Genomic DNA, 46,930 nt, shown 5'->3' with positions numbered 1-46,930 from the left:
GGCCCGCGCCCGGAGGCGGCCGCGGCGACCCGGCCGCGACCCCGTCCACGGGCATGATCCCGGACGCGGACGCGGACGCCGGAGGCGAGCCCACCCGTCCTGCCCCCGGAGGGCAGCGCCCACCAGGCCGCCAAGCCGATGATCACTCCGGTCAGCACGGTCGACGGGCCCCCGATGTCCGCGTACAGGAAGTCGGTGAGCTGCCACACGAGCAGCCCGATCGCGACCAGTCCGCAGTCCCGCACCGCGGAGGTTCCCGACAGGCACCGCCGCAGACCCGCCACCAGCAGGGCCAGCCAGCCGCCCGCCAGGGCGATCAGCCCGATCAGTCCCTGCTCGCTGAGCACCAGCAGGTACATGTTGTGCGGGGACAGCAGCGGCTGGCGGATGTATCCCTGCCCCGCGCCCGCGGTGTCGCTGCCGGAGGACAGCGCCAGCCCGGAGTGCGAGTCCCGGTTGGCCGGGAAGCCCTTCAGCCCCACCCCCACCGCCGGCCGCTCGCGCCACATCGACCCGGCCGCGGCCCACATCGTGTAGCGGTCGGTCACCGACTGGTCGGGGGCGTCGGAGACCTGAGTGATCGAGGTCAGCCGCTCCGCGACCATCGCCGAGCCGACGCCGAAGCCGCCCACGAGCACCACCCCGGCGGCGGCCAGCGCGAGGAGCACCTTCAGGGCCCGCCGGATCCCGGCCAGGGCCATCACCAGCCCGGCCGCGGCGAAGGTCGCGATCCACGCCCCCCGGCTGAAGGACAGCACCAGCGGCAGGACCAGGACCAGCGCCGCCGCGCCCGAGGCCCGCCGGACCCGCGCCGGCAGGCCCGGTGCGAGCGCGCCGGCCGTCGCGACGACCAGGCCGTAGGCCACCACCGTGGCCATGCCCATGACGTCACCGGGTCCGAAGGTGCCCACGGCACGGATGTCCTCACCCTGGTACGAGGCCCCGGTGCGGGTGGCGAACTGCACCACGCCCACCGCTCCCTGGACCAGTGCCAGCACCACGAAGCACCCCGCGGCCAGCCGGAACTCCGAGGCGCTGCGCACCAGCAGCACGATCGCCGCCGGGACCAGCACGAACACCTGGAGGTAGCGCACGAACCCGGGCAGGGCCGCGTACGGGTCCCCCGCGGTCACCGTCGAGACGGCGAGCCCGACGGCGGGCAGGCCGAGGAGGAGCACGCCCATCGGGCTCAGCGGCCGGACCCGGCCCCGCAGGGCCTGGATCCCGCAGACGAACACGAGCAGCAGCGAGGCGGCGTCGGCCGGACCGACCTTCCCCGAGGCGGTGGCGTCACCCGCCGGCACGGGGACCAGCAGGGCCAGTACGGTCGCGGCGAGCGGCAGCAGCGGCCAGTGCCGGCGCAGCAGATCGGCGGTGTCCGGGCAGGACCATGAGGTCGGTGATGTCGGTGCGGCAAGGCTCATGCTTTAGCTGCCCCCCAGCCGGAAGCGGAAGAAGGAGGCCGCGGTGCGGGCCAGGATCCACAGGTCCTGCCACAGCGACCAGGTGTCGATGTAGTGGTTGTCGAAGCGCGCCCGGTCCTCGATGGAGGTGTCCCCGCGCAGCCCGTTGATCTGGGCGAGGCCGGTGATGCCGACCGGCATCCGGTGCCGCGCCTCGTACCCCGGGTGCACGCTGCTGAACTTGGCCACGAAGAAGGGCCGTTCGGGGCGCGGACCGACCAGGCTCATGTCACCCCGGACCACGTTCCACAACTGCGGCAGCTCGTCCAGCGAGGACTTGCGCAGGAAGGAGCCGATCGGGCTCATCCGGCAGTCGCCGGCCACCGTCCACCGGGTGGCGGACTCGTGCGCGTCGGCGCGCAGGGTGCGGAACTTCAGCAGGGTGAAGGGGCGTCCGTACAGGCCGACCCGCTCCTGCCGGAAGATCACCCCGGGCCCGTCGGAGAGCCGTACGGCGAGCGCGCAGGCGCCCATCACGGGGGCGGCGGCGAGCAGGGCGATCGAGGCGAGCGAGGAGTCGATGACCCGCTTCGCGTACCGCTCGACCGGCCGGGCCGGACGCGGCAGCAGCGGCTGGACGGCGTACCCCCAGAGCTGGTCGGCGGGCTGCGCGACGCGCATCCCGGTGACCTTGGCGGTGCCCGCCGGGTCGGCGAGCCAGAGCCGGCAGCCGTGGTCGTGGAAGAGCCGGACCAGGGAGGCGGTGCGTTCGTCCGCCTCGGGCGGGCGGGTGAAGACGGCGTGCCGCACGGAGTTCTGGATGACGGCCCGCCGGATGTCCTCGTGGGTGGCGAGTACGGGCACTCCCGCGGCCCCCTCCTCGGCGGGCCCGGTGTCCGCGAGCCCCACGGGGCGCAGTCCGTACTCGGGACGCCCGTGCAGGGCGGCGGCGACCGCGCTCGCCCCGGTGCCGGGTCCCACGACCAGGGCGGAGGCGGGGCGGCGGGCGCGGGTGCGACGGCGGAGCTGGTTGACGCAGCCGCGGCCCGCGCACGCCAGGACGACCTGGACGCAGACGGCGCCGAGCAGCGCGCCCCAGCCCAGGGCATCGCCCGGGGCGGCGGCGGCCAGCACGGCGGCGGCCGCGCACCACAGCGCGGCGGCCCGCCCGGCGAGCGCGGGCAGGTCGAGGATCGCGGAGGGGGCGAGCCGCGGCCGGTACAGCCCGGCCTGCGCGTGCAGGGCGGCCAGGGCCACGGCGAGGGGGGCGGCCGCCCCGAGGGGCAGCTCCGCTCCGGGCAGCGCCGCCACGGTCGCCACGGCGGCGAACGCGTCGGCGGCCAGCAGCGGGGCGATCCCGTCCCGGCGGCGCACCCGCCCCGGCCGTACGGTGGCCCGGGCACGGTCGGCCCTGGGTCCGCGCGGGGGGTGGATGGCGGTCACGGAACGGCGGACGGCGGTGACACCGGCTCCGACGGCGGTGCCGGTGACCGTACTGGTCGCGCCGGCGCCGCTGGTGGTCGTCGTGCCGGTGGCGGCGGTGATGCCGCCGGCGGGCCCCGTGCCGTCCTGCCCGGTGTGCCGGGCGGGTGCGCTGTCCATCGTCATCGGCTGATGCGCTCCTGGTTCAAGGGCCGGGGCCTGCCCAGCAGTTCGTGATACAGACCGGTGACCGCGTCCGTGGTGCGCCGCACGTCGAATTCCATCCGCGCGTGCCGCTCCGCCTGCTCCCCGAGGCCGGCGAGCAGCCGCGGCTCGGCGAGCAGCCCGCCCAGGGCCTTGGCCAGCGCCGTCGGGTCCTCCGGTTCCACCAGGCACAGCCGTCCCTGGCCGGGCGGGAGGCTCTCCCTGGCACCGCTGACGTCGGTGACCAGAACCGGGCGGCCACAGGCCATGGCTTCGAGCGGGGCGAGCGCCATGCCTTCCCACCGCGACGGCAGTACAACGAGATCGGCGGCCCGAAGCCACGGCCGGATGTCGAAGGCGGCCCCCGCGAAGTGGACGGAGGGCGGGGCTCCGCGGCGCAGCCGTTCCAGGTCGGGGCCGTCCCCGACGAGCACGAGACGGGCCCCGGGAACGGCTCCGAGCAGCTCCGGCCAGGCACGCAGCAGGATGTCCTGCCCCTTCTGCTGGCAGATCCGGCCGACGCAGACGGCGAGCGGCCCGTCCCCCTGGAAGGCGGCGGGCAGCGGTAGTTCGGCGCGCGACCGGGCCTTGTCCAGGGCGGGGTCCGGGCCCCCGGGGCAGAAGTGGCCGAGGTCGACGCCGTTGCGGATCACCGACCAGCGGGCCGCGATCCCCTCGGCCTCGCCGGTGCGGCGTTCGGCCTCGCTGACGCAGAGCACCCGGTCGGCCCAACGGGCCCCGAAGCGCTCCCAGCGCAGCGCGAGCGCGGCGGTGGCCCCGCCCACGGCGTCGAAGGACCAGGCGTGCGGCTGGAAGACGGTCGGGACGGCCCCGCGCACGGCGAGCCGCCCGGCGAGTCCGGCCTTGGCGCTGTGGGCGTGCAGGATGTCGGGCCGGACGCGGCCGAACAGGCGGCGCGCGCCGAGCACTTCGGCGGCCAGTCCCGGCCCGGGAGCCCGACCGGCACGCCAGGTGAGCACCTCGGCCCCGGCCTCGCGGGCGGCGTCCGCGAGCTGTCCGCCGCGCGGACAGCCGACGTAGGTGCGCATGCCGGCCGCGGACTGGGCGCGTACGAGGTCGACGACGACGCGGGCGACCCCGCCCTCGACCGGCTGGACGAGGTGGAGGACGACCGGAGGCCGGGAGGGGGAGGGAGAAAGGGAAGAGGAAGAAGGAGGCTGTGTCGGCACGTGGAGTGGTCTCCTGCGTTCAGCGGCGCGCGTCTGTCTGAACGAAGAGCACACCGAGGAAATGACCCTGCTTTTCACCCGTGAACCCGAAGGTCAGGCTGCGGGCGCCACCGGACAGGGCGGGGCTCAGATCGAACACGTCCGCGTCATATCCGAGGTTATTCATATGTTCGGGCTGTCGCACGAACGAGTGATCTCCGAATTCCGTGATCGTGGAATTCATAACATCATTAAAAGGATTTTCTCCGTCACTGAGGCTGACCCGGCGCCCGCTGTCGGCGGTCACCGTGAGTGAATCCCCGAGCGTTCCGCGGTCGCCGTCGTACGCGACCACCCCGGCCCGCCCCTGCGCGCCGGGCGCCGCGTCCAGGCCGGTGACCTCCACCGTCTCGCCCGCCGCATCGCCGGCCCCCGCGGCCAGCCCGTCGAAGCCGTCCCAGATCGAGACCCTGCGCACCGGCTCCTGCGGGTGCTCGTAGGCCACCACCAGGGTCCAGCCGCCCCAGGCACCCATGTCCGAGTGCCCCATGGCGATGTTCAGCTGGGCCACCGTCCACATCCCCGCCCCGCCCTTGCGGACCAGCGGGGTCACGTCGGCGGAGGCCTGGTAGGCATCGCCGGCCGCATCGCTGCGGTGCCCGATCGCCGTGTCGGCCAGGACTTCCTTGTACGCGCCGCCCGGCTCGGCGACGAGCACGCGGCCGTTGTCCTCCGGCGGCTTCTGCTCCCCGACCCGCAGGTTCCCGCCCCAGTACAGCCGGGCGTACGAGACCTTCGCGCCCGCCGGGACCTTGAGCTCGGCCCGGGTGGAGTTGTAGGTGTCCGGGTCCTTGTCGACCTCGTCGTAGAACATCTCGTAGTCGCCGTTGGTCCCGGCCGCACCCTTGTTGACCGCCGCACACGGCTCGGCCTGCTCGGACTCCACCCTGCGACAGCCGATGGACGAGTTCGAGGCCCGGACCAGGCCGCCGTGCTGCACCGCCTGGTAGCGCTGGGTGAAGGGCACCCGGGGCGCCTCCTTGACCAGCGGACCCCGCACGCCCGGCGGGGCGGCGGCGGCACCGGCCGTCGCACTGGCAAGCGGAGCGTTCACCGAAAGCGTGAGGCAGGACAGCAGACCGAGCGCGCCGAGGATTCTGCGGGAGGAACCCATGACCCTGTCTCCATTTTCGATCAAGGGGACAAAACAGGAGTGAACTTTGTCAGAAGTCCGGAGGGAAATCACGCCGGACTCGCTCGTACGGCCTTTTGGGCGATAACACGCACCCTGGAGACGGGCGGGTCGTTATGGGTTGCACCATTGTTCGAACGGAAAGGAAAAACGGAGATGAAGAAGAGGCTGGTGCGCGGCACCACCCTGGCGGTCGCGAGCACCGCGCTGCTGATGGGCGGCGCAGGCCTCGCCTCCGCACACGGCGGCGACGGCGCGACGGCGGACGGCTTCGCGGGCGGCTCCCCCGGCGTCCTGAGCGGCAACCTGCTCCAGGTCCCGGTCCACGTCCCGGTCAACGTCTGCGGCAACACCGTGAACGTGATCGCCCTGCTTAACCCCGCGTTCGGCACCACCTGCGTCAACGCCTGACGTCAACCGTGGCGCCCGAAACTTCGGCATCCGAGTGAACACACGCATCCCGAACCGGGGTTGCGCCGTTGATCCGGGTGCTTGAGTACCGGGCAATCCTGCAAAAAAGGGACCATCATGATCAAGAAGTTTGCGGCCGGCGCAGCGGTTGCCGCCTCGTTCGTCGGTCTGGGTGCCGCCATGGCCCCGCAGGCCATGGCCATCGGCAACGACCACGGCATCAACACCGTGAACGGCAACGGGGCCTCGCAGATCTACGGCAACCAGGCCACGTACGGCAACATGAGCCCGCAGATGGCGCTCATCCAGGGCTCGTTCAACAAGCCCTGCATCGCCCTGCCCGCCAAGGCCAACGTCCAGTCCGTGCTGGCTCTGGTCAACGTCGGCGTCCAGGACATCCCGGTCCTGTCCAGCCCGCAGAACCAGCAGTGCACCGAGAACTCCACCCAGGCCAAGGGCGACGAGGCTCTCTCGCACATCCTCAGCAACATCCCGGTCCTGTCCGGCAACGCCTCCGCCGGCAGCTGACAGCACCCCGCGCACCGCGCCAGTGGGGCCGTCGCACCTTCGGGTCGCGGCGGCCCCGCCGCATGTCGGGACCCTAATAGGGACTGGTATGAATCCGGCCACAATTCAGGACGCACGAGCATCTGAGTGAATTGGCCGGCAGCGTCCAAAAATCCCCGGTTTCTTTTCCCGGGCCCACTCGTTGTTAATTCTGCAGCGGATAGACCTCTGCGGGAAGGAAACGAAAACAAATGACGTACAAGAAGGCAGTGGTGCTGGCCGCCGGCATTCTCATGGCAGCCGGTGCCGCCTCCCCCGCCATGGCCGACTCGGCGGCTGAGGGCGCGGCCGTCGGCTCCCCGGGCGTCCTGTCCGGCAACCTGCTCCAGGTCCCGGTGCACGTCCCGGTCAACGTCTGCGGCAACACCGTCAACGTCATCGCGCTGCTGAACCCCGCGTTCGGCAACACCTGCGTCAACGCCTGACGAAGCGCCTGTGCCCGCAAGGGCAGACCTCCTCGGGGTGGCCTCGGAGTGCACGGCGGTGCACTCCGAGGCCACCTTCGATTCAGCACCGGCCGCAGGGCCGGTAGACAGGGAAGGACCCATGCGACAGGTACTGAGCCGACAGGTACTGGGCAAGGGGGTGCTCACCGCGGCCGCCGCGTCGAGTCTGCTGTCGATCGCGACCGGCGCGGCCTACGCGCAACCCGGGGCGATGGCCGAGGCCTCCCGTTCACCGGGGGTGCTGGCCGGCAACAGCGTCTCGGTACCGATCACCTTCACGCCGAACGTGTGCGGCAACACCGTGGACGCCGGGGCGGGCCTCAACCCCGCCATGGGCAACAACTGCGCCACCACGACCGGCTCCGACGCCGGGCACGACTACGAGCGCTACCTCAGCCCGCAGCAGGCGGAGCAGGTCCGTCGCTACGTCGACCAGGGGCCCGGGCGCGACGAGCACGAGGAGCGCGAGGACCGGCACGAGCAGGGCGGCTACGGAGACCACGGACCCGAGCGGCCCGGCGGCTACGGAGACCACGGACCCGAGCAGCCCGGCGGCTACGGAGACCACGGGCCCGGGCCGCAGAGCGGCCACGAGGACCACGGACCCGGGCCGCAGGGCGGCTACGGAGACCACGGCGAGGAGGAGTGCGACGACCACCCCGCCCCGGAAAATCCCGAGCCGCGGCCGCAGCACGCACCCCCCGCGCCGAAGCCGCTGCCCGCGCCCGAGGCGGAGCACCCGGTGCCCGCTCCGGCGCCCGCTCCCCCGCCGGTGGAGCAGGTACCCGCGCCGCCGCTGCCGGAGCCCGTTCCGGCCCCTGCCCCCGTACCGGCGCCGGTCGAGGAGGCCCCGCAGCCGCTTCCGGCGCCGGCCCCCGCGCCCGTAGTGGAGGAGGCTCCGCACACGCTCCCCGCTCCGGCGCCCGTCGTGGAGGCTCCCGCGCCGATGCCCCCGCACGGCAGCCAGGTCGTGGAGCACCCGGCGCCGGTAGTGCCCCCGGCCGACCAGCCGCCGGCGGCACCCGCCGGTGACCTGCCCGTCGAGCTTCCCCCTGCACCGCTCCCCGCCCCGGCACCCGCCCCGGCACCGCTCCCCGCGCCGGCACCCGCCCCCGAAGCCGTCCCCGTCGCGGCGGCCCCCGCGCGGCAGGAACTGGCAGCGACCGGCGCCGGGCAGCCCGCAGGAGCCGCGGCCCTGGCCTCGGCCCTCATCCTGGGCGGCGCCATTCTGTACCGCAGGTCCCGTAACGCCGCCTGACGGCAATAACGGTAATCAGAAATAATATCGGCCGGAGAGTCCCTTGTCGGATTCTCCGGCCGTTGCCGTGTTCGGTTCCGCGTTTCCGTGGCGCCGGGGAATCGTTAACCAGGTCGAAAGTGGCGCGACGGTCGCCACTGGTCGCCATTGGCCACCCCTAGAAGAGGATTTTGACAATGAAGCTCTCGAAGGTCGCCGCAGTCGTCGTCGGCTCCGTCGCCGCCCTCGGCGCCACCTCTCCCGCCTTCGCCGCCACCGAGGCGCCGGCCGTCCCCATGAGCCTGACGAGCGGGCTGACGGCGGTCACCGACTCGGTGAACCCCGTATCGGCGGCGCTGCCGCAGACCGTGGGCAACGGCCTGGCCGAGCAGGGCGAGAGCGTCCACAAGGTCGTGTCCACCGTCCAGAAGGTCAACGAGGTCCGCAACGACGCTCCGGCCGAGGTGATGAGCCTCGCCAACGGGGCCACCCAGGCCTCGCCGCTGCTCGGCGGAGTGAAGCTCAACGGCGGCAGCACGCACTGACGGTCCGGCCCGTTCTCCCGCCGACACGACTGTGGGCGCCCCCGGCCTCGCCGGTGGCGCCCACAGTCGCGTGGTGCGTCGAACGTCAGTCGTTGACGCAGACGTTGCCGAACGCCGGGTTCAGGGCGCCGATCACGTTCACGGAGTTGCCGCAGACGTTGACGGGGATGTGGACCGGGACCTGTCCCAGGTTGCCCGAGAGGACACCGGGGGAACCCACGGCCGCGCCCTCAGCCTTCGAGTCGGCCATAGCGGAGCCTGCGGCACCGGCCGCGGCGAGACCAGCGGTGGCCAGGACCAGGGCGGCCTTCTTGGCAGTGTTCATGGGAAGTGCACCTTCTCTTCGATGTTCTGCCCCGATGCCGGGGCTCACATCGAGCGAAACGGTCCACCTTCCCAGACGACACGGTTCCGCACGCGATCAGACCTGTTCAGCCCAATAGTCGTAACCGCGTGCGGATCCGCGTACGGATCCGGGTCCCTACGGAAGGAACCCGGCGAACGACGGCATACCCGGGAGCAGGCCCGCAGGCGTGCCGGGTGCCGCAGGTACTGCGGGTGCCGCGGGTACTGCCGGTACTGCGGGTACTGCAGGTGCCGCCGGCACAGCGGGCGCCGCGCCCGCGGGCGGGGCCGCGGGTTCGGAGACCGGGAGCGCCGGAACCCCGGGGACCTCGGGGACCGGGGCGGCGGGGATCTCCGGAAGCGGGAGGTCGGGGACCCCGGGGATCGCGGGCAGCGCGGGAAGTGCAGGGATCTGCGGCAGGGCCGGGAGCGCGGGCAGTTTGATCTCGGGGATCTTGATCCCCGGGAGCAGGCTGCCCAGGCTCTTCGTCAGGTCCGCCAGGATCTTGGAGACCGCGGCGAGGGCGTCTTCGACGGGACCCGCCGCCGCCACCCTCTCGTTGATCTCCTCCTGGGCAGCCGCCACGCGGTTCGCGGCGGCACCTGCACCTTCTGCGGCGCCCGCGGGAGCTGCCGCGCCGGTGAGTATGACGACCGCCAGGGCCGACGGGACGAGGACGCGGATGCGGGAGGCCTTGGTGCGGTGCATGGGTGTTCCTTCTCGTGGTCGCTCAGGAAGCGGACCCGAGCGATCCGCCTCCTTACCCACCGTGCGAACGTGTTCTACGGAGCGCAACACGAGCGCGGGGCCCCGCACCCCGCTGCGGGGTGCGTACGGGCTTCGCGCACGTATCCGGGGGCGGCTCACCCCAGCCGGGGAAAACCTGCCCACAGACAGGCCGTTTGAGTGAAGCAGCAGAACCAACCCTCCGCGAAGGCAGTTGATCAGGGCGCTCCACTAGCGGGCACTCGTGCGACAAAAGGATCAAAATGTTCAAGAAGATCATGACTGCTGCCGCGGTCACCGCCGCCGCCGTCGGCGCGGGCGCTGCTGCTGCCGCCCCCGCCATGGCGATCGGCAACGACAACGGGATCAACACCGTCAACGGGAACGGCGCCGTGCAGGCGTACGGCAACCAGAAGACGCACGGTGCCATGAGCCCGCAGCTCGGCGTCGTCCAGGGCACCCTGAACAAGCCCTGCATCGGTCTGCCGGCCAAGGTCAACGCCCAGTCCCTGGTCGCGCTGGTCAACGTCGGTGTCCAGGACATCAACGTCCTGTCCAACCCGCAGAACCAGCAGTGCACCGAGAACTCCACCCAGGCCAAGGGCGACGAGCCGCTCTCGCACATCCTCAGCAACATCCCGGTCCTCTCGGGCAACGCCTCCGCCGGCAGCTGATCTCCGCTCCCGATCTACGGTCCGGGACCCGTGGTCCACAGACACGGCGCCCGTGGAGCGATGCGTTCGAAGAAGCGGTGTGAAGTGACGAGGGCCCCGGCAGCGTCCAGCTGCCGGGGCCCTCGCGTGTCGTCCGGCGGACTCAGCCGGTCCAGAAGTCCCACCACCGGGTCAGGATCAGCATCCCGATCACGCCGGTGTGCAGGACGGGCGGGGCCCAGCCGAACTCGGCGAAGAAATTCCGTACCGGCTCGGGTGCGGGGAGGATCCCCGTACGGACGGTGTGGGCGGTGACCGCCCAGAACATCAACAGGGTGGCCAGCCAGGTCAGGCAGCACCACAGGCAGAGCGCGTTGATCTCGTAGAGCGACTGGACCATGAGCCAGGAGCAGAATCCGACGCCGAAGAGCATTCCGGCGGCCAGACCGAGCCAGAACCAGCCGCGATAGCGGGCCCCGGCCAGCAGGGCGGCGCCGACGCACACGACCGCCCCGTAGGTGACCAGACCCAGCATCGGGTTCGGGAAGCCGAAGGCCGCCGCCTGCTCGCTCTTCATCACGCTGCCGCAGGAGACCACCGGATTGAGACTGCACGCGGGCTTGAAGTCCGGGTTCTCCAGCAGCAGGAACTTGTCCAGGGTGATGACCCAGGCGGCCAGCACTCCGGCGGCTCCGGTGAGCAGCAGCAGCCAGGCCAGCGCACGGGGGGCTGCGATCGGTTCCGCGTCCTTGCGGCTGTGGGGCCGGCCCTGCTGGCGGGGGACGCCCACGGTATTTGTTGCCATACGGTCATGCTCCCGCCCTTGTGCCCGGTATCCGGCCCAACCATGCTCATCGACATGGAGGTTGACCTGAAGGGGTGGCTGGAACCCCTGACTCTTCCCGGACGTTTTACCGAACCCCGGACGTGATGTCAGACCCAGGGGCTACGTTGAGCTTCCGCGAAGTGACAAGCTGCGACGGCCTGGAGACCCACCTTGAGCGATCCACACGAGACAACCGAGGCGCACCTCGATCGACTCCTGGGCCGCGCCCTCAACTCCTTCGACCTGCCGGACCAATTGATCGAGCGGCTCGGCACGGCGCTCGCCCACAGGTCCTCGCTCCACACCACCCGCCGCAGTCCGGCGGCGGGACCGTGGCGGGAGATCCACCGGCACGCCTACCTGCTGTCCGACGGCGACTCCGTGGTGCTGTGGGAGCTGGCCCACCGTCAGGACGCCGACCTCTCGATACGGTACGAGGTCTTCGCCAGCAAGGCGGAGACCTGCCTCGCGGCGGCCCGGCTCTTCGGCGAGGTCCCCTCGCAGGTGGCCCGGGACCTCGTGGAGGTGACGGTGGAGGAGGAACCCGACAGCGACATCGCCGTGCTCAGCGCGCTGTTCGGCAATCCGGCCCCGGGCCGGCAGCACCGCGAGTACGCGGTGGAGGAGTCCGCGGACCACGCCCGACGGGTGCTGCGCCGCGCGGAGAACCCGGACCGGCCGGGCGAGCGGGTGGCCCTGCTGCTGCGGTCGGCCTACGCACACCAGATCACGCAGGTGTTCGGCACCCGGCAGTGTCTGGCGGACGGGCGGGACGCGGGCTTCAGCCTGTACCAGCACTCCTTCGTCCTGCTGGACGGGAGCGAGTTCAGCCTGTGGGAGGTCGAGCACACGGTGACGCCGGACGGGCGGCACATGTGCGAGGTCTACGAGACCGAAACGGCCGCACGCGGGGCCATGGAGCTCCGTGCGCGGGTGAGGTGACGGGGACGGCGGTCGGGCGGCGCCGGCGCGCTCATCGCCCGTCGGCCGTTTCGGACAGAGGGAGGTCCAGGGGCGGGTCCTGCGTGATGTGGACCGCGTCGGGGCGTAGGTCGGAAGGGGCCGGCATGGCGCTGCCGGGAAGCTGGACCGCGGCCGCGCCGTGGGCCAGGGCGGAGGCCAGGGCCGCAGGCCCCGTACCCCCCGCGATCAGGAAGCCTGCGAGGGCGGCGTCGCCCGCGCCGACGTTGCTGCGGACCGAGGAGACGGCCGCCGTGCCGTAGGAGGCACCCTCCTCGGAAACCAGGAGCTGGCCGTCCGCGCCGAGGGAGGCAAGGACCGCGCCCGCGCCCAGCGACCGCAGTTCTTCCGCGGCCTTCAGCACGTCGCCGAGGGTGGCCAGGGGTCGTCCCACCGCGGCCGCGAGTTCCGAGGCGTTCGGCTTGATCACGTCCGGGCGGGCCGGCAGCGCCGCGAGCAGCGCCGGACCGGAGGTGTCCAGGGCGATGCGGATGCCCGCCGCGTGGGCCCGGGTCACGATGTCGGCGTACCACTCGGGGCCGATGCCGCGCGGCAGGCTGCCGCAGCAGGCGATCCAGGCGGCGCCGCCCGAGCAGGTGCGGACCGTTTCCAGGAGGAGCGCCGATTCCGCGGCGGTCAGGGCCGGGCCGGCTGCGTTGATCTTGGTGAGGGTGCCGTCCGGTTCGGCGAGCGAGATGTTGGAGCGGGTCTGGCCTGCGATGGAGACCGCAGTGACGTCCACGCCCTGGGCGCTGAGGAGTTCGGCGATCATCGCGCCCGGTGCGCCGCCGAGCGGCAGGACCGCCGTCGTACGGGCGCCCGCCGCGGCCACCGCCCGGGAGACGTTCACGCCCTTGCCCCCGGGGTCCACCCGGTCGCCGCTCGCGCGGAGCACCTCGCCGCGGTCCAGCGAGGGGACCTCGTAGGTCCGGTCGAGGGAGGGGTTGGGGGTGACGGTGAGGATCATACGAGCACAACTTCCGTACCGGCGGCCTCGATCGCCGCCTTGTGGGCGGGGCTGAGCCCCTTGTCCGTGATGAGGAGGTCGACGTCGGCGAAGGAGCCGAAGCGGGCGAGGTGTTCCCGGCCCGCCTTCGCGGAGTCGGCGAGGAGGACGACGCGGCGGGCGGCCGCCACCGCGGCCCGCTTGACGGCGGCCTCGGCGAGGTCGGGGGTGGTCAGGCCGCCCTCGGCCGTGAAGCCGTTCGTCGCGAGGAAGAGGACGTCGGCGCGGATCTCGGCGTAGGCCCTCAGCGCCCACGCGTCGACCGCGGCGCGGGTGCGGTGGCGGACCCGGCCTCCGACGAAGTGGAGGTCGATGCCGGCGTGGTCGGCGAGCCGGGCGGCGACGGGCAGCGCGTGGGTGACCACGGTGAGCGCCGTATCGACGGGGATGGCGGCCGCCAGGCGGGCCACGGTGCTGCCCGCGTCGAGGACGATGCTGCCGCCGTCGGGGAGTTCGGCGAGGGCGGCAGCCGCGATGCGGTCCTTCTCGTCGGCCGCGGTGGCCTCGCGCTCAGTGAGGTCCGGCTCGAAGTCCAGGCGGCCGGCCGGTATGGCACCGCCGTGCACCCGGCGTACGAGCCCGGCCCGGTCCAGGGCCTTGAGGTCGCGGCGCACGGTCTCGGCCGTGACCTGGAACCGGTCGGCCAGGGACAGGACGTCCACGCGGCCCGCCTCGCGGGCGAGACGGAGGATCTCCTGCTGGCGCTCCGGTCCGTACATATGGTTTCAGGTCCGTTCGATGCCCGACTCTGTGGATTCTCTTGGATCGTACGCCCGTTTGCTAGCGAAAACAAAACAAACGGGCATGTCTGCCAACAGAAGCAGACATGCCCGTCCGTGCGGTGCGCAGGCGTGCGGTACCAGCGGTCCTAGCCGGCGTACTCCGCGCCGCCCTCGCGCTCGGCCATGGGAACGGCCTTGCGCGGCAGCATGAACATCACGGAGAAGATCACGACCAGGACGGCCACGACCCACCACATCGCGTGGTGGAACGCGTCGACGTAGGGCGGGCCGAAGAGCCGGTCGTCCTCGATGAAGCCGAAGTAGACGACCGAGGTCAGGCCGAGGCCCAGCGCGTTGCCCATCTGGCCGGTGGTGTTGATCAGCCCGGAAGCCGAGCCGGCGTGCTCGCGCGGCACCTCGGAGAGCACGGTGTCGGTCAGCGGGGCGATGATCAGGCCCATGCCGGCGCCCATGACGATCAGCGGGGCCGCCATCTGCCAGGAGGTGATGCCCATGCCGTAGCGGTCCGACTCCCAGATGTAGAGGAGTACGCCCGCTGCCATCACCAGCGCGCCGGCCTGGAGTACCTTGCGGCCGAAGCGCGGGACGAGCTTCTGTACGGACATGCCCGCGGCGGCCGAGACGGCGATCGAGAACGGGATGCCGGTGGAGCCGGCCTTCAGGGCGCTCCAGCCGAGGCCCATCTGCATGTAGAGCGTCCAGACCAGGAAGAAGATGCCGGTCGCGATGCCGAAGGTCAGCTGGACGGCGATGCCGCCCGCGAAGCTCTTGACCTTGAAGAGGGAGAGCTCGACGAGCGGGGAGCCGTCCTTCTGGATCTTGTGCTTCTCGTAGGCGATGAAGACGCCGAAGACGAGCGGCGAGGCGATCATGCAGACGAAGCCCCACACCGGCCAGTCGTTCTCGCGGCCGTGCGTGAGCGGGAAGATCAGCATAACCAGGGCGAGGGTGGCGAGCACGACGCCCACCAGGTCCAGGCGCAGCGCCTTGGGGGCCTTGGACTCGGAGATGAACTTGCGGCCCAGGATCACGCCGGCGATGCCGACGGGCAGGTTGATCAGGAAGATCGGGCGCCATTCGAGGCCGAGGAGGTTCCACTCGGTGAGCAGTGCGCCGAGCATCGGGCCCGAGACGGCGCCGAGGCCGATGATCGCGCCGAAGAGTCCGAAGACCTTGCCGCGCTCGTGCGGCGGGAAGGTGACGTGGATGATCGCGAGCACCTGCGGGACCATCATGGCCGCCATGCCGCCCTGGAGGATGCGGGCGGCGACGAGCACGTCGGGGCTGGGGGCGAGACCGCAGAGCAGCGAGGCCGCGGTGAAGCCGGATATGCCGATGAGGAAGAGGCGCTTGCGGCCGTAGATGTCACCGAGACGGCCACCGGTGATCAGGCCGGCGGCGAAGGCGAGGGCGTAGCCCGCGGTGATCCACTGGATGGCGCTGGTGGAGGCGCCGAGGTCCTCGCGCATCCGGGGTATCGCGATGTTGACGATCGTGACGTCGACCAGGTCCATGAAGGCGGCGGTCATCACGATGGCGAGCGCGATCCAGCGGCGGCGGTCGGCGGGGGCCGCTGCCTCGCCGGCCTCACCGGCCTCGCTGAGTGCGGCGGCGCCGCCGGTCTTGCTGATCGGGGTGGTCTCTGCGGGAGGGTCGGTCCGCTCTTCTTGTACGGGCCCGTTCTTTCCTTCGGGCGATGACTGGGTCGTCTCGGTGCTCATGAGGAGAAACCTAGACGGCATATAGGTCAGTTGGTGTCCTATTTGGCTGGCACCTTTGAACCATGACCGATACCCCGGCCCGCCTCCTCTCCCTGCTCTCCCTGCTCCAGACTCCGCGCGAGTGGCCCGGGAGCGAGCTGGCCGAGCGACTGCGGGTGAGTGCCCGCACGATCCGGCGCGACATCGACCGGCTGCGGGAGCTGGGGTACCCGGTGGAGGCCACGCTGGGTGCGGAGGGCGGCTACCGGCTGGTGGCGGGCGCCGCGATGCCGCCGCTCGTCCTGGACGACGAGGAGGCCGTCGCCATCGCGGTGGGGCTGCGGGCGGGGGCCGGGCATGCGATCGAGGGGGTGGAGGAGGCCTCCGTACGCGCCCTCGCGAAGCTGGAGCAGGTCCTGCCCGGGCGGCTGCGGCGGCGGGTGAGCGCGCTGCAGTCGGCGACGGTCGCGGTGGCGCGGGGCGACGGGGCGAGCGTGGATCCGCGGACGCTGACGGCGATCGCCTCGGCGGTGGCCGGGCCGGAGCGGCTGCGGTTCGCCTACCGGGCGCGGGACGGAGTGGCATCGCGGCGGCTGGTGGAGCCGTACCGGCTGGTCAGCACCGGGAGCCGGTGGTACCTCGTGGCCTACGACATGGAGCGCGGGGACTGGCGGACCTTCCGGGTGGACCGGATGAGCGAGCCGTACGCGACGGGGGCGAGGTTCGTGGGGCGGGAGCTGCCGATGGACGCCGTGGACTTCGTGCGGCGCGGACTGCGGGGCGGGGAGTCGACGTACCGGGTCGACGTCACCTTCGCGGAGGCGGTGGGGCTGCCGGAGTGGGTGCGGGAGTTCGCGGAGCCCGTGCCCGGGGGCGGCGCGGAGGGTGCCGGGGTACGGGTGCGGTTCGATTCCGCGGACTCGCCCGAGTGGCTGGTGGCCCGGATGGCGCTGGCGGGGGTGCCGTTCACCGTGCACGGGCCCGGCGCCCTGGTCGAGGCGGCGCGGGCGCTGGGTGCGCGGCTGATGGGGGCGGCGGGGTCGTAGCGGGGGCCTGCGGGGCTGCCCCCTACCCGCCCTTCCACCCCTCCCCGGGCTCCGCGCCTCGAACGCCGGCGGGGCCGGGCCCGGGACACAAGGGAGCCCCCGGCGCCTGGGGGGGATAGGCACCGGGGGCTCGTTCTTGGGGTTACGCCACCGCGTCGAAGCCGGTGTCGCGGGCCATGCGCTTCAGTTCGAGCAGCGCGTGCTTCTCGATCTGGCGGATCCGCTCGCGGGTCAGCCCGTGCTGCTTGCCGACCTCCGTCAGCGTACGCTCCCGACCGTCGTCAATGCCGTAACGCATCTTGATGATCGACGCGGTTCGCTGGTCCAGCTTGCCCAGCAGGTCCTCCAGCTCCTCGCTGCGCAGCAGCGAGAGGACGGACTGCTCCGGGGAGATGGCCGAGGTGTCTTCCAGCAGGTCGCCGAACTGCGTGTCGCCGTCCTCGTCGACGCCCATGTTCAGGCTGACCGGATCGCGCGCCCAGTCCAGGACGTCTCCGACGCGCTTTTCCGTCGTGTCCAGCTCGGCGGCGATCTCCGCGTGCTCCGGGTCCCGGCCGTTCTCGCGGTTGAACTCGCGCTGGACCCGGCGGATCCGGCCGAGCTCCTCCACCAGGTGGACGGGCAGGCGGATGGTGCGGGACTGGTCGGCGATGGAGCGGGTGATCGCCTGGCGGATCCACCACGTGGCGTACGTGGAGAACTTGAAGCCCTTGGCGTAGTCGAACTTCTCCACCGCGCGGACCAGGCCGGCGTTGCCCTCCTGGATGAGGTCGAGGAGCGGCAGCCCGCTGCGCGGGTAGCGGCGGGCCACGGCGACGACCAGGCGGAGGTTGGAGCGGATGAAGACTTCCTTGGCCCGCTCGCCCTCGGAGGCCAGGACTTCGAGCTCCTCCTGGGAGGGCTTCTTGCCCGTGCGCTCTATCGCGCCGTCGAGGATCTGCTGGGCGTACACGCCCGCCTCGATGATCTGCGAGAGCTCCACTTCCTTGGCCGCGTCGAGTAGCGGTGTGCGCGCGATCTCGTCCAGGTACATGCCGACCAGGTCGCGGTCTGCGATCTCCCCGCCCACAGCGCGAGCGCTGCTCGTGGACTGACGACGGGCGACGGCGCGGGTTGCCATGCGTGCTCCCTTGCGATGAGTTCGGTCGCGGTGGTGCGGTGGTTCGGCTGCGCTGGTTCGGCTGCCTGGACACTCTCCCGAGTGCCCGCTTCCGAAGGAAACAACGACTGGAATCGGGACAGAATTCCCACGTCGCTCCCTCTTTTCCGAGATCTTGCAGTATCCTGCCCCGCCACCACCGGGTCCGGGCGGATCGGCGATGCCATCGGACTCGAAGAGGTGCAGGTCAGGGCGGGGATGGCGACCGGCCCCGGAGGCCGGGCGGGCCGGCGCGACCAGCGCGCGGGTGAGACCAGCGTCACACTTGACAGGGCCGTTTCCACTCCCGGAACAGCGCCGTCCCGGGTTGCACTCCCACCCCAGGAGACGGCCTCCGGCGGCTTCCGGTTGCCTCGGCCGGCGACGATCTCCCCGTCCGAGTGAACGTGCGGCATGTTCCTGCGGCATGAACTCTGGCGTGAGCGTCACCCACGGGGCCGCCAAGGGGTTCGCCATCGGCGAGGAGAGCACCGGGCCGCTCCGGACCTCCTGAGGTCATTGCGGGCGGGTCGAGACGCCCGGGCAGGCGCGGCAGGCGGGTGGGCCCGACTGGGTCCACCACGTGCAGACCGGGCGGAGGTGGCAGGGCGGGAGCGGGGCCGGGGGGCTCGCGGACGCCGTCAGGCGGGCGGCCAGGGTGCAGGTGTCGGCCTCGCGGTTGAGGCAGTGCGGCGCGCAGTGGGAGGCCAGGCGCAGCAGGCGGCGCGGTTCGACTCCTTCGGGCAGTTCGGCGAGCGCCTCGGCCGCCGGACGGGGCGCGGGGAGGTAGGCCGGGGGTCCGTCGAGGCCGTCGCGGACCGCGAGGACCAGCGACTCCGCCGCGTACGCCGAGCCGCTGGGGCACCAGAGGGGGCCGGGTGCGCCGGGGTGGCTAGCCAAATTGCAGGGAGCGCTTCGAGAGGCCCATCCAGAAGCCCGAGACCGGGGTGGAGGGGGTGGTGAGGTCCGGCCCGGCGGCGCCCAGGGTGACGAACAGGGGGGCGAAGTGTTCCGTGCGCGGGTGGGCCAGGCGGCCCGCCGGGGACTTGGCTTCGAAGTCCAGCAGGGCGTCGACGTCGGCGGCGGCCAGCGCCTCGTGGCCCCAGGCGTCGAACTCCGCCGACCAGGCCGGGACCCCGGGGCCGGGGTGGCGCAGGGCGGCCAGGTTGTGGGTGAAGAAGCCGCTGCCGACGATGAGGACCCCCTCGTCGCGCAGCGGGGCCAGCTTGCGGCCGATCTCCATCAGGCGGCGCGGGTCGAGGGTCGGCATGGATATCTGGAGCACCGGTATGTCGGCCTCGGGGAACATCTCCACCAGCGGGACGTACGCGCCGTGGTCCAGGCCGCGGTCGGGGATGTCCTGGACGGGGGTGCCCGGGGCCTTGAGGAGTGCGCGGACCGACGCGGCCAGCCCGGGGGCGCCCGGAGCGTCGTAGCGGACCTGGTAGTAGTGCTCGGGGAAGCCCCAGAAGTCGTAGACCAGCGGGACCGGCTCGGTGGCCCCGAGGGCGAGGGGGGCCTCCTCCCAGTGGGCGGAGACCATCAGGATCGCGCGCGGGCGGGGGAGGTCCGCGGACCAGGCGGCCAGTTCGCCGGGCCAGAGCGCGTCGTCCGCGAGGGGCGGGGCTCCGTGGCTCAGGTACAGGGCCGGCATCCGGGTGGGGGTCAGGGCTTCGGGCGTCGGCATCGGGAGCTCCAGGAATCGTCACGGCGGGCCGCCACACAAAGACTAACCCCGCATCGTTCAAATTTGAACGATGCGGGGTCGTCAGTCATTCCCGTACCCCGGAGCGGGACCCGCCCCGCTCCGGTGAATGGTGGGTCAGTGGGCGATCACCGGGATCTTCATGTCGGCGTCCGCGCCCTCGGCGACCGGGTCGCCCGCGCCCGGCTTGCCCGTGGTGATGAGGGTCAGGGCGATGAGGGAGCTCGCGACCAGGATGCCGACCGCCCACCAAATCGCGGAGGAGTAGCCCTCCACCATGGCCTGGGCCTGGATCAGCTGCGCCGCAGGGCCGCCCGACGCGGCCTCGGCCGCGTGGTCGGTCAGGTACGCGGTCGTCGCGGAGGCGGCGATCGTGTTCAGCAGGGCGGTGCCGATCGCGCCGCCCACCTGCTGGGAGGTGTTGACCATCGCCGAGGCGACACCGGCGTCGGCCGGGTTCACCCCGTACGTGGCCAGGGACATGGCGGGCATGAAGGCCGTACCCATACCGAGGCCCAGCAGCAGCTGCGCCGGCAGGATCAGCGCCGGGTAGGAGGAGCCGACCTCGAGCTGCGTCAGCAGCAGCATGCCGCTGGCGGCGACCATGAAGCCGGGGCCCATCAGCAGGCGCGGCGGGACCCGCGTCATGAGGCGGGCGCCGATCTGCGTGGAGCCGGTGATCATGCCCACGATCATCGGGAGGAAGGCGAAGCCGGTCGTGACGGGCGAGAAGCCCTTGACGACCTGCAGGTAGTAGGTGAGGAAGAGGAACAGGCCGAACATCGAGATGACGGCGAGGCCCAGTGAGAGGTAGACGCCGCCGCGGTTGCGCTCCAGCAGGACGCGCAGCGGGAGCAGCGGGTGGGCCGTACGGGACTCGACGAAGACGAACGCGGCGAGCAGCACCACGGAGGCGATGAACATGCCCACGGTGAGGCCGTCCGACCAGCCGGCCGACTCGGCGCGGGTGAATCCGTAGACGAGGGCGACGAGGCCGGTCGTGGAGAGCAGGACGCCGGGGATGTCGAGCGGTGCGCGGTTACGGCCGCCGGCCGGGTCGCGGATGATCATCCAGGCGCCGACGGCGGCGACGATCGCGAACGGGATGTTGACGAAGAAGGTCCAGCGCCAGTTCAGGTACTCGGTGAGGACGCCGCCGAGGATCAGGCCCACGGCGCCACCGCCACCGGCGATCGCACCGTAGATGCCGAAGGCCTTGGCACGCTCCTTGGCGTCGGTGAACATGACGGCCAGCAGCGAGAGCGCGGCGGGCGCGAGCAGTGCGCCGAAGGCACCCTGGAGGGCGCGGGCGCCCAGCATCATGGCCTCACCCTGTGCGGCGCCGCCCAGCGCGGAGGCCAGGGCGAAGCCGATGAGGCCGACGATGAAGGCGTTCTTGCGGCCCCACTTGTCGGCGATGCGTCCGCCGAAGAGGAGCAGTCCGCCGAAGGCCAGCGCGTACGCGGTGATGACCCACTGGCGGTTGCCGTCCGAGATGCCGAGGTCGGTCTGGGCGGACGGCAGGGCGATGTTCACGATGGTGGCGTCGAGGACGACCATCAGCTGCGCCAGCGCGATGAAGACCAGGGCCTTCCAGCGGCTGGGATCGGCGGCGTTGACGGACAGCGGCGGGTTCGCGGCTGTTTTTGGCATGGGGGTACCCACTTCGTGGTGCGAGATGACTGAAAAGACCTGGATCAGGACTGCGGGTGCTTCGTTCGTCGTGCGGCGCCCATGGGCGCGCCCCGGGGCGTCACATGGCCTTTCGCCTCAGATCCGCCAGCGTGGTCACCGAGCCCGGCAGTTCGGAGCGGGCCGGGGCTCTCAACCCGTCGAGGAAGAGCTGGAGATGGCGGTGGACGAAGACCTCCGCGTCGAAGCAGGCCGTGCCCGGGAGCGGGCGGCTGAGCTGCGACAGCGCGATCAGCAGGTCGCCGACGCCGATGTCCGTGCGCAGCAGGCCGGAGGCGTGACCGGCGGCCAGCAGGCCCTCGACCGCCTCCTCCAAGGCCTTGCGCGAGGCGACCAGTTCGGGGTGGTCGTGGTCGAACTCGCTGGAGAGCACGGGGCACAGGGCGCCGATCCGCTCGTCCGCCGCCGCGTGCGTGAACCGGCACAGGGCGGCGAAGGCGTCCGGCTCCTCGGCGAGGGCGTCGACGGCCAGCCCCGCCACCCGGTTCAGGCCGAAGAGCACGACGTGGTGGATCAGGGCCGGGCGGTCGGGGAAGTGCCGGTAGAGCGTGGCATTGCCCACGCCGGCCCGGCGGGCGATCTCGTCGAGGGGGGCGGCGGGGCCGAACTCCACGAGCGCGTCGCGGGCGGCGGTCAGGATGCGCTCCCGGTTGCGGACGGCGTCGGCACGCGGACGCGGAACCTTGCCTTCCGTGCACGGGGCGGCGGCCTCGACCGCGTCCGCGGCGGCGGCAGTTGCGGCGGCAGTTGCGGCGGCTGCCGCGGCGGCCGCCTTGCCGGTACGGCCGCGCTCGGCCTCGCCCCCGGCTTCGCGCCCGGCCTCGCCCATGGCCGCCCCCTCGGCCGCACCGGAGCCCGCGTAACCCGCGACACCGGCGGACGCCGTGGCTGGAGCCGTGAGGTCGAGGTCGGCCTCCCGGCCCGGTACGGGCAGGGCCGCCGGATCGGTGGTGGCGGGGCTCTTCATGGACGGCTCCCTGGCAGGTGACGCGTCGGTCCGGGTGGGTCGCTTCTCCCGAAACGGGGAGCGGCTCCCCGGTTCACGGGGACTCTGGTTCAAACGGGGAGAGGGTCCCCGCTTATTTCACTCTTCCGTGTGACCTGAATCACACCGCCTCGGGCCCTTTGATCCCGTTTGGCCTCCCTCGGCGCGCGAGCCCGCCCCAGCCGTCGGAGGGTGAGCCCACAGAGCGCAGTCCGGACCCGGCCGGCTGCCGCGGACCCGAAGGCCGATCTCCATGCCGCAGACGCGCCACCGGATACGCAAGCCAGCCCGCACCAGCGCCTGCATCGGCATCACCGCGCTGGCCCTCGGCGTCACGGCGACGGCGAGCACGGGCATATCCAGCCGCAGCCATTCGGCGGCCGGGCCGGTGGCCGCGACCAGTGCCGAGGCGATGCTCGCCCCCTGCCGGATCTCCGGCGCGATGGGCGTGCAGATGTCCGAGGGGCTGCCGACCGCACCGGGGTACTCGCGCTCGACCGGCGAGATCCGGGCGCTGAACCTGATGATCGACTTCCCCGACGCCAAGGGCGAGGGTGCGGCGGCCGACCGGATGGCGGAGTTCTTCCCGCAGACGTCCGACTGGTTCCGCGTCAGCTCCTACGGGCGGCTGACCTACCGGGCCGAGGCGCCGATAAAGAACTGGCTGCGGATGCCGATGCCGTTCGCGGCGTACGGGATCGAGCGGGGTTCCGCGTACGAGCCCGGCTACCGCCAGCTCGTCGAGCACATCATCAAAACCTCCGACGCCGAGGTCGATTTCTCCCGGTACGACCTGATAAACATCCTGGTCACCCCGAACGCCGGCCCGTCCGCCCTCGACACCGTCCTCTCCGTCACCTTCTCCGGCAACGGCGAGGCCCCGATGGCCGACGGCGTCCCGCTCGCCAACACGTCCTTCGTCTACAGCCGCCAGGACGACGGCTCCGGCTCCTACCGGGAGACCGGCTACCGGGTGCTCCCCCACGAGAACGGGCACGTCTTCGGCCTGCCCGACCTCTACACCGCCGACGGCGGCGGCACGGTGGGGCACTGGGACATCATGAGCGAGGACTGGGGCGCCAACAACGACCTGCTGGGCTGGCACAAGTGGAAGCTGGGCTGGCTCGACAGCAACCAGATCAGCTGCGCCGGGAAGTCCGGTGTCAGCGACCACGTGCTGAGCCCGCTGGCCGTGGAGGGCGGCACGAAGCTGGCCTTCATCCCCGTCTCGGAGAGCGCCGGGTACGCGGTGGAAGTGCGCACCCGCGCCGGGAACGACGAGGCCGTCTGCAAGCCCGGGGTGCTCATCTACAAGGTGGACTCCGAGGTGGACACCGGCCGCGGGCCCGTCACCGTCTCCGACAGCTCCTCCGCGAGCGGCGGCTGCACCCGGCGGTCCAACGTGCACGCGGAACTCTCGGACGCGCCGTTCCGGCCGGGCGAGACCTTCACCGACGAGACGTCGGGCATCAGCGTCTCCGTCGTCGGCGAGCTGCGCAACGGCAGCTACCAGGTCCGGGTCACCCGGCCGTGAGCGGTGAGCTCCGCGGCCTCCGCAGGGGGTACGGGACGAGCGGCGGCTCCACGTGCTGACGCTCGGCCCGCCGTGCTGGAACGGCCTCTACGCGGCGGGCGCGCTCCCCACCGGCTTCGCCGCCGCCGAGGAGTCCGGGCCGCCCCCGGGCGGCAGCCACAGCGACAGCGACAGCGACCACAAGGAGATCCGCCCATGACCAGCACCCCCGAAGAGCGCCTCGCCGCCGCCGGTCTGAAGCTGCCGCCGACGCCCTCGCCGGTCGCCGTCTACGTCCCCGCCGTACAGAGCGGGCACTACGTGTACACCTCCGGCCAGCTCCCGATGGTCGACGGCTCCCTCCCCCTCACCGGGAAGGTCGGCGCCGAGGTCACCCCGGAGCAGGGCAAGGAGCTGGCGCAGCAGTGCGCGCTCAACGCGCTGGCCGCCATCACCTCCGTCGCCGGGGACCTCTCCGCCGTGAAACGCGTGGTCAAGGTGGTCGGCTTCGTCGCCAGCGAACCGCACTTCACGGGACAGCCCGGCGTGCTCAACGGCGCGAGCGAGCTGCTGGGCACCGCCTTCGGTGACGCGGGCATCCACGCCCGCAGCGCGGTCGGCGTGAGCGTCCTGCCGCTGGACTCCCCCGTCGAGGTGGAGATCATCGTGGAACTGCACGCTCCGATGGGCCTGTAGGGCGCCCCCGGGCCGGCAGCGGCGTACGGCCGGGACGAGGGCCGATCGCCACCGGCCGATCGGGCCGTCGGCCGCACCGCTTTCCGCCGCGCCGGACGAAGGGACCCCGCCGGGGCTCCGCTTCCTCGTCCGGGTGGGGCAAGTCCGGTCCCCGGCCGAGGTGTCCGGCAGTCACCGATCCCACGAACCCGGGCGATCGGACTCACCCCGATTTCCGTGGAATTACCCCAACGTAAAGGCCTGACCTGCGGTTCAGCGGGGAGAGGCCGGAACCGTGAACGTGTCGGCGCATGGCAGGCTGGGACCATGAGGCTGCGTGATCTGCTGTCGTCCGAAGAGGCCCAGGCGCCTACGGACCTCTGTCTGCTGCGCCTGCTGCGCCTGCCGGGCGGGGAGCGGGATCTCGACCGGCCCGTGCTGGGCACGGTGACCATCGATCTGCCCGACCCGGGGCGCTTCGTGTCCCCCGGGGACCTCGTGCTGTCCGGACTGGCCTGGCACCGTCCGGACGCGGGGGCCGACCGGTCCGACGCGTTCGTCCGCGTCCTCGTGGAGGCGGGCGCCGTGGCGCTGGGCGCGGGCGAGGCACGGCTCGGCCACGTCCCCGACGATCTGGTGGAGGCCTGCGCCCGGTACGGGTTGCCGCTGCTCGCGGTGGGTGTGGAGGTGCCGTTCACCTCGGTCACCGAGTACGTGGCGCGCGGCCGGACCGAGGAGCGGATCGGCGGCCTCGCCGCGCTCGTGGACCGGCACCGGCGCTTCAGCACCGACCGGCAGGCCGGGGCGGGAGCGGACGCCCTCCTCGAACTGCTGCTGGCCGAGCTGGACCTGCGCGCGCACATCCTCTCCCCGACCGGCCGGCAGATCGCGGGTGCGCGGCCGCCGCTGCCGGAGAAGACGGCCTCGGCGCTGGCCGGGCGGTTCCTCGCCGCCGAACGGGCGGGCGAGCGGGCCCCGCACCGTACGGTCGCGCGCGGGAGCGTCTTCTCCCTGTTCCCGGTCCGCTCCGGGGCCGGGGAGGGGGATTCCGCTCCCGGTGCGGCGCTGACCGACTGGCTGATCGCCGTCGAGGCCGACAGCGACGACTGGAACGGCGAACGCGTCGACCTGCTGGACCGGCTCGCGCGGCTGGTCGCGGTGGAGCGCGGCGGCCGCGACACCGACCGCACGATGCGGCGGCGCGCCGCCGAACGGCTGCTGGCGCTGACCGGGCCGGCCGCCGCCGGGGCGAGCGGGCAGGCGCTGCTCGACGAGGAGGAGGCGGCGGCCCGGCTCGCGGCGGGGGCCGCGGGGGCTACGGGTGCCACGGGGGCTGCGGGTGCCACCGGTCCGGGAGGACGGCTCCGCTGGCAGGCCGTGTCGGCCCGGCTGGATCCGAAGGGGGTGCACGGATTTCCCGTGGCGGCGTCCGTGCGCGACCTGCTGGAGGAGGTCCTGCTGCATCCGCGCTGCCTGGGGCCGGACGCGGGGCCGCGGATGGCCGTCACGGCGGCCGGGGACGGGGCCGAGGCCGTCGCCTTCGTGCTCGTCGGGCCGGACGCGCCGCTGACCCCCGACGCGGTCGTACGGGTCGCCGGCGGCTCGCTGCCGCGCGGGCTGCGGGCCGGGGAGCGGCTGGCCTTCGGCGTCAGCGACCCGGTGGGCGGGGCCGCGGAGTTGCGGCACGCGCTCGCGCAGGCACGTAACGCCCGTCAGGTCGCGGCCCCTTCGGAAGCGGTCGCCGCCTGCGGGCCGGACGATCTCGCCGCGCACGTCATGTCGCTGCTGCCGCTGATCCCGGCCGAGGTCCGGCGGGAGTTCAGCCGCCGGCTGCTCGCCCCGCTGACCGACTACGACCGGCGCTACCGCTCCGACCTCGTGCCCACCCTGCGGTCCTTCCTGGAACACGACGGCTCCTGGGCGCGCTGCGGAGAGGCACTGCACCTGCACGTGAACTCGCTGCGCTACCGGATCAGCCGCATCGAGGCGCTGACCGGGCGCAACCTGAGCCGGCTGGAGGACAAGATGGACTTCGCGGCGGCCCTGCGGATGGGCTGAACCCGCCCGGAGTAGCCTCGCGTTCCGCAGGAAGATCATCGGCACGGCACCGAGGGGGATCCGCGCATGACCCGCCACATCGAGTTCGAGCGACTGCACAACTTTCGTGACCTGGGCGGCTATCGCACCGCGGACGGCTCCACCGTCGTGTGGGGCGCCCTGTACCGTGCGGACTCGCTCGGCAAGCTCGCGGGCGCCGACTGGGAGCGGTTCCTGGAGCTCGGCGTGCGGACGGTCATCGACCTGCGCTACCCCTGGGAGATCGAGGCGAAGGGCCGGATACCGGAGCCCGAGCGGTTCGCGTACGCCAACCACAGCATCGAGCACCGGCCCTACGACCAGGCCGAGATCGACCCGGACACCGACCCGTGGCGGTTCCTCGCGGACCGTTTCGCCGAGGTCGCCGAGGACGGGGTGGCGGAGATCCGCGCCACGATCGAGCTGCTCGCCGGGGGCCCGGGCCCGGCGGTCTTCCACTGCACCTCCGGCAAGGACCGCACCGGCCTGATCGCCGCGCTCGTCCTGAGCCTCCTCGGCGTGGACGAGGAGCAGATCCTCACGGACTTCGCCCTGACCGAGCTGGCGACCGCCCGTCTGACGGCCGACTGGCACACCGCCAACCCGGGCCGCACGATGCGCTGGCCGTCGTACGGCCGGGCGCCCGCCGAGATCATGAGCCTGACCCTGGCCGGTCTCACCGCCCGCTACGGCTCGGTCCGCTCCTACCTCGCCGACGAGGTCGGCATCACCCCGGCCACGACGGCGCGGCTGCGGGCCCGGTTCCTGACGCGGTGAACCCGGACGCGCGCGGGCCTCAGCGGCGCAGGGCCTCGGCCGGCTGCACGCGACTGGCCCGCCAGGCCGGGTAGATGCCGGCCAGCAGGCCCGTCACCAGGCCGAGCGCGGGAGCGGCCGCGACGATGCCGGGGTGCAGTACCGGCGTCCAGTCGCGGACCAGGGCCACCGCGACGACGGTGATCGTGCCGAGGGCGGTGCCGATCAGGCCGCCGAGGCAGCCGAGGGCCGCGGACTCCGCGAGGAACTGTGCGGTGACGTGCCGGGTACGGGCACCCAGCGCGCGGCGCAGCCCGATCTCGCCGGTGCGTTCCATGACGGCGACGAGGGTGGTGTTGGCGATGCCGATCGTGCCGATGAAGAGGCAGAGGGAGGCGAGCAGGAGGAACAGCTCGTCGAGATCGGCGGTGACGTGCGCGCGCAGGGTCCTGGGATCGGGCGGCGGGACGGCCTTGAAGTACTCGGGGTGCGCGGGCGAGAGGGCCGTCGGCGCCTCGGCGGCGACCTGCGGGGCCGCCCCCAGCCGGGTGGAGACGAGCATCCTGGCATCGCCCTTCGGGACGCCCCAGAGCTCCTGGGCCGTGCTGCGCGGGACCACCACCGACAGCAGCAGGTCGGCCTTGCGGTCCACGTCCTCGACGATCCCGATGACGGTGAACCCGTGGTCGCCGATGAAGACGGCCGGCCGGGTCTCCAGGGTGGTGATGCCGAGCCGGGACGCCGTACCGCTGCCGATCACGGCCACGCGCTGCTTGGTGGCATCGTGCCAGGCGTCGTGGACCCGGCCCTGGGAGACGGTGGGGCCCGCGGCTCGGAGCACTCCGGAGGAGGCGGCGACGACGGGGAGGTCCGCGGAGCCCGCGCCGGCCGCCGGGCCGCCTACGGGGGTGGCCCGTACGGCCTGGCCCGCGCCGAGCCGAACGGTCCAGTAGACGCCCGCATTCCGTACGCCGTGGAGGCGGGAGACCCGCTCGTCGGCGTCGGACGGAAAGGCCGCGTCCACGAACTCGCTCGTCTGCGCGGAGACGTCCTCGACGGTCACCTCGGTCGCCGTCAGGGCGTTGAACCGCTCGTCGATCTGCGAGGAGGCCGTGGCGGTCAGCCCGAGGACGGCGACGAACGTGCCGACACCCAGGACGGTGCCCACCGCGGTGAGCGCGGACCGGCCGGGGCGTTGCAGGATGCCGGCCAGGCACTCGGAGAGCAGCTCCCGCCAGGCGAACCGGGAGCGCGGTACGGGGCGGGCGGGACGGGTCCGGTCGCGGCGCCTGCGGGGCGGGGGCACGGGGAGGCGCTCGGGGAGGTTCACGGGCGCACCAGTTCGCTCAGCACGCCGTCGCGAATGGCCACGGAGCGGTCGCCGCGGGCCGCCACCGCGGGGTCGTGGGTGATGACCACCACCGTCATGCCGTCCCGGTGGAGCTCGTCGACGAGCTCCAGGATCGAACCGGCCGTGGTGGTGTCGAGGTTGCCGGTCGGCTCGTCGCACAGCAGCAGCGAAGGGGCTCCCACCAGGGCCCTGGCAATGGCCACGCGCTGGCGCTCACCGCCGGAGAGGGTGGTCGGCAGGGCGTCCGCCCGGTGGCCGAGGCCGACCCGGTCGAGTGCTTCCCGGGCCCTGGCCCGGCGCTCCGCGCGGCCGCTCCCCCGGTAGACCAGGGCCAGGGCCACGTTCTCCCAGGCGGTGCGGTGCGGGAGCAGGTGGAACGCCTGGAAGACGAAGCCGATGCGCTGGGCGCGCAGGGCCGTACGGTCGGCGTCCCGCAGCGTGCCGGTGTCGACCCCGTCCAGCAGGTAGCTGCCGATGGTCGGGGCGTCGAGCAGCCCGACGATGTTGAGGAAGGTGGACTTGCCCGCTCCGGAGGGGCCGACGACGGTCAGGAACTCCCCCCGTTCCACGACGAGGTCGCAGGGGGCCAGGGCGTGCACCGGCGGGGGGCCCGGGTAGGTCAGACCGGCCTGGCGGAGTTCTACGACGGCGGGGGCGGGGGCGACGGGGGCGGCGGGCTGGGGGGAGGTCATCGGCTCTGCTCCGGGCCGCCTTGGGCGTCGTGCGACGGCCCTTTCGGCGACCCGTTCGGCGAGCCGTTCGCCCCGTCAGGCGACCCTTTCTGCGACCCGCTCGAGCCGTCCGGTCCGCTGCGCACGCCCACGACGGCGCGCTCGCCCTCGGCCAGGCGGTCGCCCTCGGCGGGCCTGACCTCGACGTGGCCGTCTCCGGTCGTTCCGGTGGTCACCCGCACCCGGCGGCGGGTGCCGTCAGCCGCCAGCACGGTCACGTACGTCCTGCCGTCCACGGCGGCGGAGATCGCCGAGACCGGAACCACCAGGACCTCGCCGCCCGTCGAGGCCGCCTCGATCGTCAGGCGTACGTCCTGGCCGGCCAGCCGGGGGTCCAGGGGCGCCTTGGGCTGAACGACCATCAAATAGCCCTTCGGCCCGGCTGGTTGCTGATCATCCGGCTGACCCGTGCCGGTGGCGGGCTGCTGCTGCCCCAGCGTGTCGGCGACTGAGACGACCGAGGCCGCGGCGGCCGCGCCGGTGACCTCGGACACGATCTCCACCTGCCGCCCCGGCTGCACCAGACCCTTCTGGTACTCCTGGAGGTAGCCGTTGACCACCAGGTCTCCGGCCGACACGGTCAGCACCTTGCCGGACACCTGCGCGCCGACCTTGGAGGCGATCGAGTCCACCCGGGCGGGGAAGCTCGACAGGAAGACCACTTCCGCGACGGGGACCATCGGGCCGGCCGCCGCCAGAGCCTGAACCAGCTGGGCCCGCGCGGAGTTCAAGTCTTCCTTTGCGCGCTCCACTTGCTTGCGCAGCGCCTTCAGGTCGGCCTCGGGGTCGCCGCCGGAGCCCTTGCCGTCGACCGCCCGCGGATCGGCGCCACGAGCGCCCGCGGAGGCGGACGCAGAGGGGGACGGAGAGGGGGACGGAGACGTGGGCTGCGCGGGTGACGGCGCAGCCGGCGGTGAGGCGGAGGCGGCCTTCCCGGCCCGGTCCGCGGCATCCCGCGCGTCCTCCACGGCGCGCTCCGCCGAGGTCACCGCCTTGCGTGCGTCGGTCACCGCGGCGTTCCCGTCGGGCAGCGCGGGCAGCGGGTCGTAGCCCGCGGAGGCGTAGAGCGCCGACAGCGCCGCCTTCGTGCCCTCCCCGAAGCGCCCCGCCCCGTCCGCACCCGTGGCATGGCCCAGCCGGGCGAGCGCCTGCTGCAACTGGGCGACGTCGCCGCCCTCGGAGCCGGGCTTGAGGTCCCGGTACGCCGGGAGGGTGCCCCGTAGCGCGATGACCGGACGCCCGGAGACCTCCAGCACCACCTGGCCCTCCTCGACCCGGCCCCCCACGGCGACCGGGAGCTTCGTGACGACGGCGCCGGCCGCGCCGGGGGCTCCGCCCACCGGGGTCACGTCCACGGACTGCTGCGCGGTGACGGTCCCGCGCACGATCACCGAGGCGACCAGCACCCGCTGCTCCACGGGGGCCGTCAGCACGCTCGGCGGAGGGGCCGAGGAGTCCGCAGCCGCCTGGGCCGGCGACTTGATCACCTGCGCGACCGCCACCCCGATACCCGAGAGCAGCACGGACCCGGCCGCCACCCCGGCGACCCACCTGCGCCGGCGCGAAAGTCCCGCGGGCGGCGGCTGCTTCTGGTCATTCATCCGGAGGTCCCCCGCGAGCTGCCAATTCCGGTCCCACCGAAGGTTTTTGGAGACCGTCGGCGGCAAGGCGATCATTAGATCACCACGGCGCTCCGGCAAAAGAGACAGTCCGGGACATGCGAGCGATCACAGTTGCGTAAAGCGAAGGACCCAGGCCTCCCCGCCCGACACCCGCGACGCGATCGAGTCACTGGGCTACCGGGGAGCTCACCAGAACCTGCCACGGATGCACGGCTGGGCCGGTGAGGCCGAGGAGACGCCCTGGTCCGGAGTCAGATCCTGCCGGAGGCCCGTCCGAGTCCTTCGACGAAGGCGGCGATCCGGGCCAGGGCCTCCTCCAGGCGGTCCGGCGGGACCGTGTACGAGATGCGGGCGTGGTGGGGTGCGGCGAAGTCGGCGCCGGGGACCACTGCGACGCCGGCCTCCGCGAGGAGGAGTTCCGCGAAGTCTGCCGCTGAGGTGATGGTGCGGTCCGCCGAGGTGCGGCCGTAGGTGCCGGAGACGTCGGCGAGGAGGAAGAAGGCGCCCGTGGGGTCTCCGTCGACCTTGATGCCGGGGGTGTCCGCGAGGGCCTTGATCGTGGTCAGGCGGCGGTCGTCCAGTTCGAGGCGGCGGCGTTCCAGCTCGGCGGTGAGGTCTGCGGTCAGGGCGCCGAGTGCCGCCTTCTGGGAGATCGAGGACGGGGCCGAGGCCGTGTGGCTCTGGATTGCCGTGATGGCCGCTGCCACGGGGGTGGGGGCCGCGACCCATCCGATGCGCCAGCCCGTCATGGCGAAGGTCTTGGAGACGCCGCCGATGGTGAGCGTGCGCGCGGCGGCTTCCGGGCCGAGGGCTGCGGTGGAGACGTGTGCGGCCTCGCCGAAAACCCAGTGGTCGCAGATCTCGTCGCTGATGATCGCCAGGTCGTGGTCGATCGCGACCTGGACGAGTCCGGCCAGTTCGGTCCGGTCGTAGACGACGCCGGAGGGGTTGGCCGGGTTGTTGAGGAGCAGGACCCTCGTGCGGTCCGTTACCGCCGCGCGCAGCTGGTCCGCGGTCACCTTCAGGCCGGCCTCGGGGCCGGGCTGGACGGGGACGAGGGCTCCTCCGGCCAGGGCCGCGAGGTGGGGGTAACTGACCCAGTAGGGAGCCGGGATGAGGATCTCGTCGCCCGGTTCGACAAGGGTGGTGAAGGCGTAGTGGAGGGCTTGTTTGGCGCCTGCCGTGATGACCACCTGGGCCGGCCCGTACGTCGTTCCGTGGCGGTTGATGAAGTCGGCCGTGGCCGCGCGGAGTTCGGGGATGCCTGCGGCCGGGGTGTAGCGGGTGAAGTCGGCGGTGACGGCGTCGAGGGCGGCCTGGACCGCGGGTTCGACGGTCGGGAAGGCCGGTTCTCCGCTCGTGAGGTTGATGACGTCGACCCCCTGGGCGATCAGCGCCTTCGCCCGGGCGTCCAGGGCGGCGGTCGCGGAGGGCGGGACCTGCGCCGCCCGCCGGGCCAGGCGGATGGGGCCGATCGCTTCGGGGGCGGACGTTCCAGTGCTCACGGGGTTCCTCGGGGTGGGGTTCGGTGCGGGTGCGTCGGGGTTCAGATGCGTACGCCGTAGGAGGCGACTACGGAGTCCTGGGCGCGGCGGAGTTCGGCCGAGCGGCTTACGGGGTCGCTGACTTCGGCGCAGCCGTCGCAGAAGCGGACGGTGGCGACGAAGGCATCGTTGCGAGCCCGGCGGAACTTGCGGATGGAGCGGCGAATGGACGACATGACATCCTCGATTCATAGATGAGTGTCTATGGATTGAGCATGACAGGATTCATAGATGTTCGTCAATGCTTTGGGTGTCGCATCCCGCCTCTCGGGCAGATCTGGACGCGGGAGGCTCCCATCGGCCAGATTGGGCGCATGATCGAGCCTGCACCTGCCGGGATGTCCACGTCCTGCTGCCCTGAGCCCATGACTGCCGCCGAAGCCGTGGACCTGGCAGCCGCGTTCAAGGCGCTGGCCGACCCGGTGCGGCTGCGGATCGCCAGCATCGTGGCCTGCTGCCCGGCCGGCGAGGTCTGCATGGGTGAGATCGCCGCATCGTTCTCCGTGTCGGGGCCGACGGTCAGCCATCACCTGAAGAAGCTGCGCGAGGCGGGCGTGCTGTCCTCCGAGCGACGGGCGAACGAGGTGTACTACCAGGTGCGTTCCGACCGCCTGGACGCCCTGATAGGCCAGCTTTCCGCCATGAAGCCGGTGGTCGGACAGGACGCCTGCGCCCTCCCCGCCTGACCGGCCGGCCCGGGAGAGGCCCCGGACATGGCTGCGGCCCGCCCCGGAGCAGGGGGCGGGCCGTTGCCGTCTGTTGCGTTGGCGCTCAGGCCAGGTGGATCAGAGCCACATCGGGGCGGTGTAGCCGAGGACGACCGCACCGGTGAAGAGGATGCCGACGACCAGGGCGACCACGCGCCAGCGGGCGATGAGGAGCATGCCGCTGATGGCGCCGACGCTGGTGCCCGCGCCGGTCATCAGGAAGGCGATCGCCGGGCCGGGGCCCATGCCGCCCTTCATCAGAGAGGCGATGAGCGGCAGCGAGCCGTCGGAGTTCAGGTAGACCGGGATGCCGATCAGCGCGGCGAGCGGGACGGAGTACCAGTTGCCGCCGCCGAGGTACTCGGTCAGGTAGCGGGTGGGGATCGAGTTGATGATCAGGAAGCCCAGGGTCGCGAAGCCAAGGAAGTAGAGCGCGAGGCGCTTGCTGGTGATCATGAGCTCGTTGCCGAACTCGTCGAGCTTCCAGCGCTTGACCAGGCCGGTCTCGACCGGCGCGGGGGCCGGCGCCGGGGCGATGGGCCGGTTGAGCAGAGCCGTACGGGCCAGGCCACCGCCACCGCCGGAGCCGATCGGGGCGCTCACGCCGCCACCACCCGAGATGTCGTCCTCGGCGTCACCACTGGTGCAGCAGCTCTCTTCGGCCTTCTTCTCGGCCTCGGTGGAGGTCAGGCGGGCCTGACCGTCGAGCCAGCCGGTCTTTTCGATGAGCCAGGTGATGGCGCCGGCGAAGAAGCCGAGGATGATCGCGGCCACGAAGAACGTCACGGCGAAGTCCGGGCCGAACAAGCCTATGGAGTAGACGAGCTCCTCCGGGCTGGTCAGCGGCGAGGCGACCATGAAGGTCACGACGGGGGCCCAGGGAACGCTGGAGGCGAGGGCCCCCAGGACGACCGCGGTGGTGCCGCAGGAGCAGAACGGGGTGAGCGTCGCGAGGACGACGGCCCCGATGACCGCCCAGAGCGTCTTGCGCCGCAGCCAAGAGGAGAGCCGCTCCGCGCCGATGTACACCGGGATGGCCGAGGCCACGATGACGCTGATCAGCAGGAAGGGCCAGTTCGCCGCAAGGGTGTGGCCGACGTCCTGGGCTGTCTTGCCCAGGACGTCAAGGACGGTGTCGAACACGGAAGGCTCCAACTCAACTCATAGACGGCTGTCGATGGGTTGAACTCTGTCGGATTCATAGATGACTGTCAATGCGTTAGGGGAACAATCCATAGATGGCCGTCGTTGGATCAGGTATGCCTACGCCCATCTCGGAGCTCTGCTGCTCCCCCGTGCTTGCCGGCCCCCTCACCCCGGAGGCGGCCGATGACCTCGCGGCCGCGCTGAAGGTCGTCGCGGACTCCACCCGGCTCCGCCTGCTCGGGCTGATCCGCACCCAAGCGGGCGGCGAGGCGTGCACCTGCGACCTCACCGAGCCGCTGGGACTGACCCAGCCGACGGTCACGCACCACCTCAAGGTGCTCTTCGAAGCCGGCTTCCTGGAGCGGGAGCGTCGCGGACGCCAGACGTACTACCGGATCGCGCCGGGCAGCATGACCGTGTTGTGCCAGGCGCTGGACCCCTCTCCGAAGCTGCTCTCCGCCTGACCCAACTCGTTTGAGCCAAGGGCCGGTTGTCTTCACGCCACGCGTGGGAAACCGGTCCTTCGTCCTGTTCAGGCATGAGGCTGCCGGGCGCGCTTCCTGCCAGCAGTGATCTCTTCCACACCCTGGGTGACCTCGGACAGACTCATGACACCGGGAGGGCGACAAGCCCCCGGGGACCACCGGAACCGGCCAGCAGGCCGCCGGTCACCAAAAGACCACTGCCATTCCAAGGGGATAGCCATGTCTGTTTCGCGTACCTCGATGAGCCTTGCCGCCGCCGTCCTGGTGTCCGTGATCGGGCTTGGTTCCGCCTCTGCCCTGAGCTCTTCGGCGCTCGGCTCCCTGGCCGGCGCCGGCTGGGACACCGCCCCGAACGGCGCCGGCTGGGACACCGCCCCTGTGACGCTGGCCGGCGCCGGCTGGGACACCGCCCCCGTGACGCTGGCCGGCGCCGGCTGGGACTCCGCCCCCATCAACCCCTCCACCAACGGCGCCGGCTGGGACTGATCCCCGGCCCGCACCCGCACCGCACCCCCGTTGACCCGGCCCACACCCCAGAGCCGCCCCCACCCGAGGAGAAGAAAGATGAGCACCACTTGCTGCAGCGCCACCACTGAGGAGCCGGTCCCGGCGCTCGTGGTGCTGGAAGCGCCGGCCACCGGCTGCTGCTCGGCCCCCGAGGCCGCCGAGGCCCCCGAAGCCCCCGAAGCCGCCGAGCAGGAGGAGTCCTCCTGCTGCGGTACGGCGGAGGAGGCCGCACCCGCGAAGGCCGAGGAGCCCTCCGGCTGCTGCGGCCCGGCCCCCGAGCCGGAGCCCGCCCAGGCCACCGGCTGCTGCGGTCCCGCCAAGCCCGAGCCCGTCTCCTGCTGCGGCTCCACCGAGCAGGAGGACCCGGCCGATGTGCGCACCGGCCTCTCTCTCGATGACGCCGTCGCGGCCCTCGGCGGCAGCGTTCCGCAGGCCACCGACCCCGCGCCGTACGTGCTCCCGCACTGGCTCAAGGCCACCGAGGCCAGCCTCGAAGGCTCCAAGCCCTGGTACACCGTGGCCGACCGCGGCGAGGGCGAGCTCGCCTTCCTGCCGGGCTTCCTCTTCGACGCCGACCCGATCGTGGACGCCGACCCGCGCACCTACCTGGGCTGGCAGCCCAAGAACGGCGCGGTCGCCTGCTGCTCGGCCACGTCCTGCTGCGACTCGACCAACGACACCGTCGAGGCGCTCGGCACCGAGGCCTTCTTCCCGGCACTGCTCCTCGGCTCCCCGCTCGGCTACCGCTCCGAGGCCTCTGCCTCGGTCGAGGATCCGCTGCTGGTCGCGGACCTGATCGACCGCATCGTCCCGGCCGCCGCCGAGGCAGGCGTACGGTCGATCGTCGCGCCCTGGCTGCACGACAGCCCGTACAGCGAGGTCCTCGCGCTCGCCCTCCAGGCGTACGGCGGCGACATCGCCTTCCACGGCGAGAACAACCTCCTCGACCTCCAGCACGACAGCTACGACGCGTACCTCGCCTCCCTCCCGGCCCGCAAGCGGCGCCGTGTGAAGGAGGACCGCGACCGCGCGGCGAACTCGGGCACCCGCATCGAGCGCAAGGACCGCGAGGAGCTGCGTCCGCTCGTCGGCCGCATCTCCGAGCTGATCACCCAGAACCGGCAGAAGTACGGAGGCGGCGAGGACGAGGCGCACATCGGCGCCCTGCTCAGTGCGCTCGTCGAGGGCGAGGCGGATGTCCGCGCCTACCTCGCCTACAAGGACGACGAGGTCGCCGCCGTCTCGGTGACCGTCCGCCAGGGCAAGCGCCTGTTCGTGAAGTGGGCCGGCTTCGACTACGAGGCGCTCGGCGAGCGCAGCGGCATCTACTTCGAGATCGTCCTGGACCGTCCGCTGCGCGACGCGTACGCCGAGGGCGTCACCTCCATCGAGGCGGGTCCGGGCGCCGACGAGGCCAAGCGGCTGCGCGGCTTCAAGCCCCGCCAGATCCGCTCGGCGATCCTGGTGACCGACGCGGCTCTGCGTCCCGAGGTCGCCAAGCTGCACGCCGCCTTCGGTGCGGCCCGCCGCGAGGCGCTCGGCGCGACCACGGAGGACGAGCCGACCACGGCGATCGGCCGCCTGAAGGCCAAGCTGCTCGGCGGCTCCGCCTACGAGCCGATCCAGCCCCTCCAGCCGGAGGGCGGCTGCTGCGGCTGACCCTTCATCCACATATCCACACCCCCCTGAGCAGGCCCGGTGCGCGATGCGCGCGCCGGGCCTGCCGGCTGTGCGGGCTCAGTCGGTCCAGCCGGCCTTGGACGCCAGGACGCCGGCCTCGAAGCGGCTGCGGGCGCCGAGGCGGGCCATCATGTCCGACATCATGCGGCGGGCGGTGCGCAGGCCGATGCCCAGCTTCTTGGCCGCGATCTCGTCGGTGGCGCCCTGGGTGAGCTGGCGCAGCAGCTCACGCTCCTGCGCCGTCAGGCCGGCCTCGTCGCGGTCGCGGGTGCTGCCGATGGGGGCGGCGCCCGCCCAGACCTGCTCGAAGAGGGACGCCAGCGCGGTCAGCACTCCGGGACCGGTCAGCTGGACCGCGCCCTTCTTGGTGTTGTTCGGGTCCACCGGCAGCAGTGCCACCTCGCGGTCGAAGAGCACCATGCGCAGGGGCAGGGCCGGCACGGTGCGGACTTCGCCGCCGTTGCCGTGGAGCCACTGGGCGTACTCGATGGTGGGGGTGTCGTTGCGGACGCTGTCCAGGTAGACGGTCAGGACCCGCACGCCCCGGCGCATCAGGTCCTCGTCGAGGGGCCGGCTGGCATCCAGGCTGGCCACGGACTGGGCTCCGCCGGGCATGAAGGACAGGCACTCGCTCGTGGACCGGTGGGCGAGCTCTTCGAGTCGGGCCTGGATGGCGTCGATGCCCTGGAGGTACTCGACACCGTGCCGCTCACCGGTCCGCAGCTCCGAGTACTCGCCCAGGAGCTTGCTGATGGCAGCCTGGCTTTCGGCGAACTGCTGCTGCTGCGCCAGCAGACTGGCCTGCTGGCGCTGGAGCAGCAACTGGAAGCCGAGGTCCGGGCTGACGGGTCTGAGTCCGCCGGGTGCCTGGAGGGAGCGTCTCAGGAGGTTCAGTTCGGCCAGCCGGTCCAGGGCTCCCCGTACGGACTCCTCCGGGCAGGCCAAGTGGACTGCGATTTCCGCAACGCCCCAGTCCTGCTGTGTCAGCATCAGCCGGTAGATCGACTCGGCCTCGGTATCCAGTCCCAAACTCGCCAGCACAGCGACCCCCCGCTTGATGTCTCATATATCGAGACGATCCTTCAACTCCATCGGCGGGGGCCGATCTTGGCAGGTCAGGGTCCTGCCCGACAAGGGATGTCCGCAGGCTGATCACGCACGCGGACGCTGTTCGGGTCCTCGCGGGCCGGGATTCCGGCCACTTTCAGGCAGGTGCCTGCCGGTCGCACTTCATGCCAGCGGGTAAGCCTTCCGCCCCCTCGGAATGCTCAGCAAACTGGTGATCACAGGGCAGCGGAGGTTCCCGGAAACGGAATCCGCAGCGCGTCGAGAACGCCCCCTGGACGAAGTGAAATCCACCCCCCACCACACGGAGGACAGCCATGCCCGCTGCGCGAAAAGCCCTGCGCCTGATGAACAGAGCCGCCGCGGTCATGCTGGGCTTCTCTCCCGCCGGCGGACACGGCTGCGGCCCCAAGTGCCGCCACACGGAGCTCTACGGCGCCGTCACCCAGGCCGAGGCCGACCAGCACGTGTGGTCTGTACCAGGACTTACCGCCCGGCCGGGAGGGCCCATGTTCATGGCCACCGCCACGCTCGTCGCAGCCCGCGAGAACGAGGCCGCGAAGCTGGAATCGGCCGTGGTCACGGACATTGTCTGGGCAGCGGCAATGCCGGACGACGACCTCGAACACGTCCACGCGAAGACGACTTCCGGACGCATCGAGCTGACGTTCTTCCACCGCACCACCAGCCTCGACGGCGCATTGTCCGCGGCGGCCGAGATTTGCCGCCGCGCGCTGAATTCCAGCCCCACCTTGGCGCAATGGCGAATTGCCGTCACCCCTCAGCTTCCCGACGCCATGCCCGGCTCGGGCACCGTACTCGCGTGACCCAGATCACACCCCAGCATCAGGAGTCCCACCCATGAGCGGTATCAACGACCCGCGCCTGAAGGCCGAGCAGCTCACCGTCGAGACCATCGACTCGATCGACCACGAGGTGAGGGTCCTCGGTTCCAAGAGCTACACCAACCGCCAGATCGCCATCGCGTCCCTGGCCGCCCTCGACGGCAAGACCGGCGTGATCGACGGCGCCCTCGTCTCCGACGACACCATCTACTTCGCCAACGCCGTCGCCTCCTTCGGACACGTCGGCGTCGAGATCGACCACGACAACTACCGCTTCACCCTCACCCCCACCGGCAAGCCGATGGTGGCCCCCGAGGACGACATCTTCGTCGGCGGCGCCGGCACCCCGCTGCGCTTCCTGATCTCGCTGGCGGGCCTCGCCGAGGGCATCACCACCATCACCGGCAACACCCGTATGCAGGAGCGCCCCTTCGGCGACCTGCTCGCGGCCCTGCCGGGCCTCGGCGTCCAGGCGGTCGCGGTACGCGGCAACGGCTCCCCGCCGATCCAGGTCACCGGCGGCAACTTCGTCGGCGGCAAGACCAGGATCTCCGGCGCCATCTCCTCCCAGTACACCTCCTCGATCCTGATCAGCTCGGTCCTCGCCCAGCAGGACACCGAGATCGAGATCGTCGACGAGCTGGTCTCCAAGCCGTACGTCGAGATGACGCTGGCCACCCTCGCCGAGCACGGCATCACCGTCGAGCGCGACGGCTACCGCAGCTTCAAGGTCCCGGCCGGCCAGTCCTTCAAGGGCGGCCACGCCGTCGTCGAGCCCGACGCCTCCGGCCTGTCGTACTTCATCGCCGCCGCGGCGATCCTCGGCGGCCGGGTCACCATCCCCGGCATCGGCTCCACCTCCCACCAGGGCGACGTCGGCCTCGCCGAGGTGCTGGGCCGGATGGGCGCCCACGTGGAGATCACCGAGAACTCCATCACCGTCAAGGGCGGCGAACTGCACGGCATCGAGGTCGACATGGACGCCATGCCCGACGTCGTCCCCTCGCTCGCGGCGGTCGCGGCCTTCGCCCAGGGCAAGACCCACATCACCAACATCGCCAGCCTGCGCGTCAAGGAGTGCGACCGCATCGCGGCCGTCACCACCGAGCTCCGCAAGATGGGCATCACCGTCGACGAGTACGACGACGCCATGACCATCCACGGCGGCACCCCGCACGGCGCGGTCATCGACACCTACGACGACCACCGCATCGCCATGACCTTCGCGATCATCGGCCTGCGCACCCCCGGCGTCGTCATCAACGACCCCGGCTGCGTCGCCAAGTCCTTCCCCGCCTTCTGGAACACCCTGGACACCCTGCGATGACCAGCGACAAGGCAACCAACGGGATCCTGCTCGTCCTCGACGGCTGGGGCCATGCCGCCCCCGGTCCCGGCAACGCACTCACCAACGCCCGCACCCCGGTCCTCGACGCCATCGCCGCCAAGCACCCCTCCACCGTCGTGGAGGCGTCCGGCGAGCACGTCGGGCTCCTGCCCGGGACCGTCGGGAACTCCGAGATCGGCCACATGGTCATCGGCGCCGGCCGTCCGCTCGACTACGACAGCGTCCTGGTCCAGCGGCAGATCGACAACGGCGCACTGGGCGACAACCCGCGCCTGACCGAAGCCCTCGACCGACTGGCGTCCAACGGCGGCGCCCTCCACCTGGTCGGCCAGGCCTCCGACGGAATGATCCACTCCCACGTCGACCACCTCCACGCGCTCCTGTCCATCGCGGCGTCCCGCGGTGTGAAGCGCGTCTGGGTGCACGCCATCACCGACGGCCGCGACGTCGCCGACCGCACCGCCGGGCACTACCTGGCCCGCGTCGAGGAGTTCTTCGCCGCCACCGGCGTCGGGGCCCTGGCCACCGTCTCCGGCCGCGGCTACGGCCTCGACAAGAGCGGCGACCTGGAGCTGACCGCCAAGGTCAGCGAGGCCATCGCCGACGGCAAGGGCGCCACCGCCCGCGACTACGGGCAGATACTGGCCGGTGCCGAGAACGGGGACGTGTGGGTCACCCCCACCGTCCTCACCGACGCCGACGGAGAGCCGCTCGCCGCCGTCCGCGACGGGGACACCGTCCTGTTCACCAACTTCCGCAGCGACCGCATCCAGCAGCTCGCGGACGACCTGGTCCAGATCCTGACCGACGCGGACGTCGACGTCCTGTCCCTGACCCAGTACGACACCCGGGCGGACATCCCCGCCCTCGTCGGCCGGGCGGACGCCTCCGGCGGCCTGGCCGACGTGCTCGAATCGCACGGCCTGCGCTCCGTACGCATCGCGGAGCAGGAGAAGTTCGAGCACGTCACCTACTACGTCAACGGCCGCGACGACCGCGTCCGCGAGGTCGAGGAGCACGTCCGCATCACCGCGGACACCGCCCCCGACTACGTCGCCCGACCCGAGATGAACCTCGGCCGGGTCACCGACGCCATCACCGCCGCCGCCCGGCGTGACGACGTGGCACTCGTGATCGCCAACCTCGCCAACATCGACGTCGTCGGCCACACCGGCGACCACGACGCCACGGTCAAGGCCGCCGAGCACACCGACCGCGAGGTCGAGAAGATCCTGACCGCCGCGGCGGCCACCGGGCGCTGGGTGCTGCTCGTGGGCGACCACGGCAACGCGGAGCGCATGTCCAAGCCCGGCCCCGACGGCACCCCGCTCCCGTACGGCGGTCACACGACCAATCCCGTACCCGCGGTCGTCGTCCCGGCGCCCGGACAGCTCACCGGCGAGCGCCTCGCCGAGGGCGGCAGCCTCGCCGACATCGCGCCCACCGTCCTCCACCTGCTGGGCCGCCCGAACGGCCCCGCCATGACCGGCCGGAGTCTGCTGTGACCGCAACCGCGATCAGCCCCCTCGCCCACTCGATCCCGGACGGTTCCGCCTTCGCCCCCGCCTTCGCCGACGACGCGGCCGTACGCGCCGTGGACGCCGGCAGCCCCGGCCTGGAGGCGTACGTCGCCAGTGCCGCCGACGGCAGGGCGCACGTCCTGACCGTGCGCAACGGCACCGATGCCGAGCAGGAGCTCTTCCCCGAGGCGCTGCTGCCGGCGGGCGACGGCCCGCTGCTCTTCCTCGGCGGCGCCTCCACCACCAGCGAGCAGGACGGTCGGCTCGTCGCCCGCCTCGCCCCGTACGGCCACGTCCGCCTCGGGCGGATCACGCACGAAGACAAGCCCACCCACACGACACAGGAGCAGCCCGCATGACCACCGCCACCGGCCCCCGGCCGCGCATCGCGCTGATCGGCGACCACGGCAAGTCCCCCGCCCACGCCCGGCTCGACACCTTCCGCGCCGAACTGGCCGTGGACACCGAGTGGGTGCCCAGCGAGACCATCACCGGGCCCGAGTCCCTGGAGGGCTTCCACGGGATCTGGGTCGTGCCCGGGTCCCCGTACGAGAACAAGGACGGGGTGCTGTCCGCCGTCCGGTACGCCCGCGAGAACGGCATCCCCTACCTGGGTACGTGCGGGGGCTTCCAGCACGCGCTGATCGAGTACGCCCGTACCGTCGTCGGCCTGACCGACGCGGACGACGTCCAGTACGACCCGCAGGCGCCGACCCCGCTGATCGTGCCGCTCACCTGCTGCCTGGCGGGGGAGCAGGCACCGCTCCTGCTCACCGCGGGCAGCAGGCTCGCCGCGGTCTACGACGGGGCCGAGCGGACCACCGAGACGTACCACTGCAAGTACGGCCTGAACTCCGACTTCGTCGAGCGCCTGGCCGACGCGGGTGTGCTGTTCAGCGGTTGGGACACCGAAGGCGCGCCCCGGGCGGCCGAGGTCCCCGGTCACCCGTTCTTCATCGGCACGCTGTTCCAGCCTGAGTTGGTCTCCGGCCCCGGCAACGTCCACCCGCTGATCGAGGCGTTCGCGGCCGAAGTGGCCGCCCGTGCGGTCGTCGCGGCCTGACGTCTACGGCTGCTGCTCCGCGTCGCCCCAGATGAGGGCGTCGAGCACGTCGCGCCGGTCGGGCGCGACCGCGTACCAGGCCCAGATACCACGCTTCCTGCGGGTGACCAGGCCGGCGGTCGAGAGGACCTTCATGTGCTGACTGACCGTGGACTGGGCCAGACCCAGGAGCGGCGTCAGGTCACAGACGCACGCCTCGCCGTCGGGAGCGGCCAGCAGGACGCTGAGGATCTGCAGGCGCGTCGGATCGGAGAGGCCCTTCAGGGTTCGCGCGAGGACCTCCGCCCGCTCCCTGGGCAGCGGATCCACTTCGAGGGGCGGCCCACAGGTCGGATCCTCGTCGATGAACGCCAGGAGCCGAGGGGGCTGCCCGGTCACCTGTTCTACGGACATACAGGTCAGCCTACGTCCACGGGCTGAACGCCCAAGTCGAAGATCGTTCTGTTCACTCATTGTTGGCCGGTAATTAAGCCGGATCCCGACCACCCCCCGGCCCCGTCCCGGCAGGTGGGTGCCGCACGCGGTTCATGCCACACGGAACCTCTTCTCCGGCACCCTCCCGCCGATCAGAATCCTGATCACCAGGGTGGCCCGACCTCCACCCACCCGTAATCCACCCATCGTTCACCAGCAAAGGCACCGCCATGTCTGCCATGACCACCACGCCCGACCGCGCTCCGTCGCTCCTCACCGGAAAGCAGAAGCGGGCCGGCGTCGCCGCGTCCGCCGCGCTGCTCCTCGCCACCGTGCTCACGGGCTGCGCGGGCTCCGCCCAGGCCGACTCCTCCGCGCTGCAGGCCAGCGGATCCACCACCGTCGCCCCCGTCGCGTCGGACGCCGCCGAGGCCCTCAAGGGACGCGGCCTGAAGATCACGGTCGCCACCCAGGGCGGTTCGGCCGGCGGCATCTCCCAGCTCGGCGCCAAGCAGATCCAGGTGGCGCTGAGTTCGAAGCCGCTGTCCGACGAGGACAAGAAGACCTACCCCGACACCGACTTCGTCACGACGCAGATCGGCGCCGACGCGGTCGGCATGATCATCACCAAGGAGGTCTCCGACGGCGGCGTCAAGAGCCTCACCAAGGAGCAGGTGAAGGGCCTCTTCGAGGGGACGATCACCAACTGGAAGCAGGTCGGCGGCCCGGACCTGAACGTCTTCGTCTACGACAAGGAGCCCGGTCGCGGTACCCGCGAGGTGCTCGACAAGTTCGTCTACGGCAAGGGGAAGCCCCCGCTGCCGCCGCAGTCCGCCAACTACGCCGTCGTCGGCGGCAATCTGGAGACCCGCAACAAGCTGGAGTCCACCCGCGGCGCCATCGCGCCCCTGTCGACCGGCTTCATCGAAGGCCGTGCCGGTCTCGTCGCCGTGCCCCTGGACGGCGTCGCCCCGACCCTCGAGAACGTCGCGTCCTCCAAGTACCCGATGACCCGGCCGCTGTTCATGATCACTGACGGGCAGCCCAAGGGCTCCGTCAAGGAGTACATCGACTACCTGCTCTCGACCGAGGGCCAGAAGCTCCTCCCGGTGCACGGCTACCTGACCCGTCAGCAGATGGGTCTCTGACCGTGAGCGTCACGCTGGAGCGCCCGGTCGAGGCCGAGGCGCCCGGCCCCACAGCGTCGCGGCCGCCCGCCCACGGCGGCCGCCCGCGGCGGGCGAGATGGGTGTGGGGATGGGTGTACACCGGGATGTTCTCGGTGGTCCTCGTCCTGGCGGTGCTGATCGGATATCTCACGACCGGCATCACGAGCGGTGACGTCGACTGGCTCAACCTGGTCTCCGACCCGTCCTGGAGCCCGGTCAACGGGGCCTTCGGCGCCCTGTCCATGATCTACGGCTCGGCGGTCGTGTGCGTCCTGGCGCTGCTGCTGGCCGTGCCGGTCGGCTGGTCAGCGGCCATCGCCCTGTCGGAGTACCTGCCCCCGCGCTTCGCCCGGCCCCTGCGGCTGAGCGTGGAGCTGCTGGCGGCGGTCCCCTCCATCGTCTACGGCCTCATCGGCATCATGGTCATCCGGCCGTTCGTCTCGATGCTGGGCGGAGTGCCGGGCGGCGACAGCCTGCTCGCCGCCGGCATCGTCCTCGCCGTGATGATCATGCCGACCATCGTGGCGGTCAGCGTGGACGCCCTGTCGGCCGTCCCCGCCCGCTACCGGGAGGCCGCCTACTCCCTCGGCCTGACCCGCCGTGAGGTCGTACGGTCGGCCGTACTGCCGCAGGCCCGGGCGGGCATGCGCGCCGGCGTCCTGCTCGGCCTGGCCCGGGGACTCGGCGAGGCCATCGCGGTCTTCATGGTCATCGGCCGTGCCGACGGAAGGCTCCCGGCGTCCCCCGGAGACTTCTTCGACTCCCTGGTCCGCCCCGGCCAGACCCTGACCACCAAGCTGGCCGGCCCGGAACCGATGCTCGCGGGCACCTCCGGCCCCTACTTCGCTGCGCTGTGCGCCCTGGGCGTCATCCTGCTCCTCCTGGTGGCCGCAGCGACCGTATGGGGCACCCGGAAGTCCTCGTACCGTCCCGCCAAGCGTGGCCTGCGCGGCCTGAGCGGCCACAGGGCCGCCGCCACCCGCCTGCGCATCCCGCGCGACCGGCTCACGACAATGCTGCGGATGGGCGCCCTGGCACTGCCGGGAGCCCTCCTCCTCGGCATGCTCGCCATCCTCCTGACCCGGGGCGGCTCCGCACTCGACCCGGCCTTCTGGTTCTCACCGTCCGCGGGCGCCGCCGGCGGAGGCGTACGCGACCAGATCCTCGGCACGCTCCTGCTCCTGGCGACCACGGCCCTGATCGCCCTGCCCCTCGGCTACGCGGCAGGCGTCCTGATCGGCACCCGGGCGACCGGGAAGACCGCACGCGTACTGGAAACCGTCACGGTTGCCATCGGTGGAACTCCCACCATCCTGCTGGGCCTTGCCGGCTACGTGCTGTTCTGCTCCGCCATGGGATGGGGCCGGTCCTGGCTGGCCGGAGCCATCGTCCTGGTGCCCGTGGTCGTACCGGTCATCGCCCTCACGACGGCGGGGCGCATCCGGAGCATGCCGCCCGAGATCACCGAGAGCGCCCTGGCCCTCGGCCTGACCCGCGCCCAGTACATCCGCTCCGTGGTCATCCCCTACACCTGGCCGGCCACGCTCACCGGCCTGCTGCTCGGACTGGCCCGCGCGGCCGGCGAGACTGCACCGCTGATCTTCACCGCCACGGTGTTCTTCGGAGCGCCCGCCGTGCCGACGGGAATCGTCAACTCCCCGGTGCAGGCGCTGCCGACGCACATCTTCACCCTGTCCCAGGACTCGGGCGCCCCGGAGGCGATCACCCAGGCGTGGGGCAGCGCCCTGGTCCTGGTGCTGATCACCGCAGCACTTCTCAGCCTGGCGGTGGCCCTGCGCAACCGCTTCGAAGGAGCACGACGATGGACCACGTGATATCCGTCCGCGACCTGCGGGTCCTCGACGGCAAGAAGACCTTGGTCGGCCCCGTCACCTTCGACCTGACCCAAGGTTCCACCACGGGCTTGTGCGGCCCCTCCGGCGCCGGCAAGTCGACGGTGCTGCGCGCCCTGGTCGACCTGCTGCCCCACGGCCTCACCCGCGACGGCCACCTGGAGGTACTGGGACGCCCCTTCCGCCACCGCAAGGGCGACTCCGGCCTGCGGAGCACGGTCGTCCTGGTGCCGCAGACGCCCGTGGTCTTCGGCGGAAGCGTCCTGGACAACGCCCTCTTCGGGCTGCGGCACGTGGTGCGCGCGTCCCGGTCCGAGCTGCACGACCGGGTGGAGCAGGCCCTGAAGGAAGCCGGCCTGTGGAACGAGGTCTGCAACCGACTGGACTCGCCTGCCCAGTCGCTCTCCAACGGCCAGCGCCAGCGCCTTTGTCTGGCCCGCGCCCTGGCCCTGGAGCCGGCGGCCCTCCTGCTGGACGAGCCCACCAGCGCGCTCGACGAGCGGAGCCGGGACACGGTCGAGGAGTCGGTGGCCGCCCTGCGGGGCAACCGCACGGTCCTCCTCGTCTCGCACGACCCGGCGCAGGTGGAGCGGCTCTGCGACCGCACGGTCCGGCTGGAGCTGCCGGAGACCCTGACGTGCTCGCCGGCGGCAGCCGCCTGAGCACAGCGCACCTCAGCAGGAAGTGGGACCCGGGCCCGGGGGCGGGGGGGGCCGAAAACACACGCCCCCCCCCCCC

Annotated in this window: 47 protein-coding genes and 1 pseudogene; 25 read left to right on the top strand and 23 right to left on the bottom strand. The window is 72.0% G+C overall.

What is annotated here, in order from left to right:
- The 4 genes from ABZY57_RS16190 to ABZY57_RS16175 form a co-directional block, all read right to left on the bottom strand.
- Positions 1 to 1,424: O-antigen ligase family protein (locus ABZY57_RS16190; RefSeq protein WP_356512295.1), on the bottom strand; the 1,424-nt coding region annotated here is incomplete at its 3' end.
- Positions 1,425 to 1,427: 3 nt separating this feature from the next.
- On the bottom strand, positions 1,428 to 3,005 hold the full coding sequence (locus ABZY57_RS16185; protein ID WP_356512301.1) for a sugar transferase: 1,578 nt from the start codon (positions 3,003 to 3,005) through the stop codon (positions 1,428 to 1,430).
- Positions 3,006 to 3,007: 2 nt separating this feature from the next.
- Positions 3,008 to 4,219 carry a glycosyltransferase gene (locus ABZY57_RS16180; protein WP_356512293.1) on the bottom strand — a complete coding sequence of 404 codons (1,212 nt, stop codon included), beginning with the start codon at positions 4,217 to 4,219 and terminating at the stop codon, positions 3,008 to 3,010.
- Between the two features lie 19 nt (positions 4,220 to 4,238).
- Positions 4,239 to 5,444, bottom strand: a complete 1,206-nt coding sequence (locus tag ABZY57_RS16175) for a DUF3344 domain-containing protein (RefSeq protein ID WP_356512291.1) — start codon at positions 5,442 to 5,444, stop codon at positions 4,239 to 4,241.
- 102 nt (positions 5,445 to 5,546) lie between these two features.
- Here ABZY57_RS16175 and ABZY57_RS16170 point away from each other — a divergent pair, with 102 nt between their 5' ends.
- From ABZY57_RS16170 to ABZY57_RS16150, 5 genes are all read left to right on the top strand, one after another.
- Positions 5,547 to 5,801 carry a chaplin gene (locus tag ABZY57_RS16170; protein ID WP_356512289.1) on the top strand — a complete coding sequence of 85 codons (255 nt, stop codon included), beginning with the start codon at positions 5,547 to 5,549 and terminating at the stop codon, positions 5,799 to 5,801.
- 117 nt (positions 5,802 to 5,918) lie between these two features.
- Positions 5,919 to 6,329 (top strand): rodlin, encoded by a 411-nt coding sequence (locus ABZY57_RS16165; RefSeq protein ID WP_112451357.1) that lies wholly within the window; start codon positions 5,919 to 5,921, stop codon positions 6,327 to 6,329.
- Between the two features lie 230 nt (positions 6,330 to 6,559).
- Positions 6,560 to 6,793 carry a chaplin gene (locus ABZY57_RS16160; RefSeq protein ID WP_356512287.1) on the top strand — a complete coding sequence of 78 codons (234 nt, stop codon included), beginning with the start codon at positions 6,560 to 6,562 and terminating at the stop codon, positions 6,791 to 6,793.
- 121 nt (positions 6,794 to 6,914) lie between these two features.
- A complete protein-coding gene (locus ABZY57_RS16155; RefSeq protein WP_356512285.1) occupies positions 6,915 to 8,072 on the top strand; it encodes a chaplin in 1,158 nt (385 codons plus the stop codon).
- A gap of 176 nt (positions 8,073 to 8,248) precedes the next feature.
- Complete coding sequence (locus tag ABZY57_RS16150; protein WP_356512283.1) at positions 8,249 to 8,596, top strand: hypothetical protein; 348 nt, start codon at positions 8,249 to 8,251, stop codon at positions 8,594 to 8,596.
- A gap of 85 nt (positions 8,597 to 8,681) precedes the next feature.
- Here the strand turns inward: ABZY57_RS16150 and ABZY57_RS16145 are convergent, their stop codons facing one another.
- A complete protein-coding gene (locus ABZY57_RS16145; RefSeq protein WP_356512281.1) occupies positions 8,682 to 8,921 on the bottom strand; it encodes a chaplin in 240 nt (79 codons plus the stop codon).
- A gap of 156 nt (positions 8,922 to 9,077) precedes the next feature.
- Entirely contained in the window at positions 9,078 to 9,650 is a 573-nt protein-coding gene (locus ABZY57_RS16140; protein ID WP_356512279.1) for a hypothetical protein, read from the bottom strand.
- Positions 9,651 to 9,931: 281 nt separating this feature from the next.
- On the opposite strand from ABZY57_RS16140, the gene ABZY57_RS16135 reads away from it, so the two are divergent.
- Positions 9,932 to 10,342: a rodlin gene (locus ABZY57_RS16135; protein ID WP_356512277.1), complete on the top strand. Its 411-nt coding sequence runs from the start codon at positions 9,932 to 9,934 to the stop codon at positions 10,340 to 10,342.
- 142 nt (positions 10,343 to 10,484) lie between these two features.
- Here ABZY57_RS16135 and ABZY57_RS16130 read toward each other — a convergent pair whose 3' ends face one another.
- The gene (locus ABZY57_RS16130; protein WP_356512275.1) at positions 10,485 to 11,126 is read right to left on the bottom strand and encodes a vitamin K epoxide reductase family protein; all 642 of its coding nucleotides are present in this window, start codon (positions 11,124 to 11,126) and stop codon (positions 10,485 to 10,487) included.
- 192 nt (positions 11,127 to 11,318) lie between these two features.
- On the opposite strand from ABZY57_RS16130, the gene ABZY57_RS16125 reads away from it, so the two are divergent.
- Entirely contained in the window at positions 11,319 to 12,089 is a 771-nt protein-coding gene (locus ABZY57_RS16125; protein WP_356512273.1) for a DUF6227 family protein, read from the top strand.
- A gap of 31 nt (positions 12,090 to 12,120) precedes the next feature.
- On the opposite strand, the gene pfkB is transcribed toward ABZY57_RS16125, so the two are convergent.
- The 3 genes from pfkB to ABZY57_RS16110 form a co-directional block, all read right to left on the bottom strand.
- Entirely contained in the window at positions 12,121 to 13,074 is a 954-nt protein-coding gene (gene pfkB / locus ABZY57_RS16120; protein WP_356512271.1) for a 1-phosphofructokinase, read from the bottom strand.
- Positions 13,071 to 13,832 carry a DeoR/GlpR family DNA-binding transcription regulator gene (locus tag ABZY57_RS16115; protein WP_356512269.1) on the bottom strand — a complete coding sequence of 254 codons (762 nt, stop codon included), beginning with the start codon at positions 13,830 to 13,832 and terminating at the stop codon, positions 13,071 to 13,073. The genes pfkB and ABZY57_RS16115 overlap by 4 nt, the downstream gene beginning before the upstream one ends.
- A 149-nt stretch (positions 13,833 to 13,981) precedes the next feature.
- The gene (locus ABZY57_RS16110; protein WP_356512299.1) at positions 13,982 to 15,385 is read right to left on the bottom strand and encodes an MFS transporter; all 1,404 of its coding nucleotides are present in this window, start codon (positions 15,383 to 15,385) and stop codon (positions 13,982 to 13,984) included.
- Positions 15,386 to 15,639: 254 nt separating this feature from the next.
- Here ABZY57_RS16110 and ABZY57_RS16105 point away from each other — a divergent pair, with 254 nt between their 5' ends.
- Positions 15,640 to 16,602 carry a YafY family protein gene (locus tag ABZY57_RS16105; RefSeq protein ID WP_356512267.1) on the top strand — a complete coding sequence of 321 codons (963 nt, stop codon included), beginning with the start codon at positions 15,640 to 15,642 and terminating at the stop codon, positions 16,600 to 16,602.
- 142 nt (positions 16,603 to 16,744) lie between these two features.
- Here the strand turns inward: ABZY57_RS16105 and ABZY57_RS16100 are convergent, their stop codons facing one another.
- The 5 genes and pseudogenes from ABZY57_RS16100 to ABZY57_RS16080 all read right to left on the bottom strand — a co-directional run.
- Positions 16,745 to 17,722, bottom strand: coding sequence for a sigma-70 family RNA polymerase sigma factor (locus tag ABZY57_RS16100; protein ID WP_356512265.1), 978 nt, complete (start codon positions 17,720 to 17,722; stop codon positions 16,745 to 16,747).
- Between the two features lie 534 nt (positions 17,723 to 18,256).
- The gene (locus ABZY57_RS16095) at positions 18,257 to 18,640 is read right to left on the bottom strand and encodes a hypothetical protein (RefSeq protein ID WP_356512263.1); all 384 of its coding nucleotides are present in this window, start codon (positions 18,638 to 18,640) and stop codon (positions 18,257 to 18,259) included.
- Entirely contained in the window at positions 18,633 to 19,427 is a 795-nt protein-coding gene (locus tag ABZY57_RS16090) for a class III extradiol ring-cleavage dioxygenase (protein WP_356512261.1), read from the bottom strand. Before ABZY57_RS16090 ends, ABZY57_RS16095 begins: the two co-directional genes overlap by 8 nt.
- A 135-nt stretch (positions 19,428 to 19,562) precedes the next feature.
- On the bottom strand, positions 19,563 to 21,098 hold the full coding sequence (locus ABZY57_RS16085) for an MFS transporter (protein WP_356512259.1): 1,536 nt from the start codon (positions 21,096 to 21,098) through the stop codon (positions 19,563 to 19,565).
- Between the two features lie 100 nt (positions 21,099 to 21,198).
- Positions 21,199 to 21,816 (bottom strand): annotated as a pseudogene (locus ABZY57_RS16080) (TetR/AcrR family transcriptional regulator); the annotation flags it as partial.
- A 559-nt stretch (positions 21,817 to 22,375) separates the two neighbouring features.
- Between ABZY57_RS16080 and ABZY57_RS16075 the strand changes: the two are divergent.
- The 5 genes from ABZY57_RS16075 to ABZY57_RS16055 all read left to right on the top strand — a co-directional run bounded on the left by ABZY57_RS16075 (position 22,376) and on the right by ABZY57_RS16055 (position 27,163).
- Entirely contained in the window at positions 22,376 to 23,656 is a 1,281-nt protein-coding gene (locus ABZY57_RS16075) for a M6 family metalloprotease domain-containing protein (protein ID WP_356512257.1), read from the top strand.
- A gap of 52 nt (positions 23,657 to 23,708) precedes the next feature.
- Positions 23,709 to 23,855, top strand: a complete 147-nt coding sequence (locus ABZY57_RS16070) for a hypothetical protein (RefSeq protein ID WP_356512255.1) — start codon at positions 23,709 to 23,711, stop codon at positions 23,853 to 23,855.
- Positions 23,852 to 24,331, top strand: coding sequence for a RidA family protein (locus ABZY57_RS16065; protein WP_356512253.1), 480 nt, complete (start codon positions 23,852 to 23,854; stop codon positions 24,329 to 24,331). The genes ABZY57_RS16070 and ABZY57_RS16065 overlap by 4 nt, the downstream gene beginning before the upstream one ends.
- 306 nt (positions 24,332 to 24,637) lie before the next feature.
- Positions 24,638 to 26,368, top strand: a complete 1,731-nt coding sequence (locus tag ABZY57_RS16060; RefSeq protein ID WP_356512251.1) for a PucR family transcriptional regulator ligand-binding domain-containing protein — start codon at positions 24,638 to 24,640, stop codon at positions 26,366 to 26,368.
- Positions 26,369 to 26,434: 66 nt separating this feature from the next.
- Positions 26,435 to 27,163 (top strand): tyrosine-protein phosphatase, encoded by a 729-nt coding sequence (locus tag ABZY57_RS16055; RefSeq protein ID WP_356512249.1) that lies wholly within the window; start codon positions 26,435 to 26,437, stop codon positions 27,161 to 27,163.
- 19 nt (positions 27,164 to 27,182) lie between these two features.
- Here ABZY57_RS16055 and ABZY57_RS16050 read toward each other — a convergent pair whose 3' ends face one another.
- The 5 genes from ABZY57_RS16050 to ABZY57_RS16030 form a co-directional block, all read right to left on the bottom strand.
- Positions 27,183 to 28,370: an ABC transporter permease gene (locus tag ABZY57_RS16050; protein ID WP_356512297.1), complete on the bottom strand. Its 1,188-nt coding sequence runs from the start codon at positions 28,368 to 28,370 to the stop codon at positions 27,183 to 27,185.
- Positions 28,371 to 28,468: 98 nt separating this feature from the next.
- The gene (locus ABZY57_RS16045; RefSeq protein ID WP_356512247.1) at positions 28,469 to 29,185 is read right to left on the bottom strand and encodes an ABC transporter ATP-binding protein; all 717 of its coding nucleotides are present in this window, start codon (positions 29,183 to 29,185) and stop codon (positions 28,469 to 28,471) included.
- Positions 29,182 to 30,825, bottom strand: coding sequence for a hypothetical protein (locus ABZY57_RS16040; protein ID WP_356512245.1), 1,644 nt, complete (start codon positions 30,823 to 30,825; stop codon positions 29,182 to 29,184). The genes ABZY57_RS16045 and ABZY57_RS16040 overlap by 4 nt, the downstream gene beginning before the upstream one ends.
- 272 nt (positions 30,826 to 31,097) lie before the next feature.
- A complete protein-coding gene (locus ABZY57_RS16035) occupies positions 31,098 to 32,351 on the bottom strand; it encodes a pyridoxal phosphate-dependent aminotransferase (protein ID WP_356512243.1) in 1,254 nt (417 codons plus the stop codon).
- A 41-nt stretch (positions 32,352 to 32,392) separates the two neighbouring features.
- Positions 32,393 to 32,566, bottom strand: coding sequence for a hypothetical protein (locus ABZY57_RS16030; protein WP_356512241.1), 174 nt, complete (start codon positions 32,564 to 32,566; stop codon positions 32,393 to 32,395).
- Positions 32,567 to 32,755: 189 nt separating this feature from the next.
- On the opposite strand from ABZY57_RS16030, the gene ABZY57_RS16025 reads away from it, so the two are divergent.
- On the top strand, positions 32,756 to 33,076 hold the full coding sequence (locus ABZY57_RS16025) for a metalloregulator ArsR/SmtB family transcription factor (protein ID WP_356512239.1): 321 nt from the start codon (positions 32,756 to 32,758) through the stop codon (positions 33,074 to 33,076).
- Positions 33,077 to 33,175: 99 nt separating this feature from the next.
- Here the strand turns inward: ABZY57_RS16025 and ABZY57_RS16020 are convergent, their stop codons facing one another.
- Positions 33,176 to 34,240 (bottom strand): permease, encoded by a 1,065-nt coding sequence (locus ABZY57_RS16020; RefSeq protein WP_356512237.1) that lies wholly within the window; start codon positions 34,238 to 34,240, stop codon positions 33,176 to 33,178.
- A gap of 116 nt (positions 34,241 to 34,356) precedes the next feature.
- Here ABZY57_RS16020 and ABZY57_RS16015 point away from each other — a divergent pair, with 116 nt between their 5' ends.
- The 3 genes from ABZY57_RS16015 to ABZY57_RS16005 all read left to right on the top strand — a co-directional run bounded on the left by ABZY57_RS16015 (position 34,357) and on the right by ABZY57_RS16005 (position 36,894).
- Entirely contained in the window at positions 34,357 to 34,707 is a 351-nt protein-coding gene (locus ABZY57_RS16015) for a metalloregulator ArsR/SmtB family transcription factor (protein ID WP_356512235.1), read from the top strand.
- A gap of 240 nt (positions 34,708 to 34,947) precedes the next feature.
- Complete coding sequence (locus ABZY57_RS16010; RefSeq protein WP_356512233.1) at positions 34,948 to 35,214, top strand: hypothetical protein; 267 nt, start codon at positions 34,948 to 34,950, stop codon at positions 35,212 to 35,214.
- Between the two features lie 78 nt (positions 35,215 to 35,292).
- Positions 35,293 to 36,894, top strand: coding sequence for a GNAT family N-acetyltransferase (locus tag ABZY57_RS16005; RefSeq protein ID WP_356512232.1), 1,602 nt, complete (start codon positions 35,293 to 35,295; stop codon positions 36,892 to 36,894).
- Positions 36,895 to 36,972: 78 nt separating this feature from the next.
- Here ABZY57_RS16005 and ABZY57_RS16000 read toward each other — a convergent pair whose 3' ends face one another.
- Complete coding sequence (locus tag ABZY57_RS16000; protein ID WP_356512230.1) at positions 36,973 to 37,944, bottom strand: helix-turn-helix transcriptional regulator; 972 nt, start codon at positions 37,942 to 37,944, stop codon at positions 36,973 to 36,975.
- A 545-nt stretch (positions 37,945 to 38,489) separates the two neighbouring features.
- On the opposite strand from ABZY57_RS16000, the gene ABZY57_RS15995 reads away from it, so the two are divergent.
- The 5 genes from ABZY57_RS15995 to ABZY57_RS15975 are packed head-to-tail and all read left to right on the top strand — an operon-like array spanning position 38,490 to position 42,756.
- Positions 38,490 to 38,807, top strand: a complete 318-nt coding sequence (locus tag ABZY57_RS15995; protein ID WP_356512228.1) for a hypothetical protein — start codon at positions 38,490 to 38,492, stop codon at positions 38,805 to 38,807.
- 34 nt (positions 38,808 to 38,841) lie between these two features.
- Complete coding sequence (aroA, locus tag ABZY57_RS15990; protein ID WP_356512226.1) at positions 38,842 to 40,152, top strand: 3-phosphoshikimate 1-carboxyvinyltransferase; 1,311 nt, start codon at positions 38,842 to 38,844, stop codon at positions 40,150 to 40,152.
- Positions 40,149 to 41,678 (top strand): 2,3-bisphosphoglycerate-independent phosphoglycerate mutase, encoded by a 1,530-nt coding sequence (gene gpmI, locus ABZY57_RS15985; RefSeq protein ID WP_356512224.1) that lies wholly within the window; start codon positions 40,149 to 40,151, stop codon positions 41,676 to 41,678. Before aroA ends, gpmI begins: the two co-directional genes overlap by 4 nt.
- Entirely contained in the window at positions 41,675 to 42,052 is a 378-nt protein-coding gene (locus ABZY57_RS15980; protein WP_356512222.1) for a hypothetical protein, read from the top strand. Before gpmI ends, ABZY57_RS15980 begins: the two co-directional genes overlap by 4 nt.
- The gene (locus ABZY57_RS15975) at positions 42,049 to 42,756 is read left to right on the top strand and encodes a hypothetical protein (RefSeq protein WP_356512220.1); all 708 of its coding nucleotides are present in this window, start codon (positions 42,049 to 42,051) and stop codon (positions 42,754 to 42,756) included. Before ABZY57_RS15980 ends, ABZY57_RS15975 begins: the two co-directional genes overlap by 4 nt.
- A 3-nt stretch (positions 42,757 to 42,759) precedes the next feature.
- Here the strand turns inward: ABZY57_RS15975 and ABZY57_RS15970 are convergent, their stop codons facing one another.
- Entirely contained in the window at positions 42,760 to 43,149 is a 390-nt protein-coding gene (locus ABZY57_RS15970; RefSeq protein ID WP_356512218.1) for a metalloregulator ArsR/SmtB family transcription factor, read from the bottom strand.
- Between the two features lie 260 nt (positions 43,150 to 43,409).
- Here ABZY57_RS15970 and ABZY57_RS15965 point away from each other — a divergent pair, with 260 nt between their 5' ends.
- From ABZY57_RS15965 to ABZY57_RS15955, 3 genes are read left to right on the top strand one after another with little or no spacing between them, the layout of a single operon-like run.
- Entirely contained in the window at positions 43,410 to 44,318 is a 909-nt protein-coding gene (locus ABZY57_RS15965) for a phosphate ABC transporter substrate-binding protein (RefSeq protein WP_356512216.1), read from the top strand.
- Positions 44,319 to 44,320: 2 nt separating this feature from the next.
- Positions 44,321 to 46,174 carry a phosphate ABC transporter permease subunit PstC gene (pstC, locus tag ABZY57_RS15960; protein ID WP_356512214.1) on the top strand — a complete coding sequence of 618 codons (1,854 nt, stop codon included), beginning with the start codon at positions 44,321 to 44,323 and terminating at the stop codon, positions 46,172 to 46,174.
- Positions 46,162 to 46,854, top strand: a complete 693-nt coding sequence (locus ABZY57_RS15955) for an ATP-binding cassette domain-containing protein (RefSeq protein ID WP_356512212.1) — start codon at positions 46,162 to 46,164, stop codon at positions 46,852 to 46,854. Before pstC ends, ABZY57_RS15955 begins: the two co-directional genes overlap by 13 nt.
- Positions 46,855 to 46,930 lie beyond the last annotated feature (76 nt).

The organism is Streptomyces sp. NPDC006450, assembly GCF_040612195.1.
Lineage (GTDB): Bacteria > Actinomycetota > Actinomycetes > Streptomycetales > Streptomycetaceae > Streptomyces.
The sequence above is the reverse complement of the archived record's forward strand: the minus strand, read 5'-3'. Positions and strand labels throughout refer to the sequence as shown.

What these genes read in the sequence shown, in the direction of transcription:
- ABZY57_RS16185 (WP_356512301.1), bottom strand. Translation starts at nt 3,005, where the DNA reads ATGGACAGCGCACCCGCCCGGCACACCGGGCAGGACGGCACGGGGCCC.
- ABZY57_RS16170 (WP_356512289.1), top strand. Translation starts at nt 5,547, where the DNA reads ATGAAGAAGAGGCTGGTGCGCGGCACCACCCTGGCGGTCGCGAGCACC.
- ABZY57_RS16165 (WP_112451357.1), top strand. Translation starts at nt 5,919, where the DNA reads ATGATCAAGAAGTTTGCGGCCGGCGCAGCGGTTGCCGCCTCGTTCGTC.
- ABZY57_RS16160 (WP_356512287.1), top strand. Translation starts at nt 6,560, where the DNA reads ATGACGTACAAGAAGGCAGTGGTGCTGGCCGCCGGCATTCTCATGGCA.
- ABZY57_RS16155 (WP_356512285.1), top strand. Translation starts at nt 6,915, where the DNA reads ATGCGACAGGTACTGAGCCGACAGGTACTGGGCAAGGGGGTGCTCACC.
- ABZY57_RS16150 (WP_356512283.1), top strand. Translation starts at nt 8,249, where the DNA reads ATGAAGCTCTCGAAGGTCGCCGCAGTCGTCGTCGGCTCCGTCGCCGCC.
- ABZY57_RS16145 (WP_356512281.1), bottom strand. Translation starts at nt 8,921, where the DNA reads ATGAACACTGCCAAGAAGGCCGCCCTGGTCCTGGCCACCGCTGGTCTC.
- ABZY57_RS16140 (WP_356512279.1), bottom strand. Translation starts at nt 9,650, where the DNA reads ATGCACCGCACCAAGGCCTCCCGCATCCGCGTCCTCGTCCCGTCGGCC.
- ABZY57_RS16135 (WP_356512277.1), top strand. Translation starts at nt 9,932, where the DNA reads ATGTTCAAGAAGATCATGACTGCTGCCGCGGTCACCGCCGCCGCCGTC.
- ABZY57_RS16130 (WP_356512275.1), bottom strand. Translation starts at nt 11,126, where the DNA reads ATGGCAACAAATACCGTGGGCGTCCCCCGCCAGCAGGGCCGGCCCCAC.
- pfkB (WP_356512271.1), bottom strand. Translation starts at nt 13,074, where the DNA reads ATGATCCTCACCGTCACCCCCAACCCCTCCCTCGACCGGACCTACGAG.
- ABZY57_RS16115 (WP_356512269.1), bottom strand. Translation starts at nt 13,832, where the DNA reads ATGTACGGACCGGAGCGCCAGCAGGAGATCCTCCGTCTCGCCCGCGAG.
- ABZY57_RS16110 (WP_356512299.1), bottom strand. Translation starts at nt 15,385, where the DNA reads ATGACCGCCGCCTTCATGGACCTGGTCGACGTCACGATCGTCAACATC.
- ABZY57_RS16105 (WP_356512267.1), top strand. Translation starts at nt 15,640, where the DNA reads ATGACCGATACCCCGGCCCGCCTCCTCTCCCTGCTCTCCCTGCTCCAG.
- ABZY57_RS16100 (WP_356512265.1), bottom strand. Translation starts at nt 17,722, where the DNA reads ATGGCAACCCGCGCCGTCGCCCGTCGTCAGTCCACGAGCAGCGCTCGC.
- ABZY57_RS16090 (WP_356512261.1), bottom strand. Translation starts at nt 19,427, where the DNA reads ATGCCGACGCCCGAAGCCCTGACCCCCACCCGGATGCCGGCCCTGTAC.
- ABZY57_RS16085 (WP_356512259.1), bottom strand. Translation starts at nt 21,098, where the DNA reads ATGCCAAAAACAGCCGCGAACCCGCCGCTGTCCGTCAACGCCGCCGAT.
- ABZY57_RS16075 (WP_356512257.1), top strand. Translation starts at nt 22,376, where the DNA reads ATGCCGCAGACGCGCCACCGGATACGCAAGCCAGCCCGCACCAGCGCC.
- ABZY57_RS16065 (WP_356512253.1), top strand. Translation starts at nt 23,852, where the DNA reads ATGACCAGCACCCCCGAAGAGCGCCTCGCCGCCGCCGGTCTGAAGCTG.
- ABZY57_RS16060 (WP_356512251.1), top strand. Translation starts at nt 24,638, where the DNA reads ATGAGGCTGCGTGATCTGCTGTCGTCCGAAGAGGCCCAGGCGCCTACG.
- ABZY57_RS16055 (WP_356512249.1), top strand. Translation starts at nt 26,435, where the DNA reads ATGACCCGCCACATCGAGTTCGAGCGACTGCACAACTTTCGTGACCTG.
- ABZY57_RS16045 (WP_356512247.1), bottom strand. Translation starts at nt 29,185, where the DNA reads ATGACCTCCCCCCAGCCCGCCGCCCCCGTCGCCCCCGCCCCCGCCGTC.
- ABZY57_RS16040 (WP_356512245.1), bottom strand. Translation starts at nt 30,825, where the DNA reads ATGAATGACCAGAAGCAGCCGCCGCCCGCGGGACTTTCGCGCCGGCGC.
- ABZY57_RS16030 (WP_356512241.1), bottom strand. Translation starts at nt 32,566, where the DNA reads ATGTCGTCCATTCGCCGCTCCATCCGCAAGTTCCGCCGGGCTCGCAAC.
- ABZY57_RS16025 (WP_356512239.1), top strand. Translation starts at nt 32,756, where the DNA reads ATGACTGCCGCCGAAGCCGTGGACCTGGCAGCCGCGTTCAAGGCGCTG.
- ABZY57_RS16015 (WP_356512235.1), top strand. Translation starts at nt 34,357, where the DNA reads ATGCCTACGCCCATCTCGGAGCTCTGCTGCTCCCCCGTGCTTGCCGGC.
- ABZY57_RS16010 (WP_356512233.1), top strand. Translation starts at nt 34,948, where the DNA reads ATGTCTGTTTCGCGTACCTCGATGAGCCTTGCCGCCGCCGTCCTGGTG.
- ABZY57_RS16005 (WP_356512232.1), top strand. Translation starts at nt 35,293, where the DNA reads ATGAGCACCACTTGCTGCAGCGCCACCACTGAGGAGCCGGTCCCGGCG.
- ABZY57_RS15995 (WP_356512228.1), top strand. Translation starts at nt 38,490, where the DNA reads ATGTTCATGGCCACCGCCACGCTCGTCGCAGCCCGCGAGAACGAGGCC.
- aroA (WP_356512226.1), top strand. Translation starts at nt 38,842, where the DNA reads ATGAGCGGTATCAACGACCCGCGCCTGAAGGCCGAGCAGCTCACCGTC.
- gpmI (WP_356512224.1), top strand. Translation starts at nt 40,149, where the DNA reads ATGACCAGCGACAAGGCAACCAACGGGATCCTGCTCGTCCTCGACGGC.
- ABZY57_RS15975 (WP_356512220.1), top strand. Translation starts at nt 42,049, where the DNA reads ATGACCACCGCCACCGGCCCCCGGCCGCGCATCGCGCTGATCGGCGAC.
- ABZY57_RS15970 (WP_356512218.1), bottom strand. Translation starts at nt 43,149, where the DNA reads ATGTCCGTAGAACAGGTGACCGGGCAGCCCCCTCGGCTCCTGGCGTTC.
- ABZY57_RS15965 (WP_356512216.1), top strand. Translation starts at nt 43,410, where the DNA reads ATGACCACCACGCCCGACCGCGCTCCGTCGCTCCTCACCGGAAAGCAG.
- ABZY57_RS15955 (WP_356512212.1), top strand. Translation starts at nt 46,162, where the DNA reads ATGGACCACGTGATATCCGTCCGCGACCTGCGGGTCCTCGACGGCAAG.